The following is a 56,249-nucleotide window of genomic DNA, read 5'->3' as shown; positions in this document are numbered from 1 at the left end:
CAGAAAACCCACTGATTTCAGTGGGTTTTTTTTGCCGTCACGAAAGTAGAGCTGAGCTCGGGTAGAAAGCCTGATAGGCTTTGTTTTCATATCGCTGTGGCCTCCTGCTGCCGGGAGGCGTCGATTGGTAAACGCCCGCTGCGGGCGGGTCAGGAAGCCTTGCCATGTCGGATATCAACAGAAAGTCGCCGGAAAGCCTGCAGGATCGCCTCGAGCAGGTGCAGGAGCTGTTGAGTCGTCATCGTCTGGTCGAGGATCTGGTGCACAAGCAGGAGGGGCAGCATCAGGAGCTGGTTGAGCATCTGGTTCACCAGCAGAACCTGGTCGAGCTGCAGCGCAAGCTTGATGAGCTGCACCCGGCAGACGTTGCCTATATTCTTGAGTCCTTGCCACTGGATGAGCGTCTGGCCGTCTGGCAGCTGGTCAAGGCCGAGCGCGATGGGGACATTCTGCTCGAGGTGTCCGACGCGGTTCGTGAAACCCTGATCGCGGACATGGATAGCCACGAGATCATCGCGGCTGCCAACACCCTTGATGCGGACGAGCTGGCAGATCTGGCGCCTGACCTGCCGCGCGACGTTGTCCGTGAGCTGATGGACAGCCTGGACGCGCAGCAGCGTGATCGCCTGAAGTCGGCGCTGTCCTATGATGAGGATCAGGTCGGCGCGCTGATGGACTTCGACATGATCACCATCCGTGATGATGTCAGCCTGGAGGTGGTCAGCCGCTACCTGCGTCGGTTTGATGCGCTGCCAGACCATACCGACAAGTTGTTCGTAGTCGATACCGAAGGTCTGCTCAAGGGCGTGCTGCCGATCAAGAAGCTGCTGGTCAGTTCTCCGGATGCGCTGGTTGTCGACGTCATGTCTGATGATCCGGTGATCTTTGATCCGGCCGATGACGCCGGTGATGCGGCGCAGGCGTTCGAGCGCTATGACCTGGTCTCGGCGCCGGTGGTCGACAATCTCGGTCGGCTTTGTGGGCGTTTGACCATCGACGAGATGGTCGACTACATCCGTGAAGAGAGCGAAGCGGAGGTGCTCAATGCTGCCGGTCTGCGCGAAGAAGAAGATATCTTTGCGTCGGTCTGGAAGTCGGTCCGCAACCGTTGGGCCTGGCTGGCGGTAAACCTCTGTACTGCGCTGATTGCCTCGCGTGTGATTGGTCTGTTCGAGAATGCCATTGAGCAATTGGTTGCCCTCGCTGCGCTGATGCCGATTGTGGCGGGTATTGGCGGCAACTCGGGCAATCAGACCATCACCATGATTGTGCGCGGGATCGCCACCGGCCAGGTGCAGGTTGCGCATGGGCGTCGTCTTCTGCGCAAGGAGACGGGCGTGGCCCTGATCAATGGCCTGTTCTGGGGTGTGGTGCTGGCTGCCATAGCTCTGCTGCTATACGGTAGCGTGCCGCTGGCGGTTGTGCTGATGGCTGCGATGACGCTGAACATGCTGCTGGCGGCTTGTATGGGGGTATTCATTCCCCTTATAAGGCTGCGCCTGGGCGGAGATCCCGCGCTGGGCTCCAGCGTACTGATTACCGCAATTACAGACAGCGGCGGCTTCTTTATCTTCCTCGGCCTTGCCACTGTTTTTCTGCTTTAGTGCAATTGTCTTTCTCTCCAGGGTGTGTCGCTTTGATTGCCTAAAATGTCACATCAGGATACATTAGGCCGTTTTTTCGTGTGGGAGGACTGTCGCGAGACAGCCTGATCTGCCAAGCACCCACTGACGTTATGCCAGCTATATAAGCAGCATGGATTAACCATGCCCAGAGTTGCGGGAGAGAAAATGGATTCTAATAACCTGGTTCTTGAAGGCGTTGAGCTGATGCTCCTCGGGATGGGGGCCGTCTTCAGTTTCCTTATTCTGCTGGTTGCCTGTACCAGCATCATGTCGGTCATTCTGTCGCGTTATTTCCCTGAAGCCTTGCCCGCGCCGAAGCCGGTGCGCAAGAAGGCGAGCGCTGCTCCAGCCAGTGTAGACCCCGATGTGGTTGCCGCCATTGGCGCTGCCATCAAGCAGCACCGTGCGCGTCAACGCTCCTGATTCATCCGTTTCGCGGTTTTCACCATTAAAAATCAAATAAAGGCCATGACACTATGACCGATACCAAAAAGCCTTTGGGCATTACTGATGTCATCCTGCGTGATGCACACCAATCCATCCTGGCGACCCGCATGCGCCTTGATGACATGCTGCCCATCGCTGGCAAGCTCGACCAGGTAGGCTTCTGGTCCGTTGAATCCTGGGGCGGCGCGACCTTCGATGCCTGTATCCGTTATCTGGGCGAAGATCCGTGGGAGCGTATTCGTGCCCTGAAAAAGGCCATGCCCAATACCCGTCAGCAAATGCTGCTGCGCGGTCAGAACCTGCTGGGCTACCGCCATTACGCTGACGACGTAGTCGAGAAGTTTGTTGAGCGCGCGGCCGTCAACGGCGTCGACGTGTTCCGTGTATTCGACGCGATGAACGATCCGCGTAACCTGGAGACGGCGCTCAAGGCCGTCAAGAAGCAGGGCAAGCACGCGCAAGGTACCATCTCCTACACCACCAGCCCGGTGCATACCCTGCAGATGTGGGTGGACCTGGCCAAGCAGATCGAAGATATGGGCGCCGACTCCATTGCCATCAAGGATATGGCCGGCATCCTGAACCCCTATGTTGCCTTTGATCTGGTCAGCCAGCTGAAGTCGACCCTGAGTATCCCGGTGCATATGCAGTGCCACGCCACTGCGGGGCTGTCGACTGCGGCTATCCTGAAGGCAGCAGAGGCAGGTATTGATAACGTCGACTCTGCTATCTCCTCGATGTCCATGACCTACGGTCATTCACCGACCGAGTCTGTGGTCGCAATTTTCCAGAATACCGAGCGTGATACCGGTCTGAACCTGGAGCTGCTGGAAGAAGTGGCCGCCTATTTCCGTGAAGTGCGGAAGAAGTACGCCAAGTTTGAAGGCAACCTGAAGGGCGTAGACTCCCGCATTCTGGTTGCTCAGGTGCCGGGCGGCATGCTGACCAACATGGAAAACCAGCTGAAGGAACAGGGCGCGAGCGACAAGTTTGACGCCGTTCTGGCCGAGATTCCGCGCGTGCGTGAAGACCTGGGTTTCATCCCGCTGGTAACACCGACCTCACAGATTGTTGGCACTCAGGCGGTCATTAACGTTCTGACTGGCGAGCGTTACAAGTCCATCACCAAGGAAACCGCAGGCGTGCTCAAGGGCGAGTACGGTGCAGCGCCGGCGCCGTTCAATGCCGAGCTGCAGGCTCGCGTTCTTGATGGTGCCGAAGCCATCACCTGCCGTCCGGCAGACCTGCTGGAAGCGGAAATGGACAAGCTGACTGCCGAGCTCAAGGGCATGGCCAGCGAGAAGGGTATCAAACTCGCCGAAAATGAAATCGACGACGTTCTGACCTACGCCCTGTTCCCGCAGATTGGTCTCAAGTTCCTCGAAAACCGCGGTAACCCGGATGCATTCGAGCCGGTACCGACCGGTAACGAGCTGCCGGCTGGCGCCAAGTCGGCCGGTCCTGAGGCCTACACCGTTAGCGTCAATGGCAAGGAATACGTTGTCCAGGTCTCCGAGGGTGGCGACATTTCCGGTATCAAGCCGCTGGGCGATGCAGCAGCTCCTGCCGCTGCTACTGCTGCACCCGCTGGCGACGGCGAGCCGCAGGGTGCGCCGCTGTCCGGAAACATCTTCAAGGTGCTGGTTGCTCCGGGCGATCAGATCGAAGAGGGTGACGTTGTCATGATCCTGGAAGCGATGAAGATGGAAACCGAAGTGCGCGCCGTTCGCGGTGGCAGTGTGGTCTCCGTTAACGTCAAGGTTGGCGACGCAGTAGCCGTCGGCGACACGCTGCTGACCATCGGTTAAGGGGGAGATTAATGGATAAGCTCCTCCAACTGTGGCAGACCACGGGTATCTATCACATGGCCTGGGGTCAGGCAGTGATGATCGTGGTGTGCTTTGGTTTGATCTACCTTGCCATCCGCAAGGGTTTTGAGCCGCTGCTGCTGATTCCGATCGGCTTTGGCGGCATCCTGGCCAACCTGCCGGTCGCCAACATGGCCGAAGGGTCGGGCATCTTGCACATGATCTATGAAGTCGGTCTGCCGACCAGCGTGTTCCCGCTGCTGATCTTCATGGGTGTAGGTGCAATGACCGACTTCGGTCCGATGCTGGCCAATCCGCGCACGCTGCTGCTCGGTGCTGCTGCGCAGTTCGGGATCTTCGGTACCTTGCTGGGTGCGCTGGCACTGACTGCTGCAGGGATTCCCGGCTTCGAGTTCACCATGAAGGAAGCAGCGTCCATCGCCATCATCGGTGGTGCGGACGGCCCGACCTCGATCTTCGTGACCTCGAAGCTCGCGCCAGATCTCCTGGGCCCGATTGCGGTTGCTGCCTACTCCTACATGGCGCTGGTTCCGCTGCTGCAGCCGCCGATCATGCGCGCGCTGACCAGTCAGAAAGAGCGTGGCATTGTGATGACCCAGCTGCGCGTGGTGAGCAAGGCCGAGAAGATCATCTTCCCGCTGTTGCTGCTGATGCTGGTTGCCCTGCTGCTGCCCGATGCAGCGCCGCTGGTTGGCATGCTGTGCTTTGGTAACCTGATGCGTGAGTGCGGTGTGGTCGAGCGCCTGGCGGATACCAGCCGTAATGCGCTGATCAACATCGTTACCATCGCCCTGGGTCTGGCCGTTGGCTCCAAGTTGTCTGCGGAGTCCTTCCTGCAGCTCAAGACCCTTGGCATTCTGGTACTGGGTATGATCGCGTTCTGTGCGGGCACTGCGGCTGGCGTGTTGATGGCCAAGCTGCTGAACCTGTTCAGCAAGAATCCGATCAACCCGCTGATCGGTTCTGCCGGTGTGTCTGCGGTGCCAATGGCTGCCCGTGTATCCAACAAGGTAGGTCTGGAGACCAATCCGCAGAACTTCCTGTTGATGCATGCGATGGGTCCGAACCTGGCGGGTGTAATCGGCTCTGCGGTTGCGGCAGGTATTCTGCTCAACTTTGTTGGCTGATCGCTGCTTTGGCTGGAAATAAAAAACCCGCTCATTGAGCGGGTTTTTTGTTGGTCCTTGCTGCGCTGAATCAGATGTGCGCAGAGGTCAGGTCTGTATCAGGCCTGTTCGTTGGCCAACAGCGCCAGCAAGGCGTTTTGCTGGCGTCGGCTCATGTCTCGGAAGTGCGTCAGCAGCTCGCGCTCGTGATGGCTGAGGCCTTCCGTATCCTGTGCGTTGAGCATCTTGCGCGAGGGCTGGTTTTGTTCGGGGAGCGTCGGCAGATCCAGCAGGCTGTGTTCCAGTCGCGCAATGATCTCCGAGTTCATGCTGCGGTGATGTTGCTTGGCGACATCTGCAATGCGGTCACGCATTCCCTGGGGTAGACGAACCACGAACTTGTCGGCGGTTCGGCTGGTGTACTGTTGGGTAGCTGTTTTCATGGGGCAATGATAATCGCTTGGCTGAAAAAATCGATGCTGGCCAAGTGCCGCAGATCAATGCGGAAAAGCGCGGCCAGGGCCATGGGTTGTCCAAATACAATCGTTATAGACAACATTTTTTCTATTGGTGCCCTAGTAGACCTTTTTTTTGCGTTTCAGGCTATAGGGTGACAAAAAAATGTCTATGAAATGTGACGGGTTTACGACGAATGGCACTATGCTATTGCTTTGGTTTTGCCAGCATTGCGCTGGAAATGCCCGGTATGCTTCAGGTAATATCTCGAACTCTCGATTAAATTCAACGGGTTGTGACATCACCTGCGACGTATTTGCGCTTGTAGCTCAGCTGGATAGAGCAACCGCCTCCTAAGCGGTAGGTCCCCGGTTCGAATCCGGGCTCGCGCACCATCTTCCTTTTTCCTGATTGCTGCCTGGCCTGGCCTGCGATCCAGCGGCTCGGGAACCCTGCCTTTGCCGGTGGGTCGACTATTCTGCGTTTAGCTGGCATTGTTGCCGGCTAGTCATCTCCAGGGATTGTAACGGGAGCCTGCATGCCTCGCGCACTGACCGCCTTTTCTTCACTGTATTTCGCCACCTTGCTGATGCTGCTTGGCAGCGGTTTGCTGAGTACCTACCTGGGCCTGACGCTGGCAGCCAATGGTGTCAGTGAGCTGTGGATCGGTTTGTTGATGACGGGCTATTACGGCGGCTTGGTGATGGGAGCTTCGGTTGGTCACCGTCTAATCGCTCGGGTTGGCCATATTCGCGCCTTTGTTGCCGGTGCTGGGCTGGTGACGGCGTCGGTGCTGTGCCACGCGCTGTTTGAGAATGTGATCGTGTGGCTTGGGCTGCGGGTGCTGGTGGGCATGGCCATGATGTGCCAGTTCATGGTGTTGGAAAGCTGGCTTAACGAGCAGTCCGAGTCGCATCAGCGGGGCATGGTATTCGCCAGCTATATGGTGGTTACTTACCTTGGTCTGGTGCTGGGGCAAGTGGTTTTCGCCATCAAGCCGGAGCTTTCGCTGGATCATCTGCTGTATGTCGCAATGTGCTTTTCGCTCTGCCTGGTGCCTGTCGCTACCACCCGGCAGATCCACCCTGCGCCGCTGCGCCCTGCGCCGTTGAAGGCGAGGTTGTTTCTGCAGCGTATTCCTCAGGCGCTGACCACTATCGGTGTCGCGGGGCTGATGATGGGGGCGTTTTACGGTATGGCGCCGGTATACGCCAAGTCTGTGGGGTTGCCGACATCGGAAATTGGTATGTTCATGGCGGTGACCATTTGTGCCGGGCTGGCCGCGCAATGGCCTGCCGGCTGGCTGTCCGATCGGATTGATCGCAGCCAGTTGATTCAGGTGAGTGCCATGGTGCTGACCGCAGTGTCGGTGGTCATGGCGATTGGTCTGATGCCGGCCGGCGGTCTGATTTTCATGACGGCGATATTCGGCCTGATGGTGTTCACCCTGTATCCCATGGCTGTGGCGCTGGCCAATGACCATGTTGAGCCGGATGATCGGGTGCCGCTGTCGGCGATGTTGCTGGTGACCTTTGGTCTGGGTGCGAGCGTGGGGCCGCTGGTCAGTTCAGGGCTTATGAAGTGGCTGGGCCCCGGTATGCTTTACGTATTTATGGCTGCCTGCAGTGCCATTCTGGTCTTCAGGGTGCGTTCTGCCGCAGTCACCGGCGATCATCTCGTAGAGTCTGCGCCGCTGCAGTTCATGCCGGCGGCCGGCAACCTTGCCAGCTCCCCATTGGCCGCCGCAATTGATCCCCGGGTGGAGGAGAGTGCGGTAATTGAGCAGATGCAGGACGAGGTGGTGGTCGAGGAGTCTGCGGCAGCAGACTCCGGGCTCGACGCTGATCAGGATGATCATCGACCTGGTTAGAACAGGTCTTCCTTCTCGAGACGCCGCGCTTCGCGCTGAAGATAGTTGACGAAGCGGTCGATGCTGCGCTGGGCCTGCGCGGATTGCAGCTTGAACATCAGGCCGGCGTGGGTTTCGTTGGCTTCCTCTCGGAATACGACGTGGCGAACTTCAACGGTGACACTGACACGGCCGACGTCAGGCAGATGGAGCACGCTGCTGCTGTACTCTTCGCCTGGCTTCAGTGATTTGCTCCGGTCGCCCTCCAGACGCACCTTGCAGCCGGTGGCAGACAGGTCCATCAGGTAGCTTGTGAAGCGCCGATCCCGGTCGGGAGCGGCTATCTCAACGGCAATGTCGGCAGTGCGCCGCACGCTGGCACGGAAGGCGCCGCGTTTCTGGTGATAGATCAGCTCTTCCGGCAGTGCAAAGGCGTAAGCAGGAGCGTCGTCAAGCATGACCTTGCTGGCGCCCGGGCAGCTCCAGCGCATGTGTATGCCTTCATGCCAGGCATCAATCCTGAAGGATTCGCCCTGGCTGGCGTAGCGGTCGCCCTCGCGGGGGATCATTTCGTCAATCCACATCGTTCCCTTATCGGCATCGACGTTGACGATAAAACTTTGAAATTTTTGCGCCCGGTCGGTGAAGCTGATGGTCAGCGCGTCTCGAGCCTGCATCAGGGTACGTAGCAGAGAAAGTATCTCAACGGGGGCGCGCACCTCTCTGGGCGGCTGGGGGCCGGTTTCTTGTGAAAACAGGTTGGACACGTCGGCTTCTCGTTATGATTCGTAACAGCAGGCACAACTATACCGCGAGGTTGGCGGCAATGATATTCGTGATCAGGCCTTGCTCAGGTTTCGAGTAATGCCGGAGCGGCTGCGATTGCCGAGTTGATCATAGATGCCGCTACCCGGTTCCCCTTGATTGCGCAGCAGATCAAGCATGGAGCGAGTGCTGTGCTGGCTGTGGTGAACAAGGCGGGCGTTGCGATCATTGGCCTGCTTGCAATTGGCCAGCGCCTCAAGGAACTGCTGGTAGTCCTGCTGGAGCTGGGTGTCGCCCGCCTGTTCGATGTGGGCGGCCAATTGATCTTGCGAAATGTTGTGGGTCTGACAGTAGTGCCTGATTGCCTGGTCGTGAACAACCAGCGCGTCTGCGAGGCTGCGCTTCTGGCTTAGCAGGGTCTCGAGCGTGGCCATGTCCTGCCGGGTCAGGGCGTCGCGTTCCTGTTCAAGCAGGTCCAGATAGCGCTGGCAGTCCTGTTCCGCCGACTCGAAGCGTTCTTGCAGTGGGTGCATGGCGTATCTCCTGACTGTGGCTGCCCCTAGGCGGGGTTAGTCGAAGAGTACAGCCAGTGTCGGTGTCTGACTACTGGCTATCAGCTTTCCAGATTCAGCAGTTTGTCTGCAATTCGGCTGCTGTCAGCCTTGTAGCTGCCATCGGCAATGGCTTGCCGGATCTGGCTGACACGCTCGTTATCCACTTCGGGCAGCTCGCGCAGCTTCTCTTCGATGGCCTGCAGTTGCTGGGCCTGAGCGCTCAGGTTGACTGATGAAGTGCTCTCTGTCGACTTGGCCTGGCCAGCCGCAGCCTGAGTGCCAGACTCGCTGACCGAGCTTGCTTCACGCTTGCCTGCCGCACCGCCAGCCTGGCTGCTGCGACCGGCGCCATTCGGGCCGTTGGGCGAGTTGAAGTCGATGACCATGATGAATTCCTCAAACTGTAAAATCTTCTCTAGCCGCTGTAACGGCAGCCGGAAGGAAAACTTTAGGAAAAAATAGTGTGAAGACCGTCACGGCGCGAGAGGCAGCGCCCGGCAAGCGGAAAATGCTGTTGCCGTGCATGATCACATTCCTGCTTCTACCTGTCCAGGGCCTGTTACCCGGGCCCTTATGACTCGGTTGGAGCGCGTGTTTCGCACGCGAATCTGGGCGCCGAGTGTACCATCTTCCAGCGCCTCTCCAGGCATCCGAACGTTGACACTGCTGTTGCCGGCGCTGATGACTACCTTGTCGCCACGCTGTATCAGCCGATTCTGCTCCAGCTGGGTATGACTCAGGACGGTATCGGCGTTGACGTTGCGCTTGAGTTGCATGCCTATAGCCTGGGCCGGGTCGAGCAGGTAATTGCTGTTCAGCAGGCCGGTATCTCGCTCGGCCAGGCGAATGTCCTGCGCACCGATGACGCCGCCCCGTGATAACGGGCGGCTGCTTACCACTACCTGTTGGTAGAGGCTGACCTGAGCCTGCACAAACAGCCGCCAGGGGGAAGGACCGTCACAGGTTACCCTGACGGTAACCCGGCCGATCGGGATGTCCGGGCTCTCCAGGCGAGCCGAAAGGGCGTCCTCGGCGCATATCGGCAGGCGCAGGCGCTGATCGAGCCTGTTGATGCGAACCTCATGGCGCGGGTCGCCGCCCAGGGTCTGCGCATAATCGCTCACTTGCTGCTCAAGATATTGGCTGGTCACGCCGATAAGCTGGTCAATGAGCGGGTTTGCCTGTGTGGGGGCGGAAAAAAATATCGCCAATACCGCGCACCCGGTGATAAAACGCATACAATTACCTGCAAACAGTTGGGTGATGTCCGTCAGATTAACGTCGTCTGCTGATGGACCTGCACGAAACATGCCGTTTCACCCGATGCAAACATGAGGAGCAGTCCATGGCTGGTGTGATGGATTCAGTCAATCAGCGAACCCAGCTGGTTGGCCAGAACCGACTCGAACTGCTGCTGTTCAGGCTGGCCGGCAACCAGCTGTATGGCATCAACGTTTTCAAGGTCAAGGAAGTGCTGCAATGCCCTCGGCTGACGGCGATGCCCAAGCTGCATCCAGTCGTTCGCGGCGTAGCTCACATCCGTGGCGGCACACTGCCGATCCTCGACCTCAATCGCGCCACCGGCGGCCCCGGGCTGGACAACCTTGATACAGCATTCGTGATCATTACCGAATACAACTACAAGGTGCAGGGCTTTCTGGTGCGTTCGGTCGAGCGCATTGTCAACATGAACTGGTCCGAGATTCATCCGCCGCCAAAGGGTACCGGTCGGGAGCACTATCTGACAGCAGTCACCCGGGTTGATAATCAGATGGTCGAGATTATCGATGTGGAGAAGGTGCTGGCAGAGGTAGTACCCACCAACGAGAAGATTTCCGATGGTGTCATTGATGCGGAGTCCCAGGCCGATGCTGTAGCCCGGACGGTTCTGATCGTGGACGACTCATCGATCGCGCGTAAACAAGTGGCGCGTTGCCTGCAGGAAATCGGTGTCGAGATCGTAGCGCTGAATGACGGTCGCCAGGCACTGGATTGGCTGAAGGCGAGGGCTGATCAGGGTGAGGATGTCAGTCAGTCTCTGCTGATGATGATCTCCGATATCGAGATGCCGGAGATGGATGGCTACACTCTGACTGCTGAAGTGCGTAACGATTCGCGCATGAACAAGCTGCATATCATGCTGCATACGTCGTTGTCGGGGGTGTTTAACCAGGCAATGGTCAGAAAGGTCGGTGCGGACGATTTCCTTGCCAAATTCAAGCCGGATGATCTGGCGCAGCGGGTGATCGAGCGCTTGCGTTCGTTGCGCGGTGACGCTGATGGTCAGGCCTAGCAAGATGGTTTTAACTGAGACAAGGCAGGCTTCGTGACTTTGGCAAATCAGGATTTTCAGCTGTTCCGGGACTTTCTGGAGAAGGCCTGCGGTATTGTGCTGGGCGACAACAAGCAGTATCTGGTGTCCAGCAGGCTTAATCGGCTGCTTGAGCAGGAGGGTATTGCCAACCTCGGCGAGCTGATCAAGCGCATCCAGGCCCAGCCGCGTGGCGGCCTTCGTGAGGCGGTCATCGATGCCATGACCACCAACGAAACCCTCTGGTTTCGTGATGTCTATCCGTTCGAGGTTTTGAAAACCCGGTTGATTCCGGAGTTCATCAAGAGCTCTCCAGGCCAGCGTCTGCGTATCTGGTCCGCTGCCTGTTCCTCGGGTCAGGAGCCCTACTCGTTGAGCATGGCAATCGACGAGTTCGAGCGCAGTAATCTGGGCCAACTGCGTGGTGGTGCCCAGATCGTGGCAACCGATCTCTCCGGTGGCATTCTCAATGCCGCCAAAAAGGCCGAGTACGACAGCCTGTCTGTTGCGCGCGGCCTGTCTCAGGATCGTCTGGCCCGCTATTTCGACCAGCTTGGTCCGGGGCGCTGGGCGGTCAAGCCGGCTATCCGCAATCGTGTCGAGTTCCGAGCACTGAACCTGCTGGACAGCTACTCGATGCTGGGCAAGTTTGACCTTGTCTATTGCCGCAACGTGCTCATCTATTTCTCTGCCGACGTGAAGAAAGACATTCTGCGACGAATTCACGCCACACTTAAGCCGGGCGGATATCTCATGCTCGGGGCCTCCGAGGCGCTGAACGGACTGCCGGAGCTGTACCAGATGGTTCAGTGCAGCCCGGGGATTGTTTACAAGGCTCGTTGAGGGCTGCTTTTTCGGTTGCTCCTGAAAAGCCGGTCATACGTGCGTCTCGTTTCGATAGTCGCTGCGGGTTGTGCTTAGGCCATTGTCCATCAGTGTGCGCCGGCTTGATGCCGCTCTGGCAGAGACGCCGTTGGCTTTACCCTTATACGCAGTACCCTCCCAAGCCGGCATATTTCTGCCGGCGTTTCGTTTGCCGCCCGCCCGCTGAAACCCTTTCGCCTTGCCGTTTGCCGGTAAATCATTGCCGCTTTTCTGGCGCCCGATATTTAAGTGTCTGAAATTTAAGGTATTTATTTTCTGGCACGCTGATTGCTTAGCTGTTTGCAGTGACGTTTTTTGGTCGACGGACCGAAACGAGGAAGGTGGCAATGAGCATCAGTTTCGATAATGCCCTCGGGCTACATGAGCAGGCACTCAAGTTTCGCTCCCAGCGTGCCGAGGTGCTGGCGAACAACATCGCCAACGCCGAGACCCCCAACTACAAGGCGCGGGACCTGGACTTCAATGCGGTCCTGGCTGCCCAGCAGGGCGCCGGTGTGCCTGGCGACGGCCAGAGCATGGCGGTTGAGCGAACCGATGCCGGGCACATGGCGCTGGAAAGTCTGGTCGATCAGGTGGCGGGCCTGCGCTATCGCAATCAGCTGCAGCCGTCGGTTGACGGCAATACCGTCGACTCCGAAGTCGAGAAGGCAGCCTATGCCCAGAATGCCATCGATTTTCAGGCCAGCTTTACCTTTCTCAACAGCAAGTTCAAGGGGCTGATGTCAGCCATCAGAGGAGACTGATCATGTCGCTCGATAAAGTGTTCGATATCGCCGGTTCCGGGATGAGCGCCCAGTCGCTGCGGCTGAACACGGTCGCAAGCAACATCGCCAACGCCGATACCGTCTCCAGCAGCATTGATCAAACCTACCGGGCCAGAAACCCGGTATTTGCCACCATTTTCAACAGTCAGCAGGCGACCGGTGGTTCGTTGTTCAGTCCGGATCAGCAGGCCGGTGACGGTGTAGCGGTGCTTGGCATCGTCGAATCCGATGCCAGTCTTGAGCCGCGTTATGAGCCGGATCATCCGATGGCCAATGAAGACGGCTATGTGTATTACCCGAATGTGAATGTAGTGGAGGAAATGGCCAACATGATGTCTGCCTCGAGGTCCTACCAGACCAATGTGGAGGTCATGAATACCGCCAAGACCATGCTGCAGCGCGTTCTGACGCTGGGTCAGTGAACGGAGATAAGTAGACCATGAGCATCAGTAATGTTTCATCAGGTGCGTCGGCGCTGGATCAGTATCAGCTCGATTCAGACCGCTTCGCGACCGGCAACGAGCTGGGCAAGGATCAGTTTCTTCAACTGCTGGTGGCGCAGATGAACAACCAGGATCCGCTTTCACCCCAGGAAAATGGCGAGTTTATTGCCCAGCTGGCGCAGTTCAGTACGGTCGAGGGGATCGACAACCTCAATGGCTCGATGGAGTCGCTGCTGAGTGGTTACCAGTCATCGCAGGCGTTGCAGGCCTCGTCGATGGTCGGGCGGACGGTGATCGTGCCGACTGACCAGGCGGTAGTGGATACCTCGGCCGGTCTGGAAGGGCAGCTGGCGCTGAGCTCCAGCAGCAGCAACGTGTTCGTCAAGGTCTATGACGAATCCGGCAGCCTTGTGGATACCGTGAACCTGGGTGCACTGGAAGCCGGGATGCACGACTTTACCTGGGACGGCACCGACGGTGCCGGCAACCTGATGGAACCGGGTGTTTACACCTTCGAGGCCATGGCCACCATCAACGGTACCAATACGCAGATGGCGACACTGCTGCCGGCCAATGTGGACAGCGTTTCGCTGGGGGCGGGTAGCGGTGGTGAGATGCTTCTTAATGTGGCCGGGCTGGGCAGTATCAGCTTGTCCAGTGTGTACGCAATTCAATAAGTCGTCCGAACGAAAGTAGGCGAGGAGATAGAACCATGTCTTTCAACATTGGCTTGAGTGGTATCCGGGCGGCGGCCTCCGATCTGAACATTACCGGTAACAACATTGCCAACGCCGGTACCGTCGGTTTCAAAAGCTCGCGTGCCGAGTTCGCGGACGTCTACGCTGCATCGGTGCTCGGTTCAGGCAGCTATGCCACCGGCAGTGGTGTAGCGCTGGCCAACGCGGCTCAGCTGTTCAACCAGGGCAACATCAGCTTCACCGAAAACAGTCTGGATCTGGCAATCAACGGCAACGGCTTCTTTGTGACCAGCAACAACGGTGCGCTCAGCTACACCCGTGCCGGCTACTTCGGTACCGATGCCAACGGCTTTATCGTCAACAACAACGGCGAGAACCTGCAGGGGTTCGGTGTCAACGCAGTGACGGGGCAGATCAACCAGGGCGTGCAGACCAATCTGCGGGTCGATACCCGCTCGGCAGATCCGAACGAGACCAGTGCTGTTGTCACTACGCTGAACCTGAATTCGACGCAAACCCGTCCTGAGGTCTACGTTCAGCAATACGATGCCGCCTACGCGGCGTCGATCGCGACCGCGGCTGATCCGGCCAACCCGACGCCGGCGGAGATCGCTACCGCTGAGGCGGCGGCCCTGGATGCTGCGCGCAGCACCTTCGATCCGACCAACTCGGCGACCTACAACAGCTCTACTTCGGTCAATATCTACGACAGCCTCGGCAATTCGCATGTGATGACCAAATACTTCGTCAAGAACGACGCCAACAGCTGGGATATGTACGTACTGATCGACGGGCGTGATGTCCAGTCCGGTGTCGAGGCGTCCGATCCGGCATTCGACCCGCTGGCAACCACTCGATTTGATGTCGACTTCAACAGTGTCGGCGAATTGACTACCAATCAGCCCTATACCATCGCAGGCTGGGTTCCGCTTGACAGTGAGGGGCAACCCACTGGTGCTACTTCGCCGGTCGATGACCTGACCATTAACCTAACGGGCTCTACCCAGTACGCCTCCAGCTTTGCGGTAACCGCAGTGAGCCAGGACGGCTTCACCACCGGTGAACTGGCCGGGCTGGAAATTGACGACACCGGTCTGCTGGTCGCCCGTTATACCAACGGTCAGACTCGGGTGCAGGGGCAGGTGGTACTGGCTACCTTTGCCAACCAGCAAGGTCTGACGCCGCTTGGCAGTACAGCGTGGGCGCAGTCTTTCTCGTCGGGTGACCCGGTTGTGGGTGCGCCGACCACAGGCACCCTTGGCAGCATTCAGTCGGGCGCGCTGGAGGACTCCAACGTGGATATCTCCGAGCAACTGATCAACCTGATTGTTGCCCAGCGCAACTACCAGGCCAACGCCAAGACCATTCAGACCGAGGATGCGGTAACCCAGACCATCATCAACCTGCGTTAACGTCTCAGCCGCCAGCGGCGGCGTCGGAATGACAGCGGCAATACCGGCAAAAGGATCTGCCGGTATTGCCGCTTTTTTGTTTTATGTTTTTCTATCTTTTTGAAAAATAACGATAAATCCTAATTTTTAAATCTTGGCATGATCCCTGCTTTATCCCTTGTAAGTGAGTAAAAGCGGCAATTACTTGTCGCCCACACGTAAGCGGAGAAGGGCATGGACAAATCGTTGTACATCTCCATGACAGGGGCAAGCCAGAACGCGATGGCGCAGCGTGCGCACGCGAACAATCTGGCCAACCTGACCACCACCGGCTTTCGCCGTGACTTTGAGCAGGCCCGGTCAATGCCGGTATTTGGCGACGGCTACGCGACGCGCGCCTATGCCATGACCGAACGCCCCGGTACCGACATGTCGGCAGGGGTGATGCAGGAAACCGGGCGCGAGCTTGATGTGGCCGTGCAGGGCGAAGGCTGGATTGCCGTGCAGGCAGCTGACGGCACCGAAGCCTATACCCGCGCGGGCAGCCTGAATATTGACGCCTTCGGTGTGCTGCGCACCAGCAGTGGTCTGCCGGTGCTGGGCAACGGCGGTCCGATTGCCATTCCCCCGGCGCAGAAGGTCGAGATCGGGTCGGACGGCACCATCAGTATCCGTGCTCTGGGTGAAGGCCCGGCGGTCATGGCGGAGGTGGATCGTCTGAAGCTGGTCAACCCCGATCCTGCGACGCTTGAGAAGGGCTCAGACGGCCTGATGCGAACCAAAGACGGTCAGCCTCAGGTGGCCGATGGCGTGGTTCAGGTGGCTACCGGCTTCCTGGAAGGCAGCAACGTCAATGCGGTCGAAGAGATGACCGCCATGCTGTCGCTGGCGCGCCAGTTTGAGCTGCACATCAAGATGATGCGGACAGCGGAAGAGAACGCGCAGGCGACCGATCGCATTCTGCAGATGAGTTAATGCAACGGCGTGTCAACTAACTGACACGCGAGGAGAAAGGTGATGCTCCACGCACTTTGGGTCAGCAAGACCGGTCTGTCCGCCCAGGACACCATGTTGTCGACCATTTCCAACAACCTGGCCAACGTATCGACCACCGGCTTCAAGCGTGACCGTGCCGAGTTCGAGGATCTGCTTTATCAGATCAAGCGCCAGCCCGGTGGCCAGAGCACCCAGGATACCCAGCTGCCATCTGGCTTGCAGCTGGGTACCGGTGTGCGAGTGGTGGGCACCCAGAAGATCTTCACCGAAGGTACGCTGCAGACCACCGAGCAGCCGCTGGACATGGCTATCAACGGTCGTGGCTTCTTCCAGATCCTGATGCCCGACGGCAGCATCGGCTATACCCGTGACGGCAGCTTCCACCTGGATGCCGATGGCCAGATCGTGACCTCCAACGGCTTCCCGCTGGAACCGGGGATCGTCCTGCCGGACGACGTGCAGACCTTTACCGTAGGTGAAGACGGCACGGTGAGCATTACCACCTTTGGTAACGCCGGATCACAGCAGATTGGCAATGTGCAGACCGCCGATTTCATCAATCCGGCCGGTCTGCAAGCCATTGGCAACAACCTGTTCCTGGAGACCGCGTCCAGTGGTGCACCGCAGACCGGCAACCCCGGTCAGAACGGCCTGGGCACCGTGTTGCAGAACACCCTGGAGAACTCCAACGTCAGCGTGGTGGAGGAGCTGGTCAACATGATCACCACCCAACGCGCCTACGAAATGAACTCCAAGGTCATTTCCACTGCAGATCAGATGCTGCAGTACATCAGTCAGAACCTCTGACGGGAGCTCGGAATCATGATCCGTTTGGCTAAGTTCTTGATGCTGCTGGTGCCGCTCAGCCTGATTGGTTGCATGCAGGCGCCGCCGATGCGTGACGATCCGGCCTATGCCCCGGTGCTGCCGCGCACGCCGCTGCCGCAGGAGCTCAACAACGGGGCGATCTATCAGCCCGGTTTCGAGATGAGCCTGTATAACGACCGCAAGGCGCACCGGGTCGGCGACATCATTACCATCACCCTGACCGAACGGACGGCGGCGCAGAAATCGGCTGAGAGCGAAATCGACAAGTCCAGTTCGACCACGATTGCCAACCCGACCCTGCTGGGCAATGTGGTCGGTTTCAAAGGTCTGGATCTGGGCGTGAACATGTCGGGTCAACGTGCCTTTGACGGCAGCTCAGACGCTAACCAGAGCAACAGCCTGTCCGGCTCGATTACCGTTACCGTTGCCGAGGTGCTGCCCAATGGCATTCTGGCAGTACGCGGCGAAAAGTGGATCACCCTAAATCAGGGCGACGAGCTGATCCGCATCAGCGGCCTGGTGCGCGCAGACGATGTGGGCCCCGACAACACCGTGCTCTCCACCCGCGTGGCGGATGCACGCATTACCTACTCCGGCAAGGGTGCCTTTGCCGATTCCAATCGCCCGGGCTGGCTGAGCCAGTTCTTCCTCAGCCCGCTGTGGCCGTTCTGACAGGAGCATTGTCATGCGCAGCCTGATTTTCGGTCTTGTTTTGCTGCTCGTCAGCCCGCTGTCGCTGGCCGATCGTCTCAAGGACATCGCCAGTATTGCAGGGGTGCGCAGCAACCAGTTGATCGGCTATGGTCTGGTGGTCGGTCTGGATGGTTCGGGTGACCAGACCAGCCAGACCCCGTTTACCGTGCAGACCTTCCAGAACATGCTCAGCCAGTTCGGTATTACCGTACCGCCGGGCACGCGTATTCAAATGAAAAACGTCGCAGCCGTAGCGATTCATGCTGATCTGCCGCCGTTTTCTCGCCCGGGCCAGACCATTGATGTCACCGTCTCCTCGCTGGGTAACGCCAAGAGTCTGCGCGGCGGTTCCCTGCTGATGACTCCGCTGAAGGGGATCGACGGTCAGGTTTACGCCATTGCCCAGGGCAATCTGGTCGTCGGCGGCTTTGGTGCCGAGGGTGCAGACGGGTCGCGTATCACCGTCAATATTCCCAGCGCGGGCCGCATTCCCAACGGCGCAACCGTTGAGCGTGCTGTGGCCAGCCCGTTTACCTCAGGCGACCATCTGACCTTCAACCTGCACCGCCCAGACTTCACCACCGCCAAGCGCATTGTCGACCGCATCAATGAAACCTTTGGCCCCGATGTCGCGCAGGCGCTGGACGGCGGTTCAGTGCGGGTTCGCGCACCGATCGACCCCAATCAGCGCGTCGATTACATCTCCATGGTCGAGAACCTGACCGTGGAGCAGGGCAACGCGGCGGCCAAGGTCATCATCAACTCGCGCACCGGCACCATTGTTATCGGCCAGGATGTGCGGGTGCAGCCGGCTGCCGTCACCCATGGCGGCCTGACCGTGACCATCAGCGAGAACCCGCAGGTCAGTCAGCCGGACGGCATTCTGTCCGGCGGTCAGACCGTGGTCGCGCCCAGCTCGCAGATCAATATCGAGGAGGGCGACAGCCGCATGTTCGTCTTCCGCCCGGGTGTGTCGCTGGATGAAATCGTGCGTGCGGTCAATCAGGTCGGGGCTGCCCCCGGTGACCTGATGGCCATTCTCGAAGCCCTGAAGCAGGCCGGCGCGTTGAACGCCGATCTGGTCATCATCTGACGGGAGGCAGGCTCATGAACGTCAGCAGCAATATCAGCTACACCGACATCAATACCGTCAACCAGCTGAAATCCGGTGCCAATGCCAACAGCCCGGAGAATGTGCGCAAGGTGGCGCAGCAGTTTGAATCGCTGTTCACCAACATGATGATCAAGAGCATGCGTGACGCCAACGCGGCGTTTGCCGAGGGCAATCCGCTCAATACCCCGCAGACCAAGTTCTATCAGGAAATGTACGACAGCCAGCTATCGGTGCACCTGTCGGAAGGTCGCGGCCTGGGTCTCACCGATGCGCTGGTGCGCCAGCTGTCGCCACAGTCTGCTGCCGGCTCGGAGCGTGAGCAGGGCGCCGCATCCGGGGTCGACCAGTCGGCGTTGCTGGCGCGTCGTCGCCTGCAGGTGTCGGCGGACTACAGCGCCTGGGCAGATCGTCTGGCCCAGGCCGAGCAGACGCAGCGCCCGACCAGCAGCGAGAGTGACAGCTGGCAACCGCTGCGCGGCATCGAGGCGCTGCGTAACGGCCGCTCGACGATGGCGGCAGTCAACCCTGAAGCAGCCCAGCGCACCCGCTTCGCCAACAGTCAGGAATTTGTTGAAACCATGCTGCCGATGGCGGAGAAAGCCGCAGCGCGTCTTGGCGTCGATCCGCACTACCTGGTTGCCCAGGCGGCGCTGGAAACCGGCTGGGGCAAATCGGTCATTCGTCAGTCCGATGGCAGCTCCAGTCATAACCTGTTCGGCATCAAGGCCCATGGCGGCTGGCAGGGCGACAGCGCCAATGTGGCAACGACTGAATACCGTGATGGCGTGCGCACCCGGGAGCGGGCAGATTTTCGCAGCTACGCGTCCTGGGAACAGAGCTTCGAGGACTATGTCAGCTTCCTCGAAAGCAATGGGCGCTACAGCAAGGCTCTGAGCAGCACTGCAAATCCCGACTCCTTCTTCCGTGAGTTGCAGAATGCCGGATATGCCACCGACCCGCAGTACGCGCGCAAGGTGTCGCAGATTGCGCGCCAACTGATCAACAACAGCGATGAGCGCGTTGCTGCCAGCACCCCATCCACTGACTCCAGCAGCAGGGCCTGATCATGGCAGATCTTTTCGGTATCGGACTGACGGGCCTCAGAGCCTCCCAGACCCAGCTGGCGGTGACCGGTCAAAACATCACCAACGTCAACACGCCCGGCTATTCCCGCCAGTCGGCGCTGCAGGCCACCCAGGTACCCAGTTATACCGGTGCCGGCTATATCGGCAACGGCACCAAGGTAGTCGATGTCTCGCGCATCTATAACCAGTTCCTGACCAATCAGGTGCGTACCTCCACCTCGACCAACTCCGAGGTGCAGGCGTTCCAGTCCCAGCTTGAGCAGCTCAATACCCTGGTTTCAAGCAGCGCGACCGGTATTACCCCCGGTCTGCAAAGCTATTTCGATGCCCTGCAGACTGCGATTGAAGATCCGGCCAACCTGCCGGCGCGCCAGCTCGTTCTGTCCGAGGCAGAGGGGCTGGCGTCGCGCTTTAATACGGTCCACAGCAGCCTGAACAGCCAGAACCAGTTCATCAGCCAGCAGATGACCACGCTGGCGGATCAGACCAGTCGCCTGGCGACCTCTATCGCCCAGTACAACGACAGCATTGCCATTGCCTCGGCCAACGGTGCCCAGCCCAATGACCTGCTGGACGCCCGTGACGAGGCGGTGCGCCAGCTCAGCGAGCTGATCGGTATTTCCGTGGTGCAGCAGGACGACAACACCCTGAATATCTTTGTCGGGTCAGGTCAGCCGCTGGTTGTCGGCAAGGAAGCATCCACCCTGGCCGTGCGCAGCGGCAGTGCCGATCCCGGCAGGGTTGAGGTGGTACTCAAAAGTGGCAACTCGGTCCAGGACATTACCAGCCTGGTCAGCGGTGGCGAGCTGGGTGGCTTGCTCAAGTACCGAAACGATGTGCTGGACCCCGCGCTTAATGCCATCGGCCGGCTGGCGCTGTCGATCAGCAGTGAGTTCAACAGTCAGCAGGGGCAGGGCCTGGATCTAAATGGCAATGCCGGTGCCGCCCTGTTCAATGACGTCAACAGCCCGGATCTGGTCGATGGGCGCAGTTATGCCCGTGCCACTAACAGCGACCCGGATGCCAAACTGAGCGTGCGGATCAGCGACACCTCGCAGCTGAGTACCTCCGAGTATGACGTTGTGTTCACCAGCTCGACCCAGTTCACGGTACGCCGGACCTCTGACGACAGTGTGGTCGGCCCGTTTGACTTGACCAGTGTCCCGCCACCGGAGCTGGACGGCTTTACCATCGAGCTGGGTGGTGGCGGTATCGCCGCCGGGGACCGCTTCCTGCTGACACCCACCCGCTTCGCCGCCGCCGGCATGGAAGTGGTGATGGATCAGCCGCAGGAGCTGGCGTTTGCCGCGCCTGCCGTGGTGGACACCAATCTGGATAACCGCGGTACCGCCACCATGAGTCAGCCCACCCTGATCGACGGCCCGGCGCCGATTGATCCGGCTACGCTGCAGGGCTTGCTGCCGATCGAGCTCGGCTACGATGCGGCGAGCGGTGAGCTGCAGGTGAGCAGTGGTACGGCGACGCTCAATCCGTCGCCGCTGGTGATCACGCCCGGTCAGACCAACAGTGTTGAAGTGACGGTAGGTGCCTATACCTTCAGCATGAGCCTCACCGGTACGCCGAAGGATGGCGACAGTTTCAGCCTGAACTTCAATACCGGGGTAGCGGATAATCGCAATGCGCTGGTGATGTCCGAGCTGCAGAGCGCCAAGGTGCTCGGCCAGGCCAACGGCGCCGAGGGGTTTTCCTTTGTTGACGGCTATGGCGACCTGGTCCAGCGGGTGGCTACCTTCACCGCCCAGGCGCGTACGGATGCCGAATCCAGTCAGGCTGTGCTGGTACAGGCCACCAACAACCGTGACTCGGTGTCGGCGGTCAACCTGGATGAGGAAGCGGCCAACCTGATCAAGTTCGAGCAGTACTACAATGCCTCGGCACAGGTCATTCAGGTTGCACGCACGATTTTTGACACCTTGATCAGCAGTATCAGATAACGGGTAGCCTCACATGCGCATCTCAACCATTCAGCAGTTCAACAGCGGCGTGCGTGGTATCTCTGACAATTACAGCAGCGTTACGCGCACCCAGGAACAGATCAGTTCCGGCAAGCGCCTGCTGACGCCAGCGGACGACCCGGTAGCGACCGTTCGGCTGCTGCAACTGAACCAGGAGTCCAACCGCCTGGAGCAATACAGCACCAACATGACGGCGGCGAACAACAGCCTGACCCAAGAGGAGAGTATCCTCAACTCGGTCAACAACGCCCTGCAGCGCGTGCGCGAGATTGCCATCGAAGCGGGCAACGGCTCGCGTAACGACGATGACCGCAAGGCGCTGGCAACCGAGCTGGAGCAGCGCGAGCAGGAGCTGTTCAATCTGTTCAATACCCGCAATGCCCGTGGCGAGTACCTGTTTGGCGGCTTTCAGAGCAGCGAAGCGCCGTTTGTCAAAAATCCGGACGGCACCTACACCTACCAGGGCGATGAGGGCCAGCGCTCGGTGCAGATCGCTGGATCCAAGACCGTGCCAATCAACGACAACGGCAAGGATCTGTTCGTCAACATCGCCAACGTCAACCGGGTCAATACCGAGGCTGCGGCAACCAATACCGGCACCGCGCGCATCTCGCTGGGTACGGTAGAGAACAAGACCGAGTACGACAGCACCTTCTATCCGCAGGGCAGCGTCGGCATTGTGATTGGTGCGGCTGGCGACACCTACGAGATTGTCGACAGCGGTGGCCTGCCGCTGGTGCCGCCGGTGACTGGTGCGCTGGAGCTGGAAGACGACGGCAGTTACAACATCCGTTATGCGGGTGTCTCGGTGAAGCTCGACGGCGATCTGCAGCCCGGTGACAGCTTCACCATCAGCACCGGTGACAGCACTGCAACCAGCACCAATCGGGAGACCCGCGGTGTTCTGGAAACCGTCTCATTGCTGCGCCAGACCCTGGAGAACGGCACCGCGACCACCGACGACAAGTTGCAGCTGCGCGATGTGATTGCGGTCAGTCTGGATAACCTCGACAACGCGATGAACAACGTGCTGAGCGTGCAGACCACCATTGGCGCGCGCATGAACGTGATCGAATCGACCCAGACCGAAAACGAGGAAGTGGCACTGATCAACACCACGGTAACCTCGCAGCTGGAAGATCTGGATTATGCCGAGGCTCTGAGTCGTCTGAGTTTGCAATCGGTGGTGCTTGAGGCCTCACAGCAGAGCTTTGTGAAGGTCAGCAGCCTGAGCCTGTTCAATTTGCTGCGCTAGCCTTCAGCAGCTCGATAAAGGCGTCAGCCGCCGGTGACAGTGGCCCGTGGGCACGGGTCACCAGTCCGAAGCTGGTGCCAGGCATCAGGTCGGGCCAGTCCAGCAGGGTGAGGGTGCCGGCTGCCAGTTCATCCTGCAGGATGTCCAGGCTGCCGATACTCAGCGCATCGCAATGCTGCACCATGCGTTTGAGCACATCGAGGTTGTCGCATTCCAGGCTGATCTGCGGATCCTCACGGGGCAGGGTGCGGCGCAGGTCCTGCAGAATGATGTCGGGTACCCGGAAGCAGGCCAGCGGATACTGCGCAAGCAGTGCCGGGCTGAGGTCGCTGCGTCCAGCCAGCGGATGGCCGGCCCGGCAGAACAGGCGACTGGGCTGCTGCTGCAGCGGGGTTACCTGCAGTAGCGGGTCATCCTGCAGTTCGCGAATGTCGGCGACAAACAGCTCCAGCTCCTCGTCCAGCAACTGTTTGCGCAGTGCGACCCAGTGCTGAACCTCAAGGCGTACCTTGACGCCGGGATAGCGTCGATTGAACTCGCCCAGCACCCGCGGCAGCAGGCCTGCGGCAGGGAAGGGGCCACCGCCCACCAGCAGCTCGCCGGCTTCGAGATCGTTGAACTGACGCAGGGCATTGCGCATGGCGGTGCTGCCGGCGATCAGTCGACGGGCATGTTCCAGCACCAGCTCGCCCTGCGGGGTCAGCTCGACGCCCTTGCCGGAGCGGCTGACCAGCGTGCAGCCCAGGCGCAGTTCCAGGTTCTGAATGCTGCGGCTCAGCGCCGGCTGGCTCAGGCCGATGGCCTCACCGGCGCGGGCAAAACCCTGATATTCGACCAGGGCCACAAAGTGACGCAGCGATTTCAGCTCCATGGCGGCTCCTTGGTGTTCGGCTCAGTCATCGGCCAGCGAGCGAATGATGGGGCAATCCGGGCGGTCATCGCCACTGCAGCAGTCTGCCAGCTCGGCCAAGGTATCATGCATGGCCTGCAGATCACGTATCTTCTCTTCCAGCTCCCGCAGGTGTGCGGCGGTCAGCGCCTTGACCTCGGCGCTGGAGCGCGAGCGATCCTGCCACAGTGTAAGCAGATGGCCGATCTGTTCCATGCTGAAGCCAAGCCGGCGCGCGCGCTGAATAAAGCCCAGCGTGTGCAGGTCGCGCTGGCTGTATTGGCGATAGCCGCCCTCGCTGCGCGGCGGTGCAGGCAGCAGTCCGATTTTCTCGTAATGCCGAATCATCCGCGGGCTGAGCCCGCAGGCCTCGGCGGCCTGGCTGATATTCATGCGTCCTCCGGCTTCCAGCGCTTGAGCAGCAGTGCGTTGCTGACCACACAGACGCTGCTGGCGGCCATCATCGCACCGGCAATCATCGGATTCAGCAGACCCACCGCTGCCAGCGGAATGCCCAGGCAGTTGTAGACGAAGGCCCAGAACAGGTTCTGACGAATCTTGGCGCCGGTCCGGCGTGACAGCGCCAGCGCCATCGGTACCAGCGCCGGATCGCCGCGCATCAGCGTGATGCCGGCGCTGTGCATGGCCACGTCGGTGCCAGTGGACATGGCCATACCTACATCGGCACGGGTCAGCGCCGGGGCATCATTGATGCCGTCACCGATCATGGCGACGATCTTGCCCTGCTGTTGCAGTCGCTCGATTTCACCGACCTTGTCGGCCGGCAGCACATTGCCGCGGGTCTGATCTATGCCCAGCTGACGGCCGATGTGTTCGGCAGCATTCTGGCTGTCGCCACTGATCAGCAGGGTCTCGATGCCCTGGCGCTGGAGCCGGGCGACGGTCTCGGCGGCGTTGTCCTTGAGGCTGTCGGCGAAGGTCAGCATGCCCAGCACCCGGTCATCCTGAGCCAGCCACGACAGGCTGGCCCCGTCTGCCTGCAGAGCCTGCGCCTTATCCATGTAGGCAGACAGATCCAGCCCCTGTTCCTCCATCAGGCGTGCATTACCCAGCCAGGTGGTCAGGCCATTGACCTCGCCGCGGGCCCCGCGTCCGGCCATTACCTGCAGGTCCTGCGCGGCGTCGACGTTAACGCCCTGGTCGGCGGCGTAGTCACAGACCGCTCGGGCCAGCGGATGCTCGGCCTGCTGCTGAATCGCCAGCGCTGCGCGCAGCACCTGATCGGCACTGGCTCCGTCCACAGCTTCGATGTGGGTCAGGCTGGGTTTGCCGCGGGTCAGCGTACCGGTCTTGTCGAATACCACGGCAGTAACCTGGCGAGCCCGTTCGAGCGCTTCGGCGTCGCGGATCAGGATGCCGTGCCGCGCGGCTACCCCGGTACCGACCATAATCGCCGTGGGAGTAGCCAGGCCCAGTGCACAGGGGCAGGCAATGACCAGTACGGCGATGGCATTGAGCAGCGCGGCTTGCGGGCCGATCAGCAGGCTGCCGATGCCCCAGGTCAACAGGGCAATGACAATCACCACCGGCACGAAGACGGCGGCGACCCGGTCTACCAGGCGCTGGATCGGGGCCTTGGAGCTTTGCGCGCTTTCAACCATGCGCACGATCTGCGCCAGCAGGGTGTCCTTGCCGACCGCTTTGGTGCGAATCACCAACAGCCCGTCCTGATTCAGGCTGCCGGCGCGTACCGCATCGCCGGGGCTGCGGTCGACGGGCAGGCTTTCACCGGTCAGCATCGATTCGTCAACGTGGCTGCTGCCCTCGATTACCTCCGCATCGACGGGGATGCGCTCACCGGCCCGGACGACCAGCTGGTCACCCGGAATGATCTGGCTCAATGGCACTTCACGCTCGCCATCGGCATCGCGCAGCCGAGCCACATCCGGACGCAGTGCTGTCAGGGCGCGGATCGCCTCCAGCGTCTGCCCCTTGGCGCGGGTTTCCAGATAGCGCCCGAGCAGGATGAAGGTGACAATGGTCGCCGAGGCTTCGTAGTAGAGGTGAGGCGAGTGGCCGCCGCTGGCGAACAGGTTCCAGCTGCTGAGCAGCCAGCCGGCGCTGGTGCCGAGCACGACCAGCAGGTCCATATTGGCCGTGCGATTGCGCAGCGCATGCCAGGCGCCCTGATAGAAGCGGGCGCCAAAGACAAACTGCACCAGGCTGGCGAGAATCAGCTGCAACCAGCCGGGCAGCATCCAGTGACCGGCGCCAAGCAGGACAGGGATCATGGCCAGCAGCATGGGCGCGGTCAGCAGCGCAGCGCCAATCAGCCAGCGGCGCTCGCTGCGCAGATTCGGGCCGCTGTCGGCGGCGGGTCGTGCGTCATCCAGCCACTGACCGGGATAGCCTGCCTTGCGCAAGGCGCGCAGGATCTCGTCGCTGTCGGTGCCGTCCAGCAGGGTTACGCGGGCCTGCTGACTGGCAAGATTGACCTGGGCCGAGAGCACGCCTTCAACCGCCTGAAGGGCCTGCTCGGCGCGGCGCACGCAGCCGGCACAGGTCAGTCCCTCCAGTTGCAGCTGGGCTTCCTGAGTTCGCACCGGGTAGCCGGCCTGACTCAGCGCCTTCTCGGCGTCGGTCAGGGTGGCAGGCGCATCCAGGCGGATGCGCGCCGTTTCGGCGGCAAGGTTGACGGCGACCTGGTCAATGCCGTCAACATTGGTAAGAGCGGCCTCGACCTTGCCCACGCAGCTTGCGCAATGCATGCCGCTGATATGGAGCGTGAATTCAGTCATGGGGTGACTCCATTACGGTTTGTATGCGGTCAGCTTGAACCCTAACATCATGTCAGAGTCAAGTGCCGTTACCCGCCCCCGTCAAAATCCGAACGGCGGGCTGCCGCCATCGCCCAGCTTCAGACCCACCTTGAGGATCCAGTCGTTGTCCATCGCGGCAACCACCCAGGTGTGACCCTCCCACTCGATCTGATCGCCCACCACTGGATGACCGCCGAACTGGCGGCTGAAAAACGCCGCCAGGCTGAGCTCGCGCATATCCTCCGGGACGGCGAAACCGTAGAACGTGCCAACGTCGCCCAGTGTGGCCTCGCCCTCAAGGATGAAGTCGCCAAAGAAGCTGCGGTTTTCCAGATAGCGTGGCGGTTGCGCCTTGCTGAACAGTTTTGACAGCGCCGGCAGATCGCGCGGCCGCCCCACAACGCAGAGCACATCGCCCAGTGCGAGCTGAGTACTGCCGGTCGGGTGCATCAGATGGTTGCCCCGGAACAGTGCGGCAATGCGTGTCTCGCCGGGCATCTTCAGGTCCCGAAGGGCAACGCCCACGCACCAGTTGGCGTTGTCCAGCTGGTAGATCAGCAGTTCAAAGTCGCCGTCGATGGCGGTATCCAGACTGGTGCGCTGCAGCGGCTCAGGCTGCGGCGGAATCTCTACCTTGCACAGGCGTGCAGCCAGCGGCAGTGAAGACCCCTGCAGCAGCAACGAGACCAGCACCACCACAAAGGCCAGGTTGAACAGCAGCTGCGCCTGCTCGAGCCCCGCCAGCAAGGGAAAAATTGCCAGGATGATCGGCACTGCGCCGCGCAGGCCGACCCAGGCGATAAACAACCGCTCGCGCCAGGAAAACACAAACGGGATCAGGCAGATCATGACCGCAATCGGCCGGGCGATGAAAATCAGGAAGAGCGCAATCAACACCGCCGGCAGGGCGATGATGACCATTTCACTGGGCGTTACCAGCAGACCCAGCATCAGGAACATGCCGATCTGGCTGAGCCAGGCCATACCGTCCTGCACCTGCAGGATATTCTGCAGGTTGCGTACCCGGTTGTTGCCCAGGATCAGCCCGGTCAGATAGATGGCAAGAAAGCCGCTGCCGCCAATCTTGTTGGTCGCGGCAAACACCATGATGGCGCCACTGGTGATCAGCAGCGGATACAGACCGGCTGGCAGCGTCACCCTGTTGACCAGCCAGACCAGGCCGAAGCCGCCGGCCAGCCCGCAGAGAGCGCCGATGCCGAACTGTTCAATCAGCAGCAGGGCGAAAGACCAGCTGAAGCTGGTCTGGCCGCTGGCAAGCATCTCGACCAGGGTAATGGTCAGGAAAATCGCCATCGGATCGTTGGACCCCGACTCGATCTCCAGCGTTGCGCCAACCCGTTGTTTCAGGTTCAACCCCTTGCCCTGCAACAGCGAGAACACCGCAGCGGCGTCGGTGGAGCCGACGATGGCGCCAAGCAGCAGCCCCTGCAGCCAATGGAGCTCCAGCAGCCAGGCGGTCAGCGCACCCGTCAGCGCGGCGCTGATCAGCACGCCGAGGCTGGCCAGGGACACGGCCGGCCAGAGCCCCACCCGGAAGTTTTCCACCCGCGTGCGCATGCCGCCATCGAGCAGAATGATCGCCAATGCCAGACTGCCGATCAGAAACGCGGTGTTGGCATCCTCGAACTGAATACGGCCAATACCGTCCACCCCGGCCAGCATGCCGATGATCAGGAAGATCAGCAGCAGCGGGATGCCCAGACGCGACGACAGCGAACTGGCGAGCACGCTGAAGCAGAGCAGCACGGCACCGATCAGAAAAAGGGTGTTGATATAGTCCATGGGAGCAGCTCGGAGCGGGTGGATGGAACGCGTTCACTATATCGTTTATGGCCCGGAGCGGTAAAAAAATTGCTGTATAGTCAACGCATTGCAACGTAGGGAGAAAGCAGGATGGATGCGGCATTCTGGCATGAGCGCTGGCAGCGCGGGGAAATCGGGTTTCACAAGGCGTCAACCAATCCGCTGCTGCAGCGCTGGTGGCCGCGGCTCGGCGTTGATGCAGAGGCACCGGTTTGGGTGCCATTGTGCGGTAAATCGCTTGATCTGATCTGGTTGCGCAGCCAGGGGCACCCGGTTCGGGGCGTTGAGCTGGCGCGCAGCGCGCTGGAGAGCTTCTCTGACGAGCATGGGCTGGACGTGCAATGGCAAACTGAGGGGGAGTTTGAGGTAGCCGAGGGCGCCGGTTTCACGCTGTATTGCGGCGATGTCTTTGCGCTCCGGCCCGAGCATCTGCAGGGAATCGGTGCAATCTATGACCGCGCGGCGCTGATTGCCCTGCCACCGGAAATGCGTGCGCGTTACGTTGCTCATCAACGCGCGCTGCTGCCCGCGGGCTGGCGCCTGCTGCTGGTGACCCTGGATTATCCGCAGGAGCAGCGCCCCGGGCCGCCTTTCAGCGTGTCCGATGCCGAAGTACGGCAACTCTACGCGGGCTGCAGTATCGAGGTGCTGGAAGAGAAGGATGTGCTGGCCGATCACAAGGTATTTGCCAGCCAGGGCATGCGTTCGCTGACCGAGCGGGTGTATCTGATCGCCGACTAAGCCGTGTCGGGGCTGCTAGACTGCGGCACCGACTGTTCGCTGCGGAGCCCTCATGCTGGCCGCCCTTGCCTTACTCTACAAACTGTTGCCGCTCTATGTGACGGTTGGTCTTGGCTGGCTAGCCGGCCGCTATCTGGATGCCAGTGGCCGGCATATCGCCGGCATCATGATGTATATCGTGACGCCGTCGGTGGTGTTTTCCGGGGTGATGCACGCCCCGTTGTCAGCTGAAGTCATCCTGCTGCCGTTCCTGACCTTCGCGCTATGCAGTCTGACCGGCTGGGCGCATTTGCAGATCGCCAAACGCTGGTTTCCAGGGGCCGGCGCCGACATGATCCCCCTCGCGGTCGGAACCGGTAATACCGGCTATTTTGGTATCCCGGTTGCGCTGCTGCTGTTCGGCGAGCAGGGGCTGGCGATTTATATCGTCTGCATGCTCGGAACCACCCTGTTCGAAAACTCCGTCGGGTTTTATCTGGCTGCGCGCGGGCGCTACGGCATTCGGGACTGTCTGCTGAAGGTGGTACGGCTGCCGTCGCTATATGCCTTCTTTCTGGCGGTCGGCCTCAACAGTGCCGGCCTGCAGATTCCGGATGCATTCGAGCCGCTGTTCGATAACCTGCGCGGTGCCTACAGCGTATTCGGCATGATGATTATCGGTATGAGCATTCTGAGTTTCCGCGGTCTGGCCGGAGACTTGCGCTTTACCGGGCTGGCGCTGCTGGGCAAGTTCGTCAGCTGGCCGTTGCTGGCGCTCGCATTTTGCGCGCTGGATGCCCGTCTGTTTCAGGTCTACGACGTCGCCGTCTATCAGGCGATCATGCTGATCTCCATTACCCCTATTGCCGCCAATACGGTTGTCATAGCCACGCTGCTCGACACCCATCCCGCGCAGGTTGCCGGCACCGCGCTGCTCAGCACGCTGGTCGCACTGCTGTACATTCCGCTGATGAGCGCCTGGCTGTTTACAGGTGCCAACTGAGATCAGTCTAAGACTTCTTTGTAAGCGCCCTGTTTTTTATGAGAAAAACAACTAAAAAGCACTCATGCTTTGGCGCTCATGGTCGATACTCAATTCAGGAAGCAAAAAATTGACGTGTGCGTGACGGCGCGCGTTGGCTGTTGTCGGTGTGATGTTTAATGATCCAAGCCGAGCCTGCCTCCAGGGAGTTATCGCGGACTCGTCCTTTCGAGTCCTGCCTGCCGTGCTGACAAGAGTGAAAAAGAGCCATGCTTAGTGTCTTCCGTGATTTGAGTTTCCGCTGGAAATTGACCCTTCCCATTCTGATTCTGGCCGCGTTGTTCGTCCTCCTTGGCCTGTCCGCGTTCTGGGCTGTCTCCAAGGTTGAGTCGCGTCTGGTACGCGTATCGACCGACCTTTTGCCGCGCAGTTCGGTGGTGCTCGAAGCCGACCGTGACATGTATCAGGCGCTGGCGGCCGAGCGGGCCATTATCGAAGGCGTGAACTCGAGCGGGCTGGATGCCGAACTCACCGAGAACATGCAGCAGGCAAGCGACCGTATTGCGCGTTACGCGGCTGCCACCAAAACGTCGGAAGGGCGTGCGCTGGCGGATGAATTTGCCCGGGCGTTTGCTGTCTGGAAGGCCACCTCGCTCGAAAACGTCCGCCTGGCTCGATCCGGTAATGCGGACAAGGCCCGTGATATCAGCTACGGCCAGGGCTATGAGCAGTTCACCCGCGCGCGTGAGCTGATCAACAAGATGACCGAGCTGATCAACCAGCAGGCTGAAGCGGAAGCGGCTGAAGCTGAAGCGGACGTCGCCGCAAGCCATGCTCGGGTGACGGTGGTGCTGGCCATCGGTGCCGTCGTGTGCTTTCTGATGATCGTATTTTTTCCCGGCCTGATTACCAACCCGTTACGTGAGCTGCTGCAGCGCATTCGCGACATTGCAGACGGCGAGGGCGACCTGACCCGCCGCGTGGTGGTGCACTCCAATGACGAATTGGGCCAGCTGAGCAAGGCATTCAACGCCTTTCTGGAGCAATTGCAGGGGCTGATACGCGACGTTGCCGAATCGACCCTGCAGGTAGCCTCGGCTGCCGAGCAGATGAGTGCAATTGCCGAGGGGCAGGAGAAACTGGTCAACGAGCAGTATATGGCGGTCGATCAGGTCAGTACCGCTGCGACGGAAATGAGCGCTGCCATCCACGAGGTTGCCGACAACGCGCATAGTACTGCTGATGCCGCCCGTGAGGCAGACCGTCAGGGACACTCAGCGTCCGATGTGGTGTCAGCCACCATGAACGATCTGCGACGCCTGGCTGCCGATGTTGAAGAGGCTGCTGGTGTGATCAACAATCTGGAGCAGGACACCGACAAGATTGGCGGCGTGCTCAGTGTGATCGAGGGTATTGCCGAGCAGACCAACCTGCTGGCGCTTAACGCAGCCATCGAGGCCGCCCGCGCCGGCGAGCAGGGCCGCGGTTTTGCGGTGGTGGCCGACGAGGTCCGTGCACTGGCGGCGCGTACCCAGGATTCCACCCGTGATATCCAGCAAATGATCCAGAAGCTGCAGAGCGGCACCGGACAGGCTGTTGCCGTCATGCAACGTGGTGCCCAGCTGGCGGCGCAAAGCGTCGAGAAGGCCGGTACTACCGAATCATCGCTGAACGAGACCTCTGCCTCCGTCATGCGCATCAACGACATGGCGGCGCAGATCGCTGCCGCTTGCGAGGAGCAGAGCCAGACAACTGAAGACATTGCCCGCAACATCAGCGGCATTCGTGATCTGTCCAACCAGTCTGCGCAGTCGTCTCAGGAAAGTCGCGATGCCAGTAACGTGCTCGCACGCCTGGCTGCCAACCTGCAGCAACAGGTTGGTCGCTTCAAAACCTGATATTCGGGTTGTAACTTGAGCATAAGCCGTTACAATAGCGCGGCCTGAGCAAGCTCAGGTCGCTATGGTGGCCCCACCGGTCCCCTCGCAATGATCAGCCGTGAACCCGGTCAGGCCCGGAAGGGAGCAGCCGCAGCGGTCATATCGTGTGCCGGGGTGTGGCTGGTGGGGTTGCCTCCAACCTCTTGATTTATAAGGCTTTTTCCGTTTCTTGTGCGGGTGGTACAAGAGGTGGTACCTGCAGGCCTTACCCTCCTATATCCAGCTTTCCCGTCACGCTGTCTTCTACTGCCGTGTTGCGGTGCCGCAATCGTTGCGTCCGGTCATTGGCAGGCGCGAGATTCGTCGTTCGCTCAATACCCTCTGTCGTCATTAAGCCTTAAACGCAGTCATGCCCGTTACCCGCCAAGCGAAGGGTATCGACGGTTTTATGCTGAGGCTGGTCATTCAGGTGAGTTGCACAGGACAGCGCCGGACCTTGAGCGTCCGGCGTTGCCCTGATGCGGTGGATCAGACGCGGAAGCGTCCGATCAGCTGTTGCAGGTCGCTGGCCAGACGTGCCAGCTCTTCGCTGGTGGCTGCGCTCTGCTCCGACGCCGTGCTGGTTTGCCGTGCAATGTCACTGACATTGGTAATGTTGCGATTGATCTCTTCCGCGACCGATGACTGTTCTTCCGCGGCCGACGCAATTTGCACGTTGAGGTCATTGATGCGGGTCACGGCGTCGGTGATCGCCAGCAGGCGATCGCTCGCCAGGCCAACAGCATCTACCCCTTGTCTGGCCTTGTCGCGGCTGATCTGCATTACGCTGACGGCCTCGCCAGTGCCTTCCTGCAGGCGGGTGATCATTTGCTGGATTTCGGATGCGGACTTCTGGGTACGCGAGGCCAGCGCTCGGACCTCGTCGGCCACCACCGCAAAGCCGCGGCCCTGCTCGCCGGCGCGGGCGGCCTCGATGGCTGCGTTAAGCGCCAGCAGATTGGTCTGCTCTGCGACGCCCTGAATCACCGTCAGCACCGAGCTGATGCTGTCGCTTTCCTGTTCCAGTCGCTGGATAACCTGGGCGGCGCGTTCCACTTCCTCTGCCAGCGATTGAATGGCATCGATGGTGCGGGTGGCCAGCTGGCGGCCCTGCTGGGCTTCCTGTTCGGCCTGATGTGACGCATCAGCGGCCTCGGCAGCGTTGCGCGCCACGTCCTGTACTGTGGTGGTCATCTCGTGCATTGCGGCCGCTACCTGCTCGACTTCATGCTGCTGCTGGCGCACGCCGCTGCCGGTTTGCACGCTGATTGCCGAAGTTTCCTCGGCCGCAGCGGCAAGTTGGCCACTGGAGCCGGCCACCTGGTTGATGGTGTTCTGGAAGCGTTCTGCCATGCGGTCGAAGGCCTGGCTGATGCGTCCCAGCTCATCGGTTCTGCGGTCGTTGGCGCGGCTGGTCAGGTCGCCGTCGGCGAGCCGGGTGCTGGCCAGCTCCAGTCGGGTGACGGAAGCGCTGATACCGTGAATGATGCTCCAGGACATCAGCAGCAGTGCGGTGAGGGCGACCAGGGTAGTGATAGCCGCGATTATCAGCGTGTTCTGATAGCTGGTTTCGGCGTTCTGGTACTCCTGCTCGGCGATGGCGCTCTGCAGCTCGAGCAACTGCGCGAGTGTGCCGGTCAATTTGTTGGCCTCCGGCCGCAGCGTGGTCAGCAATATTTGGTTGGCTGCGGCAAAGTCCGCTTGCCTCAGGGCCGTTAGGGCAGGCATTACACCCTGGGTCAGCATGCGCCCAAGCTGCGCATCGACGGTGTCACTGAGCTGCTTTTCCTCTACCGTGAGCTCGGTTGCGAGGTAGGCTCTCCAGTCGTTCCTGATCAGGCTTACCTCTCCGTCGACTTCATCCAAATGCTGGTCCAGCGGATGCTGGTGACTGCTGAGAAGGGGATGGCTGGGGTTATGCTGAGCTGACAGCAGCAGTTCTACCTGAATGGTTTGTATGGCCTGCTCAAGGCGTCCCAGTTGGCCGGTAGGTATCAGGCGATCGTGGTAGACCGTTTTGAGGGACCGGGCTGCGTTGCTGAGTGCGTTTACCGAAACGATGCTCAGTATGATCAGTAGAATCAGGGCAAATGCGCTGAGGATGACAAGGCGTAGCTTGATGGACAGATTACTCAGGGCCGACATTAGTTGGCTGGATCCTATGCGTGGGGTAATGAATAAGCTCGCTGCGGCTAGCGAGAAAGCGTGGGCGGCCGGATGCGCCCGGCCGTAATGCCTGATGCGGACTGTCATGGGTAACAATCGCTGGCATTGGCGTCTTGCGCTCGCATTGTAGCCTCTGCTTGGGTACATTACTCGCTTGCTTTAGACCAACGGATACCAACAGAGCCAATGAGTTATCAGGTACTAGCCCGCAAATGGCGTCCCCGCCTGTTCCGCGAGATGGTCGGCCAGACCCATGTGCTGCAGGCCATGATCAATGCGCTTGATAACAACCGGCTGCACCACGCCTATCTGTTTACCGGTACCCGCGGGGTCGGCAAGACCACCATCGCCCGGATTCTGGCCAAGTGTCTTAACTGCGAAAGAGGCATCAGCTCGGAACCCTGTGGTCAGTGCTCGGCCTGCCAGGAGATCGATCAGGGTCGGTTTGTCGATCTGATCGAGGTGGATGCGGCGAGTCGCACCAAGGTCGAGGACACCCGCGAGCTGCTTGAGAATGTGCAGTACGCGCCGTCGCGCGGGCGCTTCAAGGTCTACCTGATCGACGAAGTGCACATGCTCTCCAGCCACAGCTTCAATGCGCTGCTGAAAACACTGGAAGAGCCGCCGGAGCATGTCAAGTTTCTGCTGGCAACGACCGACCCGCAGAAGTTGCCTGTCACCATCCTGTCCCGTTGCCTGCAGTTCGCCCTGAAGAACATGCCACCGGAAAAAGTGGTGGAGCATCTTCGTCACGTGCTGGGTGAGGAACAGATCGGCTTTGACGAGGAGTCGCTCTGGCTGCTCGGGCGTGCGGCTGATGGCTCAATGCGCGATGCGCTCAGTCTGACCGACCAGGCGATCGCCTTTGGCAATGGCCAGCTGCGGGTTGAGCAGGTGCGCAGCATGCTGGGTACCATCGACCATGCTCAGGTATTTGGCGTGCTGGACGCGCTGGTGGCCGGCGATGCCCGTAGCCTGATGGCCGCCGCGGCGCAGCTGGCAGAGCAGGGTGTGGATTTTGCCGGTGTGCTGGCCGAACTGATTTCAACCCTGCAGCGCGTAGCCATGGCGCAGGTGGTGCCCGAGGCAACCGACAACAGCCTGGGTGATCAGCAGCGCGTGCTGGCGTTGGCCGGCAAGGTCAGCGCCGAGGATGTGCAGCTGTTCTACCAGCTCGCCCTGCATGGCCGCCGTGATCTGCCTCTGGCGCCGGAGCCGCGTGGCGGTTTCGAAATGGCGCTGCTGAGGATGCTGGCGTTTCGCCCAGGTACGCTTGCTGATGCCGCCTCCGGCGGTATTACGGTGAAGCCCGGCGCGCCACCGGATCAGTCAGCGCCGCCAGAGCCGGAAAAGTCGACAGGACCCAGTTCAGCCAGCACTGAGTCCGCACACACCAAGGCGCCAACCGCTGAGTCGGTTGCCGCTACTGCTGTTGTCGCTCAGCCTCCTGCTGCACCTGCACCTGCACCTGCACCTGCACCCGTGGTGTCGCCTGAGACAGTTGCTCCGGTGTCGCAGACAGAGCCCGCGCCCGCGCCGGCAGCCCCGTCAGCCGAGGTGCCCGAGCACCCTGCGCCAGAAACACCACGTCCGCTGAACCCAAAGGCGCCGTATCGGCCACCGCAGGACGAGCCGCCAGCAGACTGGCTGGATGGCCCACCGCCTGACGACAGCGGTGTGGATCGTGATGACGAGGACGACCTGGACGCCAGTCAGTACATCGCCGATTGGCAGCCTGAATCGACGGATGAGGCTGCTGTTGACGAACCCGGTGATGAGCTCAGCGATTTGCCACCGGCCAGCGGTTTGGCGGCCGAGTGGTTGGGCCTGTTTGATCAGTTGGGCCTGTCCGGTCTGACCCAGAGTATCGCCGCGCATTGCCAGTTGGTCGCGCGCGACGGGGGGCGCTGGACACTCCATCTGGACCCGGGCCATAGTGCGCTTTACAACGAAAACCACCGCAAGCGTCTTGAGCAGGCAATTGCCTCCGTGGCGCAGGCGGATGTGGCGCTGACCGTTGATGTGTCTGCGCCCACCCAGGAAACGCCAGCGGTTGCCGCCGCCCGCCGCAAGGCGGCGCGTCAGAAGGCGGCCGAGCTGAGCATTCATAACGACCCGATGGTCCAACGACTGTGCGCGGAGTTTTCCGCGGAAATTTGTGCGGATACGATTCGTCCGATTGACGAGCCCGCAAGCTGATACTGGAGGATAGCGTCATGATGAAAGGTGGCATGGCAGGCCTGATGAAGCAGGCCCAGCAAATGCAGGAAAAAATGGCCAAAATGCAGGAAGAGCTGGCCAATATGGAAGTCACCGGTCAGTCCGGTGCCGGTCTGGTCTCGGTTGTCATGACCGGTCGCCACGATGTGCGCCGCGTCAATCTGGATGACAGTCTGATGCAGGAAGACAAGGAAGTGCTGGAAGACCTGATCGCGGCCGCGGTGAACGATGCTGTGCGCAAGCTGGAGCAGGCAAACAAGGACAAAATGTCCGGCTTTACCGCGGGTATGAATCTGCCCGACGGCTTCAAGATGCCGTTCTGATCGATGAGCTTCAGTCCGCTGATTCGTCAGATGGTCGACGCCCTGCGTGGTTTGCCGGGCGTAGGGCCGAAAACTGCCCAGCGCATGGCCTTGCATCTGCTGGAACGTGATCGTGCTGCAGCGGCTCACCTTGCCCATGCCCTGCAGGCGGCGGTTGAGGGTGTGGGATATTGCCAGCGCTGCCGCACCCTGAGCGAGACCGAGATTTGCTCGCTGTGCAGTGACCCCCGCCGGGACGACCGCCTGCTCTGTGTGCTGCAAAGCCCGGCTGATGTCTGGGCGGTAGAGCAGGCTGGCGGATTCAACGGACGCTACTTTGTGCTCAAGGGCCATCTGTCGCCGATTGACGGCATGGGCCCTGAGGAAATCGGCGTGCCGGCGCTGCTCGATTGTATCGAGGGGCGGCCGGTGGACGAGGTCATTCTGGCGACCAACCCGACCGTGGAAGGCGAAGCCACTGCCCATTACATCGCGGAGTTGCTGCGCCCGCGCGGTATTCGGGTATCGCGTATTGCCCACGGCGTGCCGCTCGGCGGCGAGCTGGAGTATATCGACGGCGGCACCCTGGCCCACGCGCTGGCCGGCCGAACCCCGATTCTCTGAGGTCGGCGCCGGCGCCTAGTCGGTCAGTCGTCCGAGCTGGTAGTCACGTATGGCCTGATGGATTTCGGCCTCGCTGTTCATCACGAAGGGGCCGTATTGCACGATCGGCTCTGCCAGCGGACGACCTGCCAGCAGCAACAGCCGGGCCCCGGATGGGCCCGCCTGCAAACTGACCCTGTCGCCTTCACCGAAGCGTCCAAGGCGGCCCTTTTCCAGCACGGCGGTGCGCTGCTCGCCTTGCACCGTGACACTTCCTTCATAGACGTAGCCAAGCAGCCGGTGAGTAGTCGGAATCGGCAAGCTGACATGCTCGTTCGCGTTCAATTGCACATCGATGTACAAGGGGTCGGTCTTACCGCCGCTGATCGGGGCTGTCACGGATTGACCGTTGTGCTCTATACGGCCGGCGATCAGCTTGAGTTGTCCGCCACCAGCGAGTGCCTGCTCTGGCAGCGCCGAGGCTGGCAGGTCGCGATAGTGCGCCGGTTGCATCTTGTCGGCCGCCGGCAGGTTCAGCCAGAGCTGAAAACCCCGCATGGTTCCCCGGTCCTGTTGCGGCATTTCCGAGTGAATGATGCCTCGGCCCGCGGTCATCCATTGCACGTCCCCTGGGCCGAGTAGCCCGCGGTTGCCGAGGTGGTCCTCGTGCAGCATGCGGCCTTCAAGCATATAGGTGACGGTTTCAAAGCCGCGATGGGGGTGGGAAGGGAAGCCGCCGATGTAGTCGTCTGCGCTGTCCGAGTTGAATTCGTCGAGCATCAGGAAGGGGTCGAAACGCGCAGCATCGCGGCCGCCGAATACGCGGGTCAGGCGCACGCCGTCGCCGTCCGAGGCGGGTTGTCCGACAATGGCTTCAATCAGATCACGGTGCTGAGTCATGGCGCATCTCCCAAGGATAGGTTTTGCGCCATTGTATGACTGGTAAATTCGATTTGATAACGCAAAAAATACGTTAATCGTATCGAATTTACTGATTGCTTTCGGCGGGCGCCTCGGCAGGTGTGTCGGCTGGGGCGCGGCCTTCCAGCTCGTCAATGATGCGCTGGTAGCCCTGGCAGGAGTCGTAGCGGCCGTTGGCCGGATCCTGCTCTTGCAGCGCCTTGAGGCGTGCATTGAGCTCTTCGGCCATGCCCGGCTGGTCCTTGGTGCGATCGTAGATCATCTGCGCCAGAAGCTCGCCTTTGGCAATCGCCTCTTCCGGGGTACATGCCTGAGCAGTGAGGCTGCCCAGACCAAGCAGGCCGCTGAGGCCCAGTACAACTAACTGTTTCATCTCTACCTCGCATGCCTGCATGGGGAAGCCCCTATGGTAGCCGCTCACTGGCCGGTCTCCAAGCGCTCGCGCATGCATCCGGGCATCGTCATCAGCTCGCCGCTTGGACCTGAAGGCCGCGAAATAGCTCGCTCGACGTGGTTTTTCCGGTGCTTTCCGGCGGTTGCTATGCGCTGATATGTCACACGCCGCTCAGCGCAGACTGTTTTGCTGCGGTTACTCGAGAAACGCCTCCAGCAGTTCGGGCGGCACGCTGTGGCGGTGGGCCAGGCTGGTATCACCGGTATCGGGGTGGAATACGATGACCACCTCCTTGCGTTCCAGCAGGCGTCTTACCTGGGCAACCCGCACCTCAAGGCTGCTGTCGTCGCCATTGTCGGTTCCATCGCGGGTGACAAAGTCTTCCAGCAGTGCATCAAGGGTTTCTGGTTCCAACAACTGATAGGGAATCAACATGCGCCGGTTTCTCTGCTGACGGTGGGGGCAATGTTACACTCGCGCCCTTTAAGAGGGTATTGACCGGACGATGATCGACGACCCGCTGTTCTATTTTTGTGCCGTGCCCGCGGTGCTGCTGTATGGCATCGCCAAGGGCGGTTTTGGCGGAAATATTGCCATTCTCTCCGTGCCCTTGATGGCCATGGTGGTGTCGCCACAGAAGGCGGCAGCGATCCTGCTGCCGATTCTCTGCGCAATGGATCTGGTTGCCATTCGTACGTTCCGCGGGCGCTGGGACAAGACCAACCTGCGTATCATTCTGCCTGCTGCAATGGTCGGCGTTGCGCTCGGTGCGCTCTCGTTTCGGGTGCTCAACGAGCAGCATATCCGCCTGCTCATTGGCACCATCGCCGTCCTTTTTGTGCTAAACGCCTGGTTGCGCCGTGATCAGACGCTGGCGCGTCCTGCCAGTGTCTGGCGGGGGCGGTTCTGGGGGCTTGTTTCCGGTTTTACCAGCTTCGGCATCCATGCCGGCGGGCCGCCGATCAATGTGTACATGCTGCCTCAGCGGCTGGAGAAAACGGTGCTGATGGGCACGCTGGCCGTGTTCTTTACCCTGGTCAACTGGGTAAAGGTCCCTGCCTATGTTTATCTCGGGCAATTTTCCACTGAGAACCTTCTGACGTCGCTGGCGCTGATGCCGTTGGCTCCGATCGGCGTCAAACTCGGGTTCTGGATGCTGCAACGCAGCAATGAGCAACTGATTTATCGGTTGTGTTACCTGTTTCTGCTGTTAACCGGTGGCAAGCTGCTGGTCGAAGGCGTCATGGGATTGCTCGGCTCCTGATCAGTCGCTGCAGACTGGCATACAGCTGTTCGCTGTCGACGGGTTTGGGCAGGTAGTCGTCCATGCCGGCGGTCATGCCCTCCAGGCGATGAGTGTCGAGTACATGGGCGGTCAGAGCGACAATCGGCGTGCGTGGCAGATGCTCCCGCTGCTCATGGGCGCGTATCCGCCGGGTTGCCTCAAATCCGTCCATCTGGGGCATTTCGCAGTCCATCAGGATGAGATCGTAGCGTTCCGGGTCCTCCCGGTAGAGGCGCAGGGCATCTGCGCCATTTTCGGTCAGTTCCAGGCTGTAACCCGCTTTCTCCAGCAGCGTCTTTACCACCAGTTGATTGACCTGGTTGTCTTCGGCAATCAGCAGATGCCCGCGTCCACGCCACTGCTCGCTGACCGGGCGCTCGGTCAGTTGATCCAGCGGCGGGTTGCTATTGAGCAGCAGCGCCAGCGCCTTCTGCAATTGCCCCGGAAGTAGCGGCAGGCTCTGCTCCAGCACCTGGCCGTGCCAGGCTAGCTGACGATGATCGTCGGCTGCCCGCAGCAGCAGGATCGGAGTGCTCTCCTGTTCGTAGTGATGTAGCAGTTGCTGGAGGCGGTCGGTCGGTATGTCCTGGGCGTCGAGCAGCACCAGTGCAGCCTGTTGGCCGCAAGCCTCACCGTCGGGGGGCTCGACCTGGTAGCCCAGTCGTGCGAGCTGGGTCTGATAATGCGGGCGGGCTGCCACATGACGGGTCACAATGGCGGCGATACCTGCGGGTGGCTTGTCCGGAGCTGCGCCAGCGCTCTGCATCGGCAGTGAAAGCGACATGCAGGTTCCCTGATCCTTGTCACTCTCCAGCGTGATGGTGCCCCCCATCAAGCGCACCAGCTCCTGGCTGATTGCCAGACCGAGGCCGGTTCCGCCATAGCGCCTTGTGGTACTGCTGTCGGCTTGGGTGAAGGAGTCGAACAGGCCTGCCTGCGCGTCACGTGCTATGCCGATGCCGGTATCCCTGATATCGAAGCGGATATCCCACTGCCCGTTCCCTCGATCGCTCGGCACGCCGCTGACTTCGACGCTGACATGCCCCTTGCTGGTGAACTTGAATGCATTGCTGAGCAGGTTCATCAATACCTGCTTGAGTCGGGTAGGGTCGCCAATCAACTGCTCGGGCAGTGCCGGTGATACGCTGCAATACAGCCCAATGTGTTTCTCCAGTGTCTGTGCGGTGAACAGGCCTGCCGTTTCCGACACCAGGGCTTCCGGGTCGAAGGCGAGGGTTTCCAGCTTGACCTGCCCGGATTCCAGGCGCGCGAATTCGAGGATGTCGTTGATGACCGTCAGCAGCGTTTGGCCGGACTTGCTGATAGTGTCCAGATAGAATCGCTGCTGATTATCCAGGCGGGTTTCCAACAATAGCTGCAGCATGCCGAGAACCCCATTCATCGGGGTGCGGATTTCGTGACTCATGCGTGCCAGAAAGCGGCTCTGCGCCAGGGTTTCCAGACGTGCTTGCCTGGTTTCCTCGTCTGCCCGGTAGCGTGCCTCTTTGAGGGCGTTGATGCGGTCGGCCAGTCCCAGCGAGAGAATGATCATTTCCGCGCACATGCCGAACTTCACCCAGTGTGTTCCGTAGCCGGCGCCGAGCAGCTCGACACCCAGCGAGCCCGCGGTCGAGAGGATCAGCGAGCAGAGCAGAAAGCCCCAGGCCAAGGTGTAGTGGGCGCCGTAACGGAAACCCTTGCGCCAGACATAAATACCGGTGCCAAGCAGAATCATCGAACTGACCAATACAAACAGGCTGGCCATGTTGTTGTAGAGGGCGGTGCTGAATACAGGGATCACCACCATCGCGGCCAGCACGATCAGAATTTTTACGCGCAGTATCCGATCCAAACGCGGGAATTGCTCGCGGGTGTGCAGATAGTGCCGACTGAACTGGGTCGACACGGCGCAATGAATGAACATCAGCGTATAGATGGCCAGGGTCTGCACCGTAATGCTGGCGTCAATCCATTTCCACAGCAGGCCATCAAAGGTGGCCATGAACAGCAAGATGCTCAGGATATGGGCCAGATACCAGGCATAGGTTGCCTCGCGCAGCGACAGCTGCAGGAAGAGATTATAGGCAAAGAGCCCCAGCAGAATGCCGTAGAACAGTCCTGCACCCAGCATGCTGGTCTCCAGCTGCGCGCTGCTGGCTGGCCAACTGGAGAAGTAGAGCGGGACGAACACGGTACTGGTGGTGTCAACGCGCAGGTAGAAGCGGGTTTCTCCCGGCGCCAGTGTTACCGGAAACCAGTGGTTGCTGACGGCAACTGCGCGCGCACTGGGCGGCAGGTGGTCACCACCCTGCTGTATCAGTGGGGCCGCCCCGGGGCGCAGTTGGTACAGTGTCAGGTTGTCCAGTAGTGGATACTCGATTTCCACTACCCCTTCGATGGGGGTAGTCAGAGTGTTGCGCAGGGCAAAATGAACCCACCAGACTGATGAGTCCTTGCCCTCATTGATATGCTGACCGCTGATCGGCCGCCAGGGCTGAACGCTGCCGCCTTGCAGTTGCTCGATGGTCAGGCTGCCTTGCGGGTCTTCAAGGAGCAGCAAATGCTGTCCGAGCGACAGGCGAGCATGCAGGTTGCTGATATCGACGCTTTCAGCCAGTTGGTGACTAACCTGAGCGAACGCCGAGCAGGACGAGAAGGCCATGCCCAGCGCAACCCAGCACAGTATAAGAACGCGGCACAAACGCATACAGAGTGCACTCGGCTAGACCACCAGCGTGTGATCTTTTGTTATTTGTTTTGATCTATCCGAATGCTAGCACAGGGTCATTATCGCCGCTGGCCCTGCGTCGATATCTTGTTGCTGGAGGCGTTGCCCCTGACCAACTGACGCAGCAGAAAACGGGAGGGGTGCACGGCTTCAGCAAGGTCCCGCGGCAGCGGCAGTGGCTCGTCACCAAGCCAGGCTGCCAGCAACTCACCACTGAGTGGGGCGCTGATCAGGCCGCGTGATCCGTGTGCGGTGTTGACGTACAGCCCGGGCTGCCAGGGCGCGGGGGCAGTTGGTTGCTGCGAAGCGTCCTTGCCCAGAACCGCGTACTGGTCAAGGAATGCGTCGGGGGTCAGCACTGGCCCCAGCAGCGGCAGGTAGTCCGGGGCAGTGCAGCGCAAGCCGACACGTGCGCCCTGCGGCGCTGTCACGCTGAAGTGCCGGTGTAGTTCAGGCGACAGGCTCTGCAGTAGCTCCAGGTTATGGCGGTTTTCCTCTTCGCTGGGCGTCAGATCGAGGCGGTCAAAGCGAAAGCTTGCCCCAAGGTGATGCTCGTCTTGCCTTGCCGGCGATACATAGCCATCAGCGCAGAGAACCGTCTTCAGTCTGCTACTGTGTGCGTCGGCCGGCAGATGGGTGATCTGGCCGCGGATCGGTTTCAGCGACAGATGGCGGGTCTGGGCGAAGCGGGCGGTCTCGTGGGCGCCGCAGATGATCACGGTGCCGCTGGCAGCGAGGCAATCGCCCTGTTCGTTCAGTAACTGCCACTGGCTGCCGTCGTGGCGCAGATCGGCGACGGCAGTGGTGGTTCTGACCTCGATATTGGGGTGCTCAAGCAACTGCCGGCACAGGGTGGGCGGACTGACCCAGCCGCCTGCGGGGAAGAACAGGCCGGGACTGCTGATCTCCACGCCGGCCAGTGCGCTGGCCTGGCGGGCATCGACTGCCTGCAGGAAACTGGCGGGATAGCCCTGGCTTGCCAAACCCTGCTGGCGGCGCTGTTCCTTGTCGTCCGTGCCCAGCTGCAGGACGCCGCAGGCATGCCAGCGCCCTTCGCCCTGTTTCAGTTCGCGCTGCAGCAAGCGCAGGCTGTACTGATAGGCGCTTTGAATAAACCGCGACAGCGGCGGATGGTGGGGCGATAGCTTGCAGTAGAGAATGCCCTGCGGATTGCCGGAGGCGGCACCCGCGACGTCGGGCAAACGCTCGATAACCTGCACCTGCCAACCGCGGCGAGCGAGGGCGTGGGCGGTGCTGCAGCCAGCCAGACCAGCGCCGATGATGATCGCCGAGCGTTTGCATGTCTTTTCCGGTCGAGCATACCAGGGGGCTCGCCAGGGTTGCGCTGGCGGCTGCTGCAACTGACCGCAGAGCATCTCGCGTTTGCGACCAAAACCCTTGACCTTGCGCATGTCGAAGCCGGCAGCGATCAGCCCCCGGCGCACATCACCGACGCTGGTAAAGGTCGCGACCGTGGCGCCCGGCCGTGACAGCTCCGCCATGCGTTGATACAGCGCCGGCTGCCACATATCCGGATTGCGTGCCGGGGCAAACCCGTCGAGAAACCAGGCGTCAACGGGAGCGTCCAACTCCGGCAGGGTATCGAACAGATCGCCAATCAGCAGGGTCAGGGTGACGCGTCCACCGGCAAAGGAAAAGTGCTGCCAGCCGGGCGTCAGATCCTGATATTGATCCAGCAATTCGGCACTCAGGTCTGCCAGCTCTGACCAGATGGCCAGGGCGCGTTGCAGGTCCGTGCGCGCGAGCGGGTATTTTTCCGTGCTGACGAAGTGCAGACAGGTATCGTCGGGCGCGCTGGCCTGCCACAGCTGCCAGGCGGCGAGAAAGTTAAGTCCGGTGCCGAACCCGGTTTCCGCGATGCAGAAATGCTCGCCAGCGGCCATCGCATGCCAGCGCTCTGCCAGCCGGTTGTGGGTCAAAAAGACGTGCCGGGTTTCTTCCAGGCCGCTGTCGCGGGAAAAATAGACATCATCAAAGCGACTGGAGAAGGGCTGGTCGCCTTCCATCCAGACCAGGTCGGCAGACTCGACAGTAGGTGCGCTCACGCGGGCTCCGGGGATACAGGGTTCCCGGTTATTGTACCGTGCTGACCGCCGTTACCCCATATTGGGCAGAATCAGCAGCAGCCAGGTAGCCAGGACAACCAGCGCAACGGTGGACCATTTGGGTTTGAGCAGCGATTTCATGGCATATGCCTTCTTGTTTTTATTAGCATGAATACCTTGTGGGTATCAGGCGGCGCATGGTCTGGTTGGACGGGAGGCCGCAAAACGGATCGCGGTAGCGATAAATAGTGCCTGTTTTTTTTATAGCACGCGATGCCCGGGTGTTCCGGCCCGGCGTGGAATTGTGTTAGACAAAATGGCTACAAGCGCACGCGGTGATGTCGCCAATCGCCCTCAGCGGGACTCACCGCTCTGGAATAGCCGCTCGGTGCGCGCTGCCATGATCAGGTCATTCATGTGCACCCCGCCCAGCGAGTGACTCCACCAACTGGTGGTGACCCGCCCCCACTCGAGCAGCAGGGCCGGGTGATGATCCTGTTCCTCTGCCAAAGCGCCGACCCGGTTGGCGAACGCCAGGGCACTGGCGAAGTCGGCAAAGGGGTAGACTCGCTCAATGCGGTGAATGCCCTCGACACAGTTCAGCTCCCAGTCGGGGAGGGCGGCGAGCAGGGCCAGAATCTGCTCCTGCACCAGTGCGCTGGCGTTATCCGCCGATGCCAATTCTCGTTCGGCCAGGTCGTGCATGTTTGTGCTCCAGCAGAGGGTTTCTCAGGCAGCTTAGCAGTTCGCGGTTGGGCGGAACGCGCTATCATCTTGCGCATGGTGACAAAATTGGGGGATTCGGACAGGTGATTCGTGTGCGGTGGTTGCGCCGGTGGCTCAGATTCCTCGGTTGGCGCCCGGACAGTACCACCCATCAGGAAAAGCTGATCTCGGCGCTGGGCACCACCTTGGCGCTGATTCTGCTGTACTGGATTACCCATCTGGTGATGAGCGCAGAGAGTGCGCTGTGGGTGACTGGCTCGATGGGCGCCAGTGCGGTGCTGGTGTTCGCTATGCCCCACGGCACCCTGTCGCAACCCTGGTCGGTCATTGGCGGCCATGTGCTGTCTGCGCTGTTCGGGGTGGCCTGTGTGCAGTGGTTGCCTTCCGGGTTCTGGCTCGCGGCCCTGGCTGTGGGGGGTAGCGTCATCATCATGATGTATGCCCGCTGCCTGCATCCGCCGGGCAGCGCAACCGCCATGATTGTGGTGCTGGGCGGGCCGCAGATTGTCGATGCGGGCTTCAGTTTCGTGCTCTATCCGATCTTGCTTGATGTACTGGTTATTGTGCTGTTTGCCGTGCTGTTCAACAGTCTGTTCACCAGTCGGCGCTACCCGTTGCCGTTGACGCGGCATGCCATAGGCCGGGCGCCGGGTATCGCGCCGGAAGATTTCGAGCATGCGCTCAAGCAAATGAACGCCTACATGGATATCGACTTCAACGATCTGCTGCGACTTGTCGAGCTGGCCAACGCCAACGCGCAGAGCAAGGGTGTGACTGCGGCCGACCTGGAGCCGGGTGGCTTCTACAGCAACGGCTTGCCGGGTCGGAACTGGTCGGTACGCGAGGTGCTGCAGGTGGTCAGCCGGCCGGGGCGCGCCGGCCGCGTGCGTTACCGCATCATCAAGGGTGCAGGCGAGGGTGGCAATGGCATCTGCCGGGTCAGCGAGTTTGTCCGCTGGGCGCGCTACAGGGTGGCGCCGGACGAGCGCGGGCACCAGTGGCACCGGGTCACCGACGCCCAGCCTGCAGCCGAGGTCTGACCGGTACAGTTACGGGTACAAGCCAGCTGAAACTGTCTCTGTTGCGATGCGAGGCGGCTTTCTAGAATAGCGTTCCCTCCCTTTGCTTTCCGAGTTTGCAGCATGCATGTTTCATCCGGCCGTTGGCTGTACGGATTCCTGTTGGCGTTAACCACCACTCTGCTCTGGGGTGTGCTGCCGATCATGCTCAAGGAAGTGCTCAAGGTCATGGACCCCTATACCGTGACCTGGTATCGCCTGTTGAGTGCCGGTCTGGTGCTTCTGATCTGGCTGGCCGCCAAACGCAAACTGCCCTCGATTCGTGCGCTGTCGACGCGCAATCGGGGGTTGCTGGTTATCGCCATGCTGGGTCTGGCGTTCAACTACGTGCTCTATCTGATGGCGCTCAACCGGCTGTCGGCCGGCACCATGCAACTGATAATCCAGACCGCTCCGGTGATGTTGATGCTGGGCAGCATGCTGGTTTTTCGCGAGCGTTTCGGGGTCGGCCAGGTACTCGGGCTGGTCGTCCTGTTGCCGGGATTTGCGCTGTTCTTCAATCAGCGACTGGTTGAGTTAATGACGCAGATGAGCAGCTACACCCTGGGTATCCTGATCGCCATTGCCTCGGCTTTCAGTTGGGCGCTTTACGGCCTGGCCCAGAAGCAGCTGCTGACGGTCTGGTCGTCGGTATCGGTGATGATGGTCATCTACCTCTCGTGCGCTGCGCTGATCACGCCGCTTGCTACACCAACCCAGGTGCTCAGCCTCACTCCTCTGCAAGGCTGGCTGCTGCTGGGCTGCTGTCTCAATACGCTGGTCGCCTACGGTGCCTTTGCCGAGGCGCTGGCGCATTGGGAGGCCTCTCGGGTGAGCGCGACTGTGACCACTACGCCGCTGTTTACCTTCTCGCTGGTAGCCCTTGGGGCCATGCTCTGGCCGGGGGTGATCGAGCCTGAGATTCTCAACAGCCTCGCCTATCTGGGCGCACTGATGGTGGTTGCAGGCTCGGCATTGATTGCGCTGGCACCAAGCCTGATGAACAGTATTCGGCAGCGGCGCCTGCGCCGCCTTGCCGTTACACCACCGCCAGCCGGGTCCTGAGGCAATCGTCGGTCGATTGTTGCGTTAGAATGGTTGCCAAGCATCGATGGCGGACACGCTACGCTTAGTCCGCCCTACGCATTATCCCCGCCGTGGCCCGGCATCGTCATCGGCTGCTTTGCCAGGCCCTGCGACATATCGCCTGTAGGGTGGTCAACGCATAGCGTTGGCCACCGGGGCTGAAAATGTGGGAGCACTGCGGATACGCTGCGCTTAGTCCGCCCTGCGAATGCCAAGGCCGCCGCTATTACGAGAAAACCTTTTTCAGGAGATGACTATGGCTGTCGTCCAACAAGCACTTGAACAGGCCCTGCAGGCACTGAACCCTGCGCATCTGGAGTTGATCAACGAAAGCCATATGCACAGCGTGCCGCCCGGCTCGGAGTCGCATTTCAAGGCGGTGGTGGTCAGTGAGCGTTTCAGCGCGCTCAATTCGGTCAAGCGGCACCAGCTGGTATATGCCACCTTGGGCGAGCTGATGCAGCGTATTCATGCGCTGGCCTTGCACACCTACACACCGGCCGAGTGGCAGCAGCGTCAGCAGGCGCCGGCTTCGCCCAACTGTCTCGGTGGCAGCAAGGCAGACCAGCACTGACCCTCCGTCTGCCGGCGGTTTGTCGCCGGCGGTCACTTTGCTAGAATGCGCCCCTTCAAAACGTACGCCCTTTACGCGGGCGCTCACTGAATACCGAGGTAAGCATGTCTGCAATTGTTGTTGTGGCTCTCTACAAGTTCGTCCAGCTGGACGATTACGAAGCTCTTCGCCAACCCCTGCTTGATACCCTTGTCGCCAACGGCGTCAAAGGCACCTTGCTGCTGGCGCGAGAAGGCATCAACGGCACTGTCGCCGGCCCCCGTGACGGTATGGACCGGGTACTGGATTGGCTGCGTTCCGATTCCCGTCTCACAGATCTGGACTACAAGGAGTCCTACTGCGACGAGATGCCGTTCTATCGCACCAAGGTCAAGCTCAAGAAAGAAATCGTCACCCTTGGGGTGCCCGGTATTTCGCCGACCAGCAAGGTCGGCACCTATGTCGAGGCAAAGGACTGGAACGCGCTGATCAGCGATCCCGAGGTACTGCTGATCGACACCCGCAACGACTACGAAGTCTCGATCGGCACGTTCCAGGGTGCGATTGATCCGAAAACCAAGACCTTTCGCGAGTTTCCGGAATATGTGCGCGCGCACTTCGATCCAAAACGTCACAAAAAGGTGGCAATGTTCTGTACCGGGGGCATCCGCTGTGAAAAGGCCTCCAGCTATATGCTGGAGGAGGGTTTTGACGAGGTATTTCACCTCAAGGGCGGTATTCTCAAGTACTTTGAAGATGTGCCGGCCGAAGAGTCGATGTGGGACGGTGAATGCTTCGTGTTCGACAACCGGGTAACCGTGCGCCATGATCTGGCCCCGGGGTCATTCGATCAGTGTCACGCCTGTCGTCACCCGGTGTCCGCCGAGGATATGGCATCGCCGCAGTACGAAGAGGGCATCAGTTGCCCGCATTGCTACGACAGCCTGCCGGAGAAAACCCGGCAACGCGCCGAAGAGCGTCAGCGCCAGATTCAGCTGGCCAAGGCGCGCAACCTTCCGCATCCGATTGGCATGCCCCCGCAACTGGCCTCGCCCAACGCCAAGGCTGATAGCTGACCAACCCGGAGTACGCCATGCAGCAGCGCCTGATCTACGTGATGGACCCGATGTGTTCATGGTGCTGGGGTCTGGCGCCGCTGATTGATGCGATATTCCAGGCCCATCCTGATGTGCCGGTCCACCTGGTGGCCGGCAGTCTGCGGCCGCACCTGCAGGCGCCGCTTGATAACGCCTCCCGCCAGGCGCTGGCTGCCCACTGGCAATCAGTCGCTGCGCTCAGTGGTCAGCCGTTTTCCGACCCGCAGGCATTACCCGAACCCTTGATCTACAACGTGCGTCCCGCCAGTCAGGCACTGATTGTCGCGCGCGCCCTCGACGTTGAGCGGCTGTGGCCCTTTGTTCGCGCCATGCAGCAGGCGTTTTTCGCCGAGTGCATGGATATTACCCGGCCAGCGGTGTTGCTGGAGATTGCCGCTGCCAACGGCTATGACCCGGTCGAATTCGCGGCACGCTTCGATCAGGCCGATACGCAGCAACTGCTCGATGAGGATTGGGGCTGGGCGGCTGATCGGGGGCTGGCCGAGCTGCCGATTCTGTTCGCCGAGCGTGACGGGCAGCTGGCGCTGCTGGGCAATGGCTATCGCTCGCCAAATGAGGTGCTGTCGCTGCTGCAGCGCTGGGTCGGCGCTGCAGCCTGAGCGCAATCAGCGCTCTCGCAGCGCCTCGGCCTGGGCGCGCAGTACCGGCTTGAGCAGATAGCTTAGGATGCTCTTGCGACCGGTAATGATGTCGACACTGGCGACCATCCCGGGGATGATCAGCAACGGGTTCTCCTCGCTGCCCAGGTGGTTCTTGTCGGTACGCAGGCGGATCAGATAGAAGCTGTCGCCATTCTCGTCAGTGACCGTATCGGCGCTGATATGCTCCAGTTCTCCCTTGAGCCCGCCATAGATGGTGTAGTCATAGGCGGTAATCTTGATCATGGCCTCCTGGCCTGGATGCAGGAAGGCAATGTCCTGCGGGCGGATGCGCGCCTCGAACAACAGGGTATCTTCCAGCGGAATAATCTCCACCAGATCACTGCCTGGCTGAATAACGCCGCCAATGGTGTTGACCAGCAACTGCTGAACAATACCGTGGACCGGAGACGTCACCAGGGTACGGCGCACACGGTCCTCCAGGGCCAGGCCCGAGGCGGAGGTTTTCTGCAGCTCAATGCGGGTTTGGTTCAGCTCTTCCAGCGCCTCGCTGCGGAAGCGGTTCTGCGCCTCCTCGGCCTTGCGCTCAGCCTCGCGCAGCGCCGATTCAGCCCTCGGGATGGCCAGTGTCGTACCATCCAGATTGCCCCGGGTCTCGACTTCCGCACGGCGCAGGCGCAGTACCTCCACCTCGGAGATGGCGCCGTCTTTTACCAGTGGCGCAGACATGCTGATTTCGCGCTGCAGCAGCCCCAGGCTGTTGCTGAACTGCCGCTGTTTCGAGCGCAGTTCGTTCAATTCCTGTTCGCGCTGGCGACGTTGTTCGTCAAGAATTGCCAGCTCGTCCGCCAGTCGGCTCTGGCGTGACTGGTACAGGGCGATTTCCGCCTCGGCCAGCTCTGGTGCGTCGGTCAGTACCTCTTCCGGCATGACCAGCTCGCTACCCTCGGCCTCGGCGGTCAGACGCGCGAAGGTAGCCTGTTTGCCCAGCTGCTCGGCGCGGGTCTCCTGCACGTTGGAGGCAAAGCGGGTATCATCCAGACGCAGCAGTGGCGCGCCTTTCTCCACAATCTGTCCTTCACGGACCAGAATCTCGGCAACGATACCGCCTTCCAGGTTCTGTACCCGCTGCAGCTTGCCGGGCGGGATGGCCTTGCCAAGCCCGCGCGTCAGTTCCTCCACCTTGGCAAAGTGCGCCCAAAGCAGCCCGGTCAGCAAAAACGCTACCAGCGCCCAGAGCATCAGGCGAGCTGACCTCGGGGAATCCTCCAGAATGGCGTGGGTCAGATCCGGTAATGGCGTTTCTGCAGCCGCGGCGCTAGCGGGGGCAGGCTTGTTAGCCAATTGCAGGGTAGGCTTAGCTCCGTGCGACATTCACGTGTCCTTTGCGCAAGGCTTCCAGTACCTGTTCCTTGGGGCCATCGGCGACAATCTTGCCGCCGTCAATCACAATCAGCCGGTTCACCAGCGACAGCATTGAAGCCCGGTGGGTCACCAGCAGCAGCGTACGGTTGTGCAAAATGGGTTGCAGCTGTCGCTTGAGGCGTTCCTCGCTGCTGTTGTCCATGGCGCTGGTGGGTTCATCCAGCACCAGTACCGGCGGGTCAAGCAGCAGCGCGCGGGCGACTGCCACGGCCTGTCGCTGGCCGCCGGAAAGGTTCATGCCGCGCTCGCCAACCTGCAGGTTCAGCCCAAGCGGGTGCAGGCGAGCGAACTCGCTGACCCCGGCCATGTCGGCCACTTGCTGCAGGCGCTCGTCGTCTACGTAGCGCGCGCCCAGGGTCAGGTTGTCGCGCAGGGTGCCGTTGAACAACTGAATATCCTGCGGTACGTAACCGATGTTGTGGCGCAGGTCGGCTACCTCCAGTTGCTGGATATCAACGCCATCAACCAGCAGATGTCCGCTGTCGGGCTGATACAGATTCAGCAGCAACTTCTCCAGTGTGCTTTTGCCCGAGCCACTGCGTCCGATGATGCCGATGTGCTCGCCGGGCAGGATGCGCAGGTTCAGGTGGTCGAGCGCGGGGTATTGCTGACCGGGATAGGTAAAACAGACGTCCCGCGCCTCGATGGCCCCATGCAGTTGGCGACGCTGGGTCGGAATGGCTTGAGGCTGGCGCTCCTGCGGCATGCTCATCATTTCGTCAGTAGTGCCGATGGTCAGGCGCGCCTGCTGGTAGCGCGTGAGCAGGCTGGATACCTGCGACAGCGGCGCAAGGGCGCGGCTGTTGAGCAGGTAGCAGGCGATCAAACCGCCCATGCTGATTGCGCCATCGCCGATCAGATATACCCCGCTGACAATCATCGCGATGCCGGCCAGCTGCTGTATGAACAGGGTGCCGTTGACAGCGAGGGTCGAGAGTTTGCGAGCTTTCATCTCCAGGCGTCCGAGCGCGCCCACGGTGGTTTCCCACTGGCGCTGCTTTTCGCTTTCGGCGCAGTTGACCTTCAGCAGGTCGATGCCGCCCAGGGTCTCGATCAGCATGGCCTGGCGTTCACTCGACAGGTGCAGGGTCTGATCGATACAGCGCGACAGCGGCCCCTGAATAAGCCAGCCAAGCAATAACGTCAGAGGAAAGGCCAGCAGCGGAATGGCGACCAGTGGTCCGCCGATTATTCCGATTACCAGCAGGATCAGCAGTGAGAACGGCACATCAATCAGGCTGGTCAGGGTTAGCGAGGTCAGAAAGTCCCGCAGGCTCTGAAATTCGTGAATATTCTGCGCAAAACTGCCAACCCGTGTCGGGCGGGCCTTGAGGTTCATGCCGAGAATCCGCTCAAACAGCGTTGCCGACAGAATCAGGTCGGTCTTTTTGCCCGCAAGATCGAGGAAGTAGCTGCGCAGTGTGCGCAGGATCAAATCAAACAACAGTGCCAGCGATATGCCGATGGCCAGCACCCACAGCGTGGTAGTGGCCTGGTTGGGTACCACCCGATCGTAGACGTTCATGACAAACAGCGGTGTCATCAACGCAATCAGGTTGATCAGAAAGCTGGCCACCATCGCATCGGAATACAGGCGACGTGAAAGCCGCAGGGTATCCTTGAACCAGTGTTTCGTGCGAGGCAGCGGGGAATCGAACTGCACCTCGAAGCGGTGTCTGGGCTGGGCAAAAAAGGCTTTGCCGCTATACAGCTCTGCCAGTGCCGACTTGTCCATCAGCTTGGCGCCGCCGGCCGACTCACTGGTCAGCAGGCGTGCCTTGCCGTCCTGCCAGGACTCAAGCACGACGTTGCGGCCATCCTTGAGAAACAGCAGTGCGGGCAGGGCAATGGCGTCAATCTGGTCCAGCGGACGATTGAGGATGCGGCCTTGCAGATTGGCTCTCGCCGCCGCGCGAGGCAGCAACTCCGGTGTCAGACGCTGGTCGCGCAGAGGCAGGCCAGCGGCCAGCACGCCACGACTGGTCCGCACCTGCAGGCAGGTGCAGAGAATCAGCAGCGCATCAAGCAGTGGATCATCGAAGCGGCTGCGGGGGTCGTCCCCCGCGTTGCTGCTCGCCCCCTGTTCGGGGCCTTGCGGCCCCGTCAGTACATCAGGCGTTGTCAAAACGTTATTGACCTGTCGGCAAATCGGAATTGGAAGAGCCAGAATCGCTCAGAGCCATGGATTCAGCCGGCGGCACTACCGACTGGCTGCGCAGCAGTTCACCGGCAACCGCCAGCAGACGGTACTGTGCCAGATACTCGGAGAACCGGGTTTCGGTCAGCCGGCGTTGCGCTGTGAACAGCTCGTTCTCACTGTCCAGCAGGTCGAGCAGGGTGCGCTCACCAATGTTGAACTGTGAGCTGTAGGCTTCGCGTACCCGAACGGTATGGTCAACGTACTGCTGGGCGATCGGTACCTGTTTGCGTGCGCTGTCCATGGCGTTCCAGGCCAGCCGCAACTCTTCACTCAGTTGACGGTAGGCATTGTTGCGAATCTCGATTGCTTCGTTGATCTGGTGCGCACTGGACGCCATGCGAGCCTTGTCGCGGCCGCCGCTGAACAGGTTGTAGCGCATCCGCACCATGGCCTGCCATTCGTTGTAGTGGCCGTCGGTGCCGTCCAGGTCGTTGTCGAAGTTGCGTGACAGCTCCAGGTCAAAGCGCGGGTAGAAGGGCGATTTGGCTGCTTCGTACTGGCGTTCGGCGGCGGTGCGATCGGCTTCGGCGGTCTTGATGTACGGGTTATTGGGGATACCCTGCAGCGCAGCTTCCACCGACGCGGGCAGCATGCCGGTAATGGGCGCGGGCAGTGTCAGATCGCCCGGCGGCTGGCTTACGATGCTGTAATAGACTGCTTCGGCATCGGCCAGGTTGGCCTGTTCGGTAACCAGGTTGTTGCGGGCCAGGGCCAGACGGGCTTCGGCCTGATCCAGATCGGCATTGCGGCCGACGCCGCGCTCGCTGCGCAGGCGGATCTGATCGTGAACACGTTCGTGGCTGCGCATGTTTTCTTCAGCAAGGCGAACCATCTCGCGGCGCATCAGAACCTGATGGTAGGCGTCGGCAGTGGCCAGGCCGATCTGCTCGGCGGTGCTCAGTACGCGATAGGCGCGGGAGTTGACGGTCGCGACGTTGCGGCCCACTTCGTTGGCAGTGGCAAAGCCGTCGAACAGCATCTGCCCAAGGCGCAGCGCGCCCTCGCCGCGGTTCAGTTTTTCCCAGTGCTCACCCGCAGCGCGAGTGGCCGGGCTGTCGGTGCCTTCCCTTCCGTAGCCGCCGGTCAGGTCAACCGTCGGGTAATATCCTGCCCGTGCTCCCCTGAGGTCTTCTTCCGCTGAAAGTCGGCTGCTGGCAGAGGCGCGCAGTTCCGGGTGGTTGTCGATAGCGGTCTGGATAGCCTCGGGCAGCGACTGCGCCGAAACCGCCAGAGAGACGGACAGGGTCAGAGGCAGTACAAGGAACTGCCACGGGGTTAAGGATTTCATAGATCCTCCTTGATGGTGCGCCGGTAGTGTTTGTGCGGTGGATGACAGGCTCCACGCATGCTCTCAAGTCTAGTCAGGCTTTTCGACGGGAGAGCTGTCTCTGTAATACTGTTTTGATACTAAATTGGAGCAGCTTCCTGCGGCTATATTGCCAAAGCATCTAAAACAGTAAGAGCGTGTTCCCTGAAGGTTTAGTATATTTACACATAGCCATCAAATTGACGAATGAATATTTATGTTATTTCATCGTCAATTGGTTGGCTTTGAATCTCGCGCGTCGTAGGGTGGCTGTCTCGTCAGGAGAAGTCTAGCGGAGCTGGCGTTGAGGGTAGTGAAGGGAAGCCGAGGGTTCCCGGGCGATGTCAGGAATTGACAGCCCCGGGGCTGTTGTCCACATGAAATGAAAGGAGTCATGAAAATGGCTACCAGCGCAAAAGTTACTCAGGTTGTCGGTCAGGTCTTTGCAGTCGCGCCCAGCGGGGAGAAGCGCCTGCTGGTTGAAGGCGACCGTTTGATGGCCGGTGAGCAGGTATTTACCGGCGAGCAGGGCAGTGTATCGCTTGAATTGAGCGATGGTCGCGAGGTCGACCTGGGTCGTGACTCTTCCTTCCGCGTCGCCGACGATGAAGCTGCCGCAGCAACAGACCAGCCCCAAGATCTGGATATTGACGCCATTCAGGCGGCGATCGCAGCCGGTGTTGACCCGACCCAATTGCTTGAAGCGACTGCGGCCGGTCCGGCGGCTGGCGCAGCAGGTGCCGGCGGTCAGGGTGGTGGCCATTCTTTCGTTTTGCTCGATCGTCTTGATCTGCGTGTGACCCCCGACGTTGGCCTGGATACCGCCCCGATCGCGTCCGCTCCCCTTGAAATTCCCAACGAAGAAGACCTGTTTCTGCCGGAGGATGGCGTTCCGGTTATTTCCATAACTCCGGTTGAGCCCGGCGGCGATGTAGACGGTGCTCAGGCGGTAGAAGGCGGCTCTCTCGACTTTCTGGTGTCGCTCTCTGCACCCAGCACGGTGCCGGTTACTTTTACCTGGAGCGTAACCCTGGGCTCTGCTGACGGCGATGACCTGCCCGGCGGCACCCTCTTGACCGGTACGGTTACCATTCCGGCCGGTGAGACCAGTTATCTGCTGTCGATTCCGACCTTCGATGACGCTATTTTCGAAGGCGGCCCCGGTAGTTTTGAAGACCTGGTTGTGTCCATTACCGATGTCGTTGCGGCGGTGCCGGGCGATGTGTCTGCTGTGGGCCTGATCGAAGACAATGATGCCATTCCGGTCGTCAACCTGGACGATGCTGATGGTATCGGTGCACAGATTATC

51 protein-coding genes, 1 tRNA gene and 1 other RNA gene are annotated in these 56,249 nt (G+C 60.5%); 34 read left to right on the top strand and 19 right to left on the bottom strand.

All coding sequences use genetic code 11. The features are described from left to right. The first annotated feature begins 164 nt into the window (after window positions 1-164). The 4 genes from mgtE to B7O88_RS13990 all read left to right on the top strand — a co-directional run bounded on the left by mgtE (window position 165) and on the right by B7O88_RS13990 (window position 5,028). Entirely contained in the window at window positions 165-1,604 is a 1,440-nt protein-coding gene (gene mgtE, locus B7O88_RS14005) for a magnesium transporter (protein WP_088276724.1), read from the top strand. A 186-nt stretch (window positions 1,605-1,790) separates the two neighbouring features. Beyond that, the gene (locus B7O88_RS14000; protein WP_088276722.1) at window positions 1,791-2,048 is read left to right on the top strand and encodes an OadG family protein; all 258 of its coding nucleotides are present in this window, start codon (window positions 1,791-1,793) and stop codon (window positions 2,046-2,048) included. A 53-nt stretch (window positions 2,049-2,101) separates the two neighbouring features. Then, complete coding sequence (oadA, locus tag B7O88_RS13995) at window positions 2,102-3,880, top strand: sodium-extruding oxaloacetate decarboxylase subunit alpha (RefSeq protein ID WP_088276720.1); 1,779 nt, start codon at window positions 2,102-2,104, stop codon at window positions 3,878-3,880. A gap of 11 nt (window positions 3,881-3,891) precedes the next feature. Then, window positions 3,892-5,028 (top strand): sodium ion-translocating decarboxylase subunit beta, encoded by a 1,137-nt coding sequence (locus tag B7O88_RS13990; RefSeq protein ID WP_088276718.1) that lies wholly within the window; start codon window positions 3,892-3,894, stop codon window positions 5,026-5,028. A 98-nt stretch (window positions 5,029-5,126) separates the two neighbouring features. Here the strand turns inward: B7O88_RS13990 and B7O88_RS13985 are convergent, their stop codons facing one another. Further along, a complete protein-coding gene (locus B7O88_RS13985) occupies window positions 5,127-5,450 on the bottom strand; it encodes an Arc family DNA-binding protein (protein WP_088276716.1) in 324 nt (107 codons plus the stop codon). Between the two features lie 331 nt (window positions 5,451-5,781). On the opposite strand from B7O88_RS13985, the gene B7O88_RS13980 reads away from it, so the two are divergent. Both B7O88_RS13980 and B7O88_RS13975 read left to right on the top strand, forming a co-directional pair. Beyond that, window positions 5,782-5,858: transfer RNA gene (locus tag B7O88_RS13980), tRNA-Arg, on the top strand. 143 nt (window positions 5,859-6,001) lie between these two features. Beyond that, the gene (locus tag B7O88_RS13975; protein WP_088276714.1) at window positions 6,002-7,333 is read left to right on the top strand and encodes an MFS transporter; all 1,332 of its coding nucleotides are present in this window, start codon (window positions 6,002-6,004) and stop codon (window positions 7,331-7,333) included. On the opposite strand, the gene B7O88_RS13970 is transcribed toward B7O88_RS13975, so the two are convergent. From B7O88_RS13970 to flgA, 4 genes are all read right to left on the bottom strand, one after another. Further along, the gene (locus B7O88_RS13970; protein ID WP_088276712.1) at window positions 7,330-8,079 is read right to left on the bottom strand and encodes a flagellar brake protein; all 750 of its coding nucleotides are present in this window, start codon (window positions 8,077-8,079) and stop codon (window positions 7,330-7,332) included. The genes B7O88_RS13975 and B7O88_RS13970 overlap by 4 nt on opposite strands. Before the next feature lie 72 nt (window positions 8,080-8,151). Beyond that, window positions 8,152-8,610 carry a flagella synthesis protein FlgN gene (locus B7O88_RS13965; protein WP_088276710.1) on the bottom strand — a complete coding sequence of 153 codons (459 nt, stop codon included), beginning with the start codon at window positions 8,608-8,610 and terminating at the stop codon, window positions 8,152-8,154. A gap of 80 nt (window positions 8,611-8,690) precedes the next feature. Beyond that, window positions 8,691-9,017, bottom strand: coding sequence for a flagellar biosynthesis anti-sigma factor FlgM (gene flgM, locus B7O88_RS13960; protein ID WP_088276708.1), 327 nt, complete (start codon window positions 9,015-9,017; stop codon window positions 8,691-8,693). Between the two features lie 141 nt (window positions 9,018-9,158). Then, entirely contained in the window at window positions 9,159-9,755 is a 597-nt protein-coding gene (flgA, locus tag B7O88_RS13955; RefSeq protein WP_268807002.1) for a flagellar basal body P-ring formation chaperone FlgA, read from the bottom strand. Between the two features lie 221 nt (window positions 9,756-9,976). Here flgA and B7O88_RS13950 point away from each other — a divergent pair, with 221 nt between their 5' ends. From B7O88_RS13950 to flgL, 13 genes are all read left to right on the top strand, one after another. Further along, window positions 9,977-10,924 (top strand): chemotaxis protein CheV, encoded by a 948-nt coding sequence (locus B7O88_RS13950; protein ID WP_088276704.1) that lies wholly within the window; start codon window positions 9,977-9,979, stop codon window positions 10,922-10,924. A gap of 33 nt (window positions 10,925-10,957) precedes the next feature. Next, window positions 10,958-11,785 carry a CheR family methyltransferase gene (locus tag B7O88_RS13945; RefSeq protein WP_088276702.1) on the top strand — a complete coding sequence of 276 codons (828 nt, stop codon included), beginning with the start codon at window positions 10,958-10,960 and terminating at the stop codon, window positions 11,783-11,785. Between the two features lie 368 nt (window positions 11,786-12,153). Next, entirely contained in the window at window positions 12,154-12,570 is a 417-nt protein-coding gene (gene flgB / locus B7O88_RS13940) for a flagellar basal body rod protein FlgB (RefSeq protein WP_088276700.1), read from the top strand. A gap of 2 nt (window positions 12,571-12,572) precedes the next feature. Next, window positions 12,573-13,013 (top strand): flagellar basal body rod protein FlgC, encoded by a 441-nt coding sequence (gene flgC, locus B7O88_RS13935; protein ID WP_088276698.1) that lies wholly within the window; start codon window positions 12,573-12,575, stop codon window positions 13,011-13,013. A 17-nt stretch (window positions 13,014-13,030) separates the two neighbouring features. Then, window positions 13,031-13,711 (top strand): flagellar hook assembly protein FlgD, encoded by a 681-nt coding sequence (gene flgD / locus B7O88_RS13930; protein WP_088276696.1) that lies wholly within the window; start codon window positions 13,031-13,033, stop codon window positions 13,709-13,711. A 35-nt stretch (window positions 13,712-13,746) separates the two neighbouring features. After that, window positions 13,747-15,144: a flagellar hook protein FlgE gene (locus B7O88_RS13925; protein ID WP_088276694.1), complete on the top strand. Its 1,398-nt coding sequence runs from the start codon at window positions 13,747-13,749 to the stop codon at window positions 15,142-15,144. Window positions 15,145-15,357: 213 nt separating this feature from the next. Continuing rightward, window positions 15,358-16,098, top strand: coding sequence for a flagellar basal-body rod protein FlgF (gene flgF / locus B7O88_RS13920; RefSeq protein ID WP_088276692.1), 741 nt, complete (start codon window positions 15,358-15,360; stop codon window positions 16,096-16,098). Between the two features lie 42 nt (window positions 16,099-16,140). After that, the gene (gene flgG, locus B7O88_RS13915) at window positions 16,141-16,926 is read left to right on the top strand and encodes a flagellar basal-body rod protein FlgG (protein WP_088276690.1); all 786 of its coding nucleotides are present in this window, start codon (window positions 16,141-16,143) and stop codon (window positions 16,924-16,926) included. Between the two features lie 15 nt (window positions 16,927-16,941). After that, entirely contained in the window at window positions 16,942-17,619 is a 678-nt protein-coding gene (flgH, locus tag B7O88_RS13910) for a flagellar basal body L-ring protein FlgH (RefSeq protein ID WP_088276688.1), read from the top strand. Between the two features lie 13 nt (window positions 17,620-17,632). After that, entirely contained in the window at window positions 17,633-18,733 is a 1,101-nt protein-coding gene (locus B7O88_RS13905; protein WP_088276686.1) for a flagellar basal body P-ring protein FlgI, read from the top strand. 14 nt (window positions 18,734-18,747) lie between these two features. After that, window positions 18,748-19,818 (top strand): flagellar assembly peptidoglycan hydrolase FlgJ, encoded by a 1,071-nt coding sequence (gene flgJ, locus B7O88_RS13900; RefSeq protein WP_088276684.1) that lies wholly within the window; start codon window positions 18,748-18,750, stop codon window positions 19,816-19,818. 2 nt (window positions 19,819-19,820) lie between these two features. Further along, window positions 19,821-21,794 (top strand): flagellar hook-associated protein FlgK, encoded by a 1,974-nt coding sequence (flgK, locus tag B7O88_RS13895; protein WP_088276682.1) that lies wholly within the window; start codon window positions 19,821-19,823, stop codon window positions 21,792-21,794. A 13-nt stretch (window positions 21,795-21,807) separates the two neighbouring features. Continuing rightward, entirely contained in the window at window positions 21,808-23,070 is a 1,263-nt protein-coding gene (gene flgL, locus B7O88_RS13890) for a flagellar hook-associated protein FlgL (protein ID WP_088276680.1), read from the top strand. Here flgL and B7O88_RS13885 read toward each other — a convergent pair. The 4 genes from B7O88_RS13885 to B7O88_RS13870 all read right to left on the bottom strand — a co-directional run bounded on the left by B7O88_RS13885 (window position 23,054) and on the right by B7O88_RS13870 (window position 28,542). Continuing rightward, complete coding sequence (locus tag B7O88_RS13885; RefSeq protein WP_088276678.1) at window positions 23,054-23,941, bottom strand: LysR family transcriptional regulator; 888 nt, start codon at window positions 23,939-23,941, stop codon at window positions 23,054-23,056. The two genes, flgL and B7O88_RS13885, sit on opposite strands and share 17 nt — an antisense overlap. Before the next feature lie 21 nt (window positions 23,942-23,962). Then, window positions 23,963-24,352, bottom strand: a complete 390-nt coding sequence (gene cueR, locus B7O88_RS13880; RefSeq protein WP_088276676.1) for a Cu(I)-responsive transcriptional regulator — start codon at window positions 24,350-24,352, stop codon at window positions 23,963-23,965. Beyond that, a complete protein-coding gene (locus B7O88_RS13875) occupies window positions 24,349-26,718 on the bottom strand; it encodes a heavy metal translocating P-type ATPase (protein WP_088276674.1) in 2,370 nt (789 codons plus the stop codon). Before B7O88_RS13875 ends, cueR begins: the two co-directional genes overlap by 4 nt. Before the next feature lie 81 nt (window positions 26,719-26,799). Beyond that, window positions 26,800-28,542 carry a potassium/proton antiporter gene (locus B7O88_RS13870; RefSeq protein ID WP_088276672.1) on the bottom strand — a complete coding sequence of 581 codons (1,743 nt, stop codon included), beginning with the start codon at window positions 28,540-28,542 and terminating at the stop codon, window positions 26,800-26,802. Window positions 28,543-28,653: 111 nt separating this feature from the next. Here B7O88_RS13870 and B7O88_RS13865 point away from each other — a divergent pair, with 111 nt between their 5' ends. From B7O88_RS13865 to B7O88_RS18330, 5 genes are all read left to right on the top strand, one after another. Further along, on the top strand, window positions 28,654-29,304 hold the full coding sequence (locus B7O88_RS13865) for a thiopurine S-methyltransferase (protein ID WP_088276670.1): 651 nt from the start codon (window positions 28,654-28,656) through the stop codon (window positions 29,302-29,304). Between the two features lie 52 nt (window positions 29,305-29,356). Beyond that, complete coding sequence (locus B7O88_RS13860) at window positions 29,357-30,286, top strand: AEC family transporter (RefSeq protein ID WP_088276668.1); 930 nt, start codon at window positions 29,357-29,359, stop codon at window positions 30,284-30,286. A 248-nt stretch (window positions 30,287-30,534) separates the two neighbouring features. Further along, window positions 30,535-32,163, top strand: a complete 1,629-nt coding sequence (locus tag B7O88_RS13855; RefSeq protein ID WP_088276666.1) for a methyl-accepting chemotaxis protein — start codon at window positions 30,535-30,537, stop codon at window positions 32,161-32,163. Between the two features lie 74 nt (window positions 32,164-32,237). Next, window positions 32,238-32,334, top strand: an RNA gene (gene ffs / locus B7O88_RS13850) — signal recognition particle sRNA small type. A 40-nt stretch (window positions 32,335-32,374) separates the two neighbouring features. Continuing rightward, the gene (locus B7O88_RS18330; RefSeq protein ID WP_412779077.1) at window positions 32,375-32,539 is read left to right on the top strand and encodes a DUF6538 domain-containing protein; all 165 of its coding nucleotides are present in this window, start codon (window positions 32,375-32,377) and stop codon (window positions 32,537-32,539) included. Window positions 32,540-32,673: 134 nt separating this feature from the next. Here B7O88_RS18330 and B7O88_RS13845 read toward each other — a convergent pair whose 3' ends face one another. After that, the gene (locus B7O88_RS13845; RefSeq protein WP_160003193.1) at window positions 32,674-34,329 is read right to left on the bottom strand and encodes a HAMP domain-containing methyl-accepting chemotaxis protein; all 1,656 of its coding nucleotides are present in this window, start codon (window positions 34,327-34,329) and stop codon (window positions 32,674-32,676) included. A gap of 207 nt (window positions 34,330-34,536) precedes the next feature. Here B7O88_RS13845 and dnaX point away from each other — a divergent pair, with 207 nt between their 5' ends. Genes dnaX through recR form a run of 3 tightly spaced genes read left to right on the top strand, consistent with a single transcriptional unit; the run spans window position 34,537 to window position 37,496 of the window. Continuing rightward, window positions 34,537-36,549: a DNA polymerase III subunit gamma/tau gene (gene dnaX / locus B7O88_RS13840; RefSeq protein WP_088276662.1), complete on the top strand. Its 2,013-nt coding sequence runs from the start codon at window positions 34,537-34,539 to the stop codon at window positions 36,547-36,549. A 17-nt stretch (window positions 36,550-36,566) separates the two neighbouring features. Next, window positions 36,567-36,893: a YbaB/EbfC family nucleoid-associated protein gene (locus B7O88_RS13835; protein WP_088276660.1), complete on the top strand. Its 327-nt coding sequence runs from the start codon at window positions 36,567-36,569 to the stop codon at window positions 36,891-36,893. A 3-nt stretch (window positions 36,894-36,896) separates the two neighbouring features. Next, window positions 36,897-37,496: a recombination mediator RecR gene (recR, locus tag B7O88_RS13830; protein ID WP_088276658.1), complete on the top strand. Its 600-nt coding sequence runs from the start codon at window positions 36,897-36,899 to the stop codon at window positions 37,494-37,496. A gap of 15 nt (window positions 37,497-37,511) precedes the next feature. Here the strand turns inward: recR and B7O88_RS13825 are convergent, their stop codons facing one another. The 3 genes from B7O88_RS13825 to B7O88_RS13815 form a co-directional block, all read right to left on the bottom strand. Beyond that, window positions 37,512-38,375 (bottom strand): pirin family protein, encoded by an 864-nt coding sequence (locus tag B7O88_RS13825; protein ID WP_088276656.1) that lies wholly within the window; start codon window positions 38,373-38,375, stop codon window positions 37,512-37,514. Between the two features lie 88 nt (window positions 38,376-38,463). Continuing rightward, window positions 38,464-38,769 (bottom strand): hypothetical protein, encoded by a 306-nt coding sequence (locus B7O88_RS13820; RefSeq protein WP_088276654.1) that lies wholly within the window; start codon window positions 38,767-38,769, stop codon window positions 38,464-38,466. 216 nt (window positions 38,770-38,985) lie between these two features. Then, window positions 38,986-39,225: a YheU family protein gene (locus tag B7O88_RS13815; protein ID WP_088276652.1), complete on the bottom strand. Its 240-nt coding sequence runs from the start codon at window positions 39,223-39,225 to the stop codon at window positions 38,986-38,988. A 70-nt stretch (window positions 39,226-39,295) separates the two neighbouring features. Here B7O88_RS13815 and B7O88_RS13810 point away from each other — a divergent pair, with 70 nt between their 5' ends. Beyond that, window positions 39,296-40,054, top strand: a complete 759-nt coding sequence (locus B7O88_RS13810; RefSeq protein ID WP_088276650.1) for a sulfite exporter TauE/SafE family protein — start codon at window positions 39,296-39,298, stop codon at window positions 40,052-40,054. On the opposite strand, the gene B7O88_RS13805 is transcribed toward B7O88_RS13810, so the two are convergent. The 3 genes from B7O88_RS13805 to B7O88_RS13795 form a co-directional block, all read right to left on the bottom strand. Continuing rightward, entirely contained in the window at window positions 40,032-42,737 is a 2,706-nt protein-coding gene (locus B7O88_RS13805; protein ID WP_235005802.1) for a hybrid sensor histidine kinase/response regulator, read from the bottom strand. The two genes, B7O88_RS13810 and B7O88_RS13805, sit on opposite strands and share 23 nt — an antisense overlap. 125 nt (window positions 42,738-42,862) lie before the next feature. Further along, entirely contained in the window at window positions 42,863-44,869 is a 2,007-nt protein-coding gene (gene mnmC, locus B7O88_RS13800) for a bifunctional tRNA (5-methylaminomethyl-2-thiouridine)(34)-methyltransferase MnmC2/FAD-dependent 5-carboxymethylaminomethyl-2-thiouridine(34) oxidoreductase MnmC1 (protein ID WP_268807003.1), read from the bottom strand. Between the two features lie 354 nt (window positions 44,870-45,223). Beyond that, window positions 45,224-45,574, bottom strand: a complete 351-nt coding sequence (locus B7O88_RS13795; protein ID WP_088276832.1) for a 4a-hydroxytetrahydrobiopterin dehydratase — start codon at window positions 45,572-45,574, stop codon at window positions 45,224-45,226. 113 nt (window positions 45,575-45,687) lie between these two features. Here B7O88_RS13795 and B7O88_RS13790 point away from each other — a divergent pair, with 113 nt between their 5' ends. From B7O88_RS13790 to B7O88_RS13770, 5 genes are all read left to right on the top strand, one after another. After that, a complete protein-coding gene (locus B7O88_RS13790; RefSeq protein ID WP_160003194.1) occupies window positions 45,688-46,635 on the top strand; it encodes an HPP family protein in 948 nt (315 codons plus the stop codon). A gap of 102 nt (window positions 46,636-46,737) precedes the next feature. After that, window positions 46,738-47,718, top strand: coding sequence for a DMT family transporter (locus B7O88_RS13785; RefSeq protein ID WP_088276642.1), 981 nt, complete (start codon window positions 46,738-46,740; stop codon window positions 47,716-47,718). Window positions 47,719-47,995: 277 nt separating this feature from the next. Continuing rightward, a complete protein-coding gene (locus B7O88_RS13780) occupies window positions 47,996-48,313 on the top strand; it encodes a BolA family protein (protein ID WP_410172334.1) in 318 nt (105 codons plus the stop codon). A gap of 104 nt (window positions 48,314-48,417) precedes the next feature. Then, the gene (trhO, locus tag B7O88_RS13775; RefSeq protein WP_088276638.1) at window positions 48,418-49,368 is read left to right on the top strand and encodes an oxygen-dependent tRNA uridine(34) hydroxylase TrhO; all 951 of its coding nucleotides are present in this window, start codon (window positions 48,418-48,420) and stop codon (window positions 49,366-49,368) included. A 17-nt stretch (window positions 49,369-49,385) separates the two neighbouring features. Next, window positions 49,386-50,009 carry a DsbA family protein gene (locus B7O88_RS13770; RefSeq protein WP_088276636.1) on the top strand — a complete coding sequence of 208 codons (624 nt, stop codon included), beginning with the start codon at window positions 49,386-49,388 and terminating at the stop codon, window positions 50,007-50,009. Window positions 50,010-50,015: 6 nt separating this feature from the next. Here B7O88_RS13770 and B7O88_RS13765 read toward each other — a convergent pair whose 3' ends face one another. Genes B7O88_RS13765 through B7O88_RS13755 form a run of 3 tightly spaced genes read right to left on the bottom strand, consistent with a single transcriptional unit; the run spans window position 50,016 to window position 54,922 of the window. Then, window positions 50,016-51,383, bottom strand: coding sequence for an HlyD family type I secretion periplasmic adaptor subunit (locus B7O88_RS13765; RefSeq protein WP_088276634.1), 1,368 nt, complete (start codon window positions 51,381-51,383; stop codon window positions 50,016-50,018). Continuing rightward, the gene (locus B7O88_RS13760; RefSeq protein ID WP_088276830.1) at window positions 51,367-53,541 is read right to left on the bottom strand and encodes a type I secretion system permease/ATPase; all 2,175 of its coding nucleotides are present in this window, start codon (window positions 53,539-53,541) and stop codon (window positions 51,367-51,369) included. Before B7O88_RS13760 ends, B7O88_RS13765 begins: the two co-directional genes overlap by 17 nt. A gap of 22 nt (window positions 53,542-53,563) precedes the next feature. Continuing rightward, a complete protein-coding gene (locus tag B7O88_RS13755; RefSeq protein ID WP_088276632.1) occupies window positions 53,564-54,922 on the bottom strand; it encodes a TolC family outer membrane protein in 1,359 nt (452 codons plus the stop codon). Window positions 54,923-55,340: 418 nt separating this feature from the next. Here B7O88_RS13755 and B7O88_RS13750 point away from each other — a divergent pair. Then, a partial coding sequence (locus tag B7O88_RS13750) for a retention module-containing protein (RefSeq protein WP_172409675.1) occupies window positions 55,341-56,249 on the top strand: 909 nt, incomplete at its 3' end.

The sequence above is a fragment of the Halopseudomonas aestusnigri genome, assembly GCF_002197985.1.
GTDB classification, from domain to species: Bacteria; Pseudomonadota; Gammaproteobacteria; order Pseudomonadales; family Pseudomonadaceae; genus Halopseudomonas; species Halopseudomonas aestusnigri.
This window is presented reverse-complemented; position numbering and strand designations above follow the sequence as displayed.

Bases quoted from the DNA above. Each gene is read 5' to 3' on its own strand.
- B7O88_RS13825 (WP_088276656.1), bottom strand. From the start codon at position 38,375: ATGACTCAGCACCGTGATCTGATTGAAGCCATTGTCGGACAACCCGCC.
- B7O88_RS14000 (WP_088276722.1), top strand. From the start codon at position 1,791: ATGGATTCTAATAACCTGGTTCTTGAAGGCGTTGAGCTGATGCTCCTC.
- B7O88_RS13805 (WP_235005802.1), bottom strand. From the start codon at position 42,737: ATGGCCTTCTCGTCCTGCTCGGCGTTCGCTCAGGTTAGTCACCAACTG.
- flgD (WP_088276696.1), top strand. From the start codon at position 13,031: ATGAGCATCAGTAATGTTTCATCAGGTGCGTCGGCGCTGGATCAGTAT.
- flgK (WP_088276682.1), top strand. From the start codon at position 19,821: ATGGCAGATCTTTTCGGTATCGGACTGACGGGCCTCAGAGCCTCCCAG.
- flgM (WP_088276708.1), bottom strand. From the start codon at position 9,017: ATGGTCATCGACTTCAACTCGCCCAACGGCCCGAATGGCGCCGGTCGC.
- B7O88_RS13785 (WP_088276642.1), top strand. From the start codon at position 46,738: ATGCATGTTTCATCCGGCCGTTGGCTGTACGGATTCCTGTTGGCGTTA.
- B7O88_RS13975 (WP_088276714.1), top strand. From the start codon at position 6,002: ATGCCTCGCGCACTGACCGCCTTTTCTTCACTGTATTTCGCCACCTTG.
- B7O88_RS13870 (WP_088276672.1), bottom strand. From the start codon at position 28,542: ATGGACTATATCAACACCCTTTTTCTGATCGGTGCCGTGCTGCTCTGC.
- flgG (WP_088276690.1), top strand. From the start codon at position 16,141: ATGCTCCACGCACTTTGGGTCAGCAAGACCGGTCTGTCCGCCCAGGAC.
- flgH (WP_088276688.1), top strand. From the start codon at position 16,942: ATGATCCGTTTGGCTAAGTTCTTGATGCTGCTGGTGCCGCTCAGCCTG.
- B7O88_RS13885 (WP_088276678.1), bottom strand. From the start codon at position 23,941: ATGGAGCTGAAATCGCTGCGTCACTTTGTGGCCCTGGTCGAATATCAG.
- B7O88_RS13950 (WP_088276704.1), top strand. From the start codon at position 9,977: ATGGCTGGTGTGATGGATTCAGTCAATCAGCGAACCCAGCTGGTTGGC.
- B7O88_RS13860 (WP_088276668.1), top strand. From the start codon at position 29,357: ATGCTGGCCGCCCTTGCCTTACTCTACAAACTGTTGCCGCTCTATGTG.
- recR (WP_088276658.1), top strand. From the start codon at position 36,897: ATGAGCTTCAGTCCGCTGATTCGTCAGATGGTCGACGCCCTGCGTGGT.
- B7O88_RS13770 (WP_088276636.1), top strand. From the start codon at position 49,386: ATGCAGCAGCGCCTGATCTACGTGATGGACCCGATGTGTTCATGGTGC.
- trhO (WP_088276638.1), top strand. From the start codon at position 48,418: ATGTCTGCAATTGTTGTTGTGGCTCTCTACAAGTTCGTCCAGCTGGAC.
- flgF (WP_088276692.1), top strand. From the start codon at position 15,358: ATGGACAAATCGTTGTACATCTCCATGACAGGGGCAAGCCAGAACGCG.
- B7O88_RS13845 (WP_160003193.1), bottom strand. From the start codon at position 34,329: ATGTCGGCCCTGAGTAATCTGTCCATCAAGCTACGCCTTGTCATCCTC.
- flgC (WP_088276698.1), top strand. From the start codon at position 12,573: ATGTCGCTCGATAAAGTGTTCGATATCGCCGGTTCCGGGATGAGCGCC.
- B7O88_RS13780 (WP_410172334.1), top strand. From the start codon at position 47,996: ATGGCTGTCGTCCAACAAGCACTTGAACAGGCCCTGCAGGCACTGAAC.
- B7O88_RS13925 (WP_088276694.1), top strand. From the start codon at position 13,747: ATGTCTTTCAACATTGGCTTGAGTGGTATCCGGGCGGCGGCCTCCGAT.
- B7O88_RS13905 (WP_088276686.1), top strand. From the start codon at position 17,633: ATGCGCAGCCTGATTTTCGGTCTTGTTTTGCTGCTCGTCAGCCCGCTG.
- B7O88_RS13815 (WP_088276652.1), bottom strand. From the start codon at position 39,225: ATGTTGATTCCCTATCAGTTGTTGGAACCAGAAACCCTTGATGCACTG.
- B7O88_RS13765 (WP_088276634.1), bottom strand. From the start codon at position 51,383: ATGTCGCACGGAGCTAAGCCTACCCTGCAATTGGCTAACAAGCCTGCC.
- B7O88_RS13965 (WP_088276710.1), bottom strand. From the start codon at position 8,610: ATGCACCCACTGCAAGAACGCTTCGAGTCGGCGGAACAGGACTGCCAG.
- B7O88_RS13985 (WP_088276716.1), bottom strand. From the start codon at position 5,450: ATGAAAACAGCTACCCAACAGTACACCAGCCGAACCGCCGACAAGTTC.
- flgB (WP_088276700.1), top strand. From the start codon at position 12,154: ATGAGCATCAGTTTCGATAATGCCCTCGGGCTACATGAGCAGGCACTC.
- B7O88_RS13795 (WP_088276832.1), bottom strand. From the start codon at position 45,574: ATGCACGACCTGGCCGAACGAGAATTGGCATCGGCGGATAACGCCAGC.
- B7O88_RS13875 (WP_088276674.1), bottom strand. From the start codon at position 26,718: ATGACTGAATTCACGCTCCATATCAGCGGCATGCATTGCGCAAGCTGC.
- B7O88_RS13810 (WP_088276650.1), top strand. From the start codon at position 39,296: ATGATCGACGACCCGCTGTTCTATTTTTGTGCCGTGCCCGCGGTGCTG.
- B7O88_RS13990 (WP_088276718.1), top strand. From the start codon at position 3,892: ATGGATAAGCTCCTCCAACTGTGGCAGACCACGGGTATCTATCACATG.
- dnaX (WP_088276662.1), top strand. From the start codon at position 34,537: ATGAGTTATCAGGTACTAGCCCGCAAATGGCGTCCCCGCCTGTTCCGC.
- flgL (WP_088276680.1), top strand. From the start codon at position 21,808: ATGCGCATCTCAACCATTCAGCAGTTCAACAGCGGCGTGCGTGGTATC.
- B7O88_RS13835 (WP_088276660.1), top strand. From the start codon at position 36,567: ATGATGAAAGGTGGCATGGCAGGCCTGATGAAGCAGGCCCAGCAAATG.
- B7O88_RS13855 (WP_088276666.1), top strand. From the start codon at position 30,535: ATGCTTAGTGTCTTCCGTGATTTGAGTTTCCGCTGGAAATTGACCCTT.
- cueR (WP_088276676.1), bottom strand. From the start codon at position 24,352: ATGAATATCAGCCAGGCCGCCGAGGCCTGCGGGCTCAGCCCGCGGATG.
- B7O88_RS13755 (WP_088276632.1), bottom strand. From the start codon at position 54,922: ATGAAATCCTTAACCCCGTGGCAGTTCCTTGTACTGCCTCTGACCCTG.
- mgtE (WP_088276724.1), top strand. From the start codon at position 165: ATGTCGGATATCAACAGAAAGTCGCCGGAAAGCCTGCAGGATCGCCTC.
- B7O88_RS13820 (WP_088276654.1), bottom strand. From the start codon at position 38,769: ATGAAACAGTTAGTTGTACTGGGCCTCAGCGGCCTGCTTGGTCTGGGC.
- flgJ (WP_088276684.1), top strand. From the start codon at position 18,748: ATGAACGTCAGCAGCAATATCAGCTACACCGACATCAATACCGTCAAC.
- B7O88_RS13865 (WP_088276670.1), top strand. From the start codon at position 28,654: ATGGATGCGGCATTCTGGCATGAGCGCTGGCAGCGCGGGGAAATCGGG.
- oadA (WP_088276720.1), top strand. From the start codon at position 2,102: ATGACCGATACCAAAAAGCCTTTGGGCATTACTGATGTCATCCTGCGT.